Origin of the sequence: Phaeobacter sp. CAU 1743 (genome assembly GCF_039839315.1) — a bacterium.
Classification (GTDB): Bacteria; Pseudomonadota; Alphaproteobacteria; order Rhodobacterales; family Rhodobacteraceae; genus Phycobacter; species Phycobacter gallaeciensis_A.
Genome location: NZ_JBDOQR010000033.1, coordinates 1 through 53366 on the forward strand (window position 1 = coordinate 1; position 53366 = coordinate 53366).

Consider the following 53366-nt stretch of genomic DNA (forward strand, 5'->3'; position numbering starts at 1 on the left):
CCGCATTGGAAAAACACCGCGACCCACAAAATGATGCGCTGGTTGACCCGTTGGATCAAGCCGCATAACCATGAAATCCGCAGCGTCGCCCGAAACGCTTTTCAACATCGTTCGGGACATTCCCGCCTTCCTTCGAGACATGCACATGGACGCGATCCGCCCAAGGCGCCTGCGCAAGATCGGGCAGATATCCCGCCGCTTCGCGGTCGCTTATGGAATAGTGCAGCTCGAACGGGCGGCCCAGCGCATGCAGACGATGCGCCATCGCGATCATCGGGGTGACGCCGATGCCGCCGCCCATCAGGAAGGACTTCGCAGCGCCCTCCTCCAACGGGAAATGGTTGATCGGCTTGGAAATAAAGATCCGGCGCCCTTCGGTAAAGATCCGGTGCAGCAGTTTAGAGCCGCCCCGCCCGGCATCCTCGCGCAGGACACCGATCTGATACTTTGACCGGTCGGCAGGATCGCCCGACATGGAGTACTGCCGCAAGAATTCCGGCGCCACGACGATGTCGAGATGCGCTCCGGCGGTCCATTCCGGCAGGTCGCTGCCATCGGGGCTGCGGAATTCATACTTGGTGACATCGGCGCTCATCTCTTCGACCTTGGAGACGATCACCTGCAGCACGGGACTGTCCGCGTCGTTGGAATAGATGTGATCCCAGGCCCCGGTTTCCCCGCGCGCCCGGCGGGATTGATATTCTTCGGCGGTGACCATCGCCTGATAGGCCTCGATCCCGGCCTCCCGGTCCATCGGGAACGGATAGGGCCAGGGGTGCGGCGCCAGCGGCGCGGGATAGACCGCAAGAGTCTGATCCTCGTATTTCAGATCGAGATCCTTTTGCAGGCCGCGGGCATTGACCGGGTGACGAGTCGGGCGATAGCCACCGTCCTCTTCCAGCTCCAGATCCCACCACCATTTCTTGGCCAGGTTCATCTCACCATTTCCCAGCGCATCGTCCAGTTTCGCCAGCGCAGGCGCCGCCTTGGGCAGATTCATCGCCGCCCAGCGGAAGGGCTTTTCGGCAAAGATCCCCTCAAGATTCCACGGACAGGTCTTCATGCAGCGCCCGCACATGGCACCGCCCGGCGTGGTGATCCGGTAGGTGGTGCATTTCTGGCTGTCACTTTTCCAGATCTCATAGCCGTTGAACATCAGCTTGGGTCCGGCCGTGATCGCCCCCGAGGGGCATTCGCGGGCGCATTTGTTGCAGCTCTCGCAAAAGGACTGCAGGCCAAAGTCGATCGGCTTGTCATGTGCCAGCGGCATATCGGTGGTCACCACGCCGGATTTCAGGCGCGGGCCAAGGAAGGGATTGAGGATCACCTCGCCGATGCGACTGACCTCCCCCAGCCCCGACAGCAGCAAAAGCGGAGGTTGCAGGACTTCGCCATCCATTACGGTGTGTGCCTTGGCCTTGTAGCCAAGGTTGCGGATCTGCCGCGCGATCACCCCGCCCAGCAGGGAAAACCGCAGATAGGCGCGCATGGATTGCGCCACCGCGATCCAATCGTCGCCCGAGGTGCCCTCGGTGGTGTCAAAGCCCTGATCGACGATCATGCTGATGGCCTGATCATGGTCGGGCACGATGGGCGCGCCGGTGGCGTCATGGCTGTACCAGGTCCAGTCGGGGCAGCGGCTGATGCCGACCGCGTCGATCCCCAGCCAGTAACTGGCCGCCTTTACGTTGGCGGCGTTGCGCTCTGAATCCGTGGGGCGCGGTCCTCGCGCGGGTTCACCATCCTGCAAAAGGACAAAGGCCCCCAGCATCCGCCGCTGCGCCATCGATGGCGCCGCCTTGCGCGCATAGAGCCCGCCGGTCGCGGCCTTCTGATTTGCCTTGCCCATGTCGCCGAACTGGCTGCGGGCAAACATGTCGGCGCGTTTGGGAACGCGGGCCACGCGCGCCTCGTCGATATAGGTGGTCGGCGTCTCAACCCGCTTCAGGGTTTCAAAGGGATGCGGCCCATCCTTGAAATCCCGCGCCGCGAAGGGATCCCCATTCAGCGCCGAACGTTCCGAACCAAGGCCAAGCCACCATTTCGGCCCCTTGGTAGAAAGTCCCGGCTGCTGATCGTCGGGCGCCAGCGGGCGATCCATCGCAAGGTCGAAATCGGTGGTCACCACCGCAAGGCCAAAGCGATCCCCCAGATAGGGATTCTGCAAACGGGAGCCCTTCACCGTTGCCAGCCCCGCAGCCACGGCCAACTGATTAAGATCCACATCTGCAGAAGTGCCGGTATGCGCTTTTGCGTCCCAGCCCAGAAGGCGAATGTAATTGGCCAGCACCACGGCGGTTTCGCTGGCCCGCAGGCAGGCGCGATGGTGTTCCGCGTCGTGCAGCCAGTCGCAGCCATCCTCACTCGGATGCGGGTCGCGCGGCATCTCGTAAAGGAAGGTGATCGCACGGGTATGCCCGCCGATCCCACTAGGCGGCGCCTGCATGGCATCGCGCAGATCCGCCATGATCATATCAATGCCCGAGGCCAGCGTCTTGGTCTGCTTGGTCTTCAGATCATGGGCCAGCCGGTCGATATCCGGATTGCGATAGGGTTGCTGCAGATGCGCCGACTGTGGCACCGGGCCGATCCCGACCATCGCAGCATCAGCAAAATAGCCAAACGCCTTGATATGATCTGCCCGCACCTGGGGATCCTCCGGGCAGCCTGCCTGCGCCTTGTTGACCAGTCCATCCCGGATGGCATCCATCATCGCCTGATAATCGCCCATTGCGTTGATGATCGACCCCGGCAGATCCGGGCGGCTGAAGGTCAGCGGCTGAAACGGAGGCACCGCAGTGAGATCCGGCATCCTGCCCCGCGCCAGCCGCTCAAGCGGGAAAGGCCCCAGATGAACGGGCCGGTCACGAGTAGAGAAGAAGCGCATCGCCATAACACCGGATCCTGCTGTGAATGAAAAAGCTGCGCTGTCTATACCGCAGGTACAGGCCTATCGGTAGCAGCCAATATCCAATTTCACGTAAAATCCACTTAAGTCACTGAATAATTTAAGAACAATAATGAGAGACGCGCCAGGTAACGCAGCTCTCCACTTCTTATCAGGCCGACGGCCAAGCGACGGATCAGCCCGTGCGGCCGTCGAAACGGCGGACATCCACTCCGCCTTCGGTCAAGCTGGCACGCACCGCGCGGGCCAGAGACACCGCCGTCGGTGTGTCCCCGTGCAGGCAGATCGTGTCGATGGCGGTCGGGATACGCTTGCCGCTTTCGGTGATGATCGCGCCTTCCGTGACCATCTGCAGCATGCGCGGACCGGCCAGTTCCGGATCATGGATCACCGCGCCCGGCTGACTGCGATCAACCAGGGTGCCATCGTCGTTATAGGCGCGGTCCGCGAAGATCTCGCCACACCAGTTGCAGCCGAGATCCCGCACCACCTCTTCCATGGCCGTGGCCGCTAGCACCATGATGATGATGTCCGGATCCACCTCCAGTGCCGCCTGATAGCAAGCCCGCGCCATATCGTAGTCGGTGCAGGCCATGTTGGACAGGGCGCCGTGCAGTTTTAGGTGCCGCACCTCGGTGCCCAGCGCCGCCGCCATGCCACGTGCGGCGCCCAGCTGATAACGCACCAGATTGCCCAGCGTCTCATGCGGCACATGCATCCGGCGGCGGCCAAAACCCTGCAGATCCGGAAAACCGGGGTGCGCGCCGATGCCGACACCATTGTCGCGGGCCAGCCCCATGGTACGCGCCATCACATCCGGATCGCCGGCATGGAACCCACAGGCAATATTGGCAGAGGACACCACGTCCAGCAGCGCCTGATCATCGCCCATATTCCACGGGCCAAAGCTTTCGCCCATATCCGCGTTCAGATCGACAGTTTTGCTCATGTATCGCCTCCAATGGCAAAGGGGTCGGCCAAAGCAGAGACCGCACCGCTGACAAGTTGATAGGACAGAAGGTCCTGAATATCTGCGGGATCCCGCAGCAGAGGATGGCAACCGCCCGGCAAGGCGCGCAGCGCCCGGTCATATGCGTCCTGAATCTGCAACCCCTCCTCCAGCGAGACCCAGCGGAACCTTATCGACGCGCCCGCCTGCGCCTGGGCCACCTTGGGCAGATCGCAAGGCAGGACTGTCCCGATCCTCGGGTATCCGCCAGTGGTCTGGGCCTCACGCAGCAACACGAAGGGTTTACCGTCGCCGGTCATCTGCACATCACCGGGCGCGATCACTTCGGACAGGATGTTGAGCTGCCCGGCGGCCGCAAAGCCCTCCCCTTCAGACAGCATCTCAACCCCCATCCGGTTGGCCCGGCTGCCCCGGGTGAACTCTGTCTCCGCGAAGCGGTTGCGCACATCGGGTGGGAACAGCGCGCTCTGGAAACTCTCCACGATGCGTAGCTCGCCGCCCTGAAACCGGTCTTCTGCAGCAAGGGTCAGCCCCGTTTCGGCAGGCCCGTCCGATCCGGCAGGCAACAGATCACCCACGGCGACTGCCCGGCCCAGCCCAGCCGCCACATGGGCGGAGCGGGAGCCAAGCACCGGCTCCGTATCGATACCGCCCCCTAGGTGCAGATAGCCATAAACACCGCGCCGGGCCGGGCCGATGTCCAGCCGCTGTCCAGCCTCGATCCGGTGGCTGGCGTTCCACGCCAGCGCCGCCCCATCCAGCGTCGCGGCCATCGGTGCCCCGGTCAGGGCAATGCGCAGGGGCGCTGTTGCTTCGAAAGTGCCGCCCATGCCGCCCATTTCCAGCGCGGCCAGCCCCGGATCCTGCCGCAGCAAGGCAGCGCCCTCAGCCAACGCCAGCACATCGGCAGCGCCGCCGCGCGACACACCTTGATCCAGTAGACCCGGACGCCCGCCATCCTGCACCGAGGCCGCCGGGCCGATTTTCAGCACCTTCAGCGCGTTCATGCCGGGATCTCCTCTGCGATGGCGCCGCCCATGGCTGCATCACTCTCTCGCAGTTTCAGGAAATCAGCGCGCGAGACCGGTTCGAACTGCAACTCATCACCCGCCTGCAGCGCAAAGGGCGCTTCGGATTCGGGGCGGAAGATCATGAAACCCGTTTGTCCGACATGGCGCCAACCCGTCGGTGTCGCAGAAGAAAACAACACGAACTGACGGATCGCCAAGACCAGCGCCCCGCGCGGCACCATCGGCGTCAGCTCGGTCTGGCGCGGTAGATCCCATTCAGGACCCAGCGGGCCCAGATAAGGCTGCCCCGGCGCAAAGCCGATGGTCAGAACCCGCACCCGCGCCGATCCCAGACTGTCGATGGCCTGCGCCTCGCTCATCCCCGCAGCATCGGCGGCCTCTGCCAGTTGCGGCGCCAGATCGGTGCCATAGACGGTGGGGACCCGCCAGAACCTGCGCCCGGGCGGCAGCGCCTGCTGATACCAATCCCGGGTACTCAGCTCTTCCTCAAGCCGGGCCTGTAGCCTGTAATGATCAAGGATCGCGGGCTCGAAACGGATATAGACCGAGGCCAGCGAGGTTGCCGTTTCAAGCACGCCATCAAGGCCCAGCGCCTCAAGCCGCTGACGAAAGGCAAGTGTCGCCCGGTTCGAAGGCTCACTCAATGCATCGGCAAAGGTCACCAGCATCCCCGTCAGGCCGACCGTGCGGATCATTGGGAAATCCGAAGCTACGTGCGAAGTCATTCATGCCCCCTGTTTTGCGCGCAAACGTTGCGGCGCAGGGCGGGAGTGTCAACACAGCAGTTTCAATCCTCGCCGGGGATCAGGCCCCCGCGAGGGCACCCCCGCTCCCATGACAGGAGACATCTCCGTGCCAGCCAAGACAAGGCGGCGCGTGTCGATCAGAGGGTTCAGAAATCTTCCCAGCGCACAGCCTCAGCCGTGGCGGCGTTACCGACCGCGACCGGCGCGGCTGGCCTTGGCCGGGGGGCGGAAGCCTTGGCCGAGGGGCCTTTCCCAGAGCTCTCACCCTTGGTTTCCATGCCGATATCCGGACGCGTCTTGAAGGACTGCACCTCTTGCATCAGATGCGACGCATCGTTGGACAGAATCTGTGTCGCGGCCGTCGTCTGCTCCACCATGGCCGCATTCTGCTGGGTCACCTGATCCAGCTGCGAAACGCCGGCACTGATCTCGACCAGAGTGGTGGACTGCTCTGAAGCGCCGGTGGCGATCTCGGAAATGTGACCGGAGATCGTCCCCACCGCATCGACGATTCGCTTCAGTTCCTCGCCGCTGCGGCCGACCAGATCGACGCCAGTGCCGACGTTGTCCTTGCTCTCGTCGATCAGTTGTTTGATTTCACCCGCGGCCGTCGCTGACCTTTGCGCCAGCGCCCGGACCTCTGCGGCAACAACAGCAAACCCACGCCCTGCGTCTCCGGCACGGGCGGCCTCAACCCCCGCGTTCAGCGCCAGAAGGTTGGTCTGGAAGGCGATCTCGTCAATCACAGTGATGATCTTGGCGATCCGCTCGGATGAGTTTTCGATCGCGGACATGGCGCCAATGGCATCGGATACAACCCGCTCACTCTGCACGGCGACAGACTGCGTGTTGCCAACAATTTCCTCGACCTTGCGCGCGCCTTCAGCAGCAGCGCGCACGGTCGATGTCAGCTGTTCCAAAGCCGCCGCCGTCTGCTCCAGCGTGGCTGCCTGGCTTTCGGTGCGATGCGACAGATCGGTGGACGACTGACTGATCTCGGATGCGGTCTGCTCCACCGCGAAGGACACATTCTTGACCGTGTTAACGGCCTTTTCCAGCTGTTCCATGGAGCGATTGAAGGCCTTGGCGATTACCACCGTGTCTTCCGAGCTGCGTACATTGACCCGCTGACGCAGATCCCCCTCGCTCAACGCCTGAAGTCCGGCGGCAACCTCCTGCAGGGCACGACGGCGGGCTGTGACATCGGTTGCAACCTTGATGACCTTTTCGGTCACACCATCGGCACCAACCACAGGTGCATAGGTCGCCTGGATCCACACCACCGACCCATCCTTGGCAAGCCGGGGATATTGATCCGACATATTGCGCCCGGCTCGCAGCGCCGTCCAGAACTGTGCATAGTCCCCGCTTGCTGCAAATTTCGAATCCACGAACATCGCATGGTTTTTGCCGACAATCTCGTCGAGCTGGTATCCCAGCAACGAAAGAAAATTCTCGTTCGCAGAGATGATGGTTCCGTCAGCTTTGAACTGGATAACCGCCTGAGTCCGCTCGATCATATCCACGAGCACGCGATCCATTTCCGATCTTTCGGGCGCTGCCCGCGTCCTACCTTTAAAAAACACTCCAGCGCTCCGCGATGAGTTGGATTGGTTGTGTACTGAAAGCTCAAACTATCCGGAAATCTCTATCTAAACTTTAACGCTTGCAGAAAATCCGCAGTGCAAAAGAATAGCTCACGCTTCGACGGGATAGATGCCGACGGGAAAATGCGGCATGCCCGCTCCACTGCGAGAGGGCGTCTCTGCCACACCGGAAAAAAGTAAAGGGGAGAAGAGAAGCAGTGGCGGACCGAGGAGGATTCGAACCCCCGACCCCTTGATTCGTAGTCAAGTACTCTATCCAGCTGAGCTATCGGTCCACTGCTGCGGGATTTAAGGCTCCCAGACGAATGCGGATTTACCATTCGTCTAACCTGCGCCGTCCACACCATTTTCAGTGTTTCAGGTAGTGGCGGACCGAGGAGGATTCGAACCCCCGACCCCTTGATTCGTAGTCAAGTACTCTATCCAGCTGAGCTATCGGTCCACTGGTGGCGGGGTTTAATGTGACCCGCAGATAGGCGCAACCCCAAAAACGAAATTAGTTTCAGCGCACCCGCACGGGCAGGTCAGCGGCTCAAAAAGCGCCGTCTCCCTTGGGCAGGCAGATCTCAAAAACCGTGCCCTCGGGTCCAGTCTGCTTCATGTAAACTGCGCCGCCGTGACCACGCGCCAGTTCCTGCGCAATGGCAAGCCCAAGGCCACTGCCCCCCTTGCGCGCACCGCCCTGGAACGGGGTGAACAGGTTGTCCTGCGCCTTTTGAGGAAGGCCCGGCCCGGTGTCGGTGATCCGGATTGTCCAGGCGTCATCCTCTTCGCTGGCGGTGATTTTGACCTGCCCCGGCTTTCCGGTCGCAGCAATGGCCTGGCGGGCGTTGCGCACCAAGTTCATCACGATCCGGTAGAGCTGCTCCTGATCTGCCCGCACGGTCAGCCCGGCCGGGACCGCGGCCACGATCTCGACCTCTCCACCGCTGGCCGCCAGGGTCTCGCTTTCGGCGACGTCACAGGCGATCTCATGCAAGGAGACGAAAGCAAATGTTGGCGCGGGTTCTTCGGCGCGGCCAAAGGCCAGCGTGCCTTCGCACAGGGAAACGGCTCTTGTGATCGAATTCACCAGCTTGGGCGCCAGCCTGCGCACCAGTGGATCCTCGCTGGTTTCGATGCGGTCGGTGAACAGCTGCGCTGAGGTCAGGATATTGCGCAGATCGTGGCTGACCTTGGCCACCGCTCCGCCCAGCTGAGCCAGCCGTTCTTTCTGCTTCAGCGCGTGGGTCAGCTCGGTCTGCAGCTTCATCAGCGCCTCTTCGGCTTCGCGCAGTTCAGTTACGCCTGCGTTTGGCTGGATGATTCCGCGCGCATCCTCGGGCGCGGCTGCATAGCGCTGCATATAGCCCACAACGCCCTTGATCGGGCGCACCAGAAACACCCGCACCGCCATGAACAGCAAAAGCGCCGTAAAGACCGAGATCACCGCCGACAGGATCAGAATGCGAACGCCATAATCGATCATCGCCGACCGCAGGGGCGCGGTCTCCATGGTGATTTCGATCAGCAGCCCGGCATCTCGCACCGGCGCGCCAATGACCCGGATAATGCGGTTTCCGGGCGTCACCATACGCGTCATCGCATCGGAAATGAGCGTGAACGGCCCGGCCATGCGCAGATCAAAGGTGCCTTCGATCGGCTGCGGAATCGGCGAGGACAGCACCAGTTGGCGCATCTCGTCCCGGCGCAGAACCACGTTGAAGACTCCGGCATTCGCCAGAAGCTCCTTCTCCAGCTCCGAATCCAGCATGTCGTCTGCCAGAAGCGCCAGCGAAGCGAGCTGCGCCCGCTCCAGACGGTCCGACAGGTAATCCAGCCGAAACCGGGAAATGGAGGGCACGAAGATCAGCACCTCGGCCAGCATTACAAAGACCGTGGTCAGAACCAGAAATCTGCCCGACAGCGTATTCAGCATTTCGCCCCTTCCGGCTTAGGGGATCCAGCGCTGTACGAACCGGACCACGCGTTCAACCTTGGGATTATCAAATAGACGAGGAGAGAAATAGGCCCCCGCGACCCGTTTGTTAACCTCACCAATCGTCGGATAGGGCGAGACCATGGCCGCGACCTGGCTCATCTTCATATTATTGGCCAGAACAAGCGACCAGAGGTTGATCAGCTCGCCTGCCTGATGGCCGACAATCGTGACCCCCACCGGACGGCCCTTGACCACCATCGCCTTGATGAAACCCTTCGCCTTGCGCTCGGCAAGGGCGCGGTCGTTATGGCTGAAATCAAACCGCGCGATTTCCAGCTTGCTGCCGTGTTTCTTCCGCGCCTCTGCTTCGGTCAGGCCGACCTGCGCCAGTTCCGGGTCCGTATAGGTGGCCCAGGGAATATGGGCGGTCTTTGCCTTTGACGGCAGCCCGAACAGGACAGAGCGGATGATCACCCCGGCATGATATCCCGCCACATGGGTAAACTGCAGCCCCCCGGCCACGTCACCGATGGCATAAACGCGGCGATTGGTGGTGCGCAGGCTGTCATCGACCTTGATCCCCGAGCGCGTGGTCTCGATCCCCGCTACGTCCAGGTTTAGCCGCTCCGTATTGGTCTTGCGCCCGACCGCCACCAACAGATGCGTACCTTTGAAGATGCGGCCATCCTTTGCTTCAACTTCAATAGCCCCCGCCGCGCCGCGAATCTCACTAGCCAGGGCCTGTTCGGCAATCTCAACGCCTTCGGCGCGCAGGTGATCCAGCACCAGGGTTGCGGCCTCAGGATCATCCTTTGCCAGCGCGGTGTCACCTTCGATCACCGTCACCTTGCTGCCCAAACGCACATGCGCCTGCGCCATTTCAAGACCGATGGGACCACCGCCGATGATCAGCAGATGATCTGGGCGCTCGCGCAGATCAAACAGGGTCTCGTTGGTCTCGTAAGGCACCTGATCCAGCCCGGGGATTGGCGGCACCAGCGGCGACGATCCCGTGGCGATGACAATCCGCCGCGCGGTGATGACGTGATCGCCCGCCTCCACCTCGCGCGGAGAAATAAACCGCCCGAGCGCACGGATCACCCGCACCCCGAACCCTTCGAACCGCTCCTGACTGTCGACCGGTGCAATGGTGTTGATCACATCCTGAACATGATCCTTGGCCGCCGCGTAATCCGCCTGCGGCACCTGATCTGCCACCCCGAAGGCCGCGGAATGCGCGGCGCCATAGGCCGCCTTGGCGCTGGCCAGCAGCGCCTTTGAGGGCACGCAGCCGTAGTTGAGGCAATCGCCGCCCATCTTGTGCCCCTCCAGAAGGACCACATCGGCGCCCATCTGGCTGGCCCCGGCCGCGACAGACAAGCCACCTGACCCGGCACCGATGACCAGCAGATCACATTTAATACGCTGCATGATCATGCCTCCGGCGTTTTGCCTGCACCCTTGCGGCGCAGCGATTTGACGATGATTGGCATGGCCGCCAGCACACAGAGCCCCAGAATCGGGCCGATCACGTGCGGCTCCCACAGGAGCGACAGGTCGGGATCCTCGCCTCGGTCGAACACGGCGCCGACACCAACACCGATCCAGGTAAAGACGATGGCCCCGGGGATGATTCCCACCGCCGTCGTCCACAGGAAGTTTCCGAACTTTACCCCGACCATGGCGGGCAGCAGATTGGCCACGAAAAACGGTACCGCCGGAACAAGGCGTAAAAGCAGGAGCACCTCAATCTCGTTTTCCCGCAGCGCCTGTTTCAACATTTGCACGCGTCCTTCGGCGGCTTCGAAGCGGGCCGAGAGCGTTTCGCCCAGCCCCCAGCGCGCCGCCAGGAAGATGCCTGCTGCACCGATGGTGGCCGAGACCACATTGAGCGTGGTCCCGGTGGCAAGGCCGAACAGGAACCCGCCGGTCACCGAAGCAACAGCGGCGCCGGGCAGCGAAAACACGACCATGACGATGTAAACGGCCGCAAAAACCGCCGCGAGGCCGATCAGATTCTCATCACGGAACTGCAACAGCGCCTCCCGATTGTCCCGAAGCGTGTCGAAGGTAAGGTAATCCTTCAGCGTCACGGCTCCGATCACCGCGACCACAGCCACGATAATCAAAGGCAGGTGCCGCGCGATGCCCGGCTTTTTGAGGTCTGTCATCTTGCTCTCACCCATGTCTTGGCTGTTCGGCAGGGCACGGCCACCGGGGAGGTCCTCCCCCCTTGATCCGCCTGCCCCGGCGCCTTTTGCTGCTCCGGTGCATTTTTCTATGATCAATATGGCCCCGGCACGAGCCTGACGCATAGCAGTTCACGGGCGCTTGATCACCGGACATTTTTCGTGAGAAATCCACTAGTCCGCATGCGCGCCCTGTAACAATCCCACCGGTTTTCGTGACGCGACAGCGCCGCAGCCCCCCGAAATTTGACATAAATATTGCATGAGGGGACGAAAAGCGGCGAAAACACCGGCCAATGGGTTTGACTTGCCGCCCGATCCCTTCTAATCACCGGGCTTCGAGATTTGACCCCGGGAGGCGATTCCACGCCCTGCCCGTAGATACAATGTGGAGACCGGAGCGATGAAACGCACCTATCAGCCTTCGAACCTGGTTCGCAAACGCCGCCACGGCTTCCGTGCGCGCATGGCCACCAAGGCAGGCCGCAAGATCCTGAACGCACGCCGCGCACGTGGCCGGAAAGAGCTGAGCGCATAAACCGCGCTCACTGCTTGATCCGCGTTGACGGTATGACACCGCCGAAGGCCCCCAAAGACGGCTCTGCCGACGACCGGGACACGCCTTCGGCGGTTTCCGTTTGTCCAGACGGCGCCGAATCCCCGCAAGGGATCGAGGTGTTGACCAAGCGCCGCGAGTTTCTTGCGGCGGCGCGCGCGCGTCGTCAGGGCAGCAAGGGCATGATGGTCCAGGGTCGCAACCGCCGGGATACCGGCGGCATTCGCGTTGGCTTCACCTGTTCAAAAAAGGTCGGCAATGCCGTTGCCCGCAACCGGGCCAAACGCCGACTGCGCGAGGTGGCTCGGATGATTCTGCCCAGTCACGGTCGCCCCGGCTGGGATTACGTGCTCATTGGCCGCGCCAATGAAACCGCCCAGCGCCCGTTCGAAGAGCTGAAGCGCGACCTGATCTACGCCCTGAAGAAGATTCACGGCTGATCCTGTCTGCGGGGCCTTCCCCGGGCCCAACCTGCTTCCTATCTTGATCAACATGACCTTCTTTGCCCGCATCCTTGCCCTGCCCGTGCGCGCCTATCGGCTGATCTTCAGTCCCTGGGTCGGTTTTAACTGCCGGTATCAACCCACCTGCTCGGCCTATGCGCTGGAATCGCTGGAAAAACACGGCGCGGTAAAGGGAACATGGCTGACCCTGCGGCGAATCGGCCGCTGCCATCCCTTGGGCGGAGATGGCTACGATCCGGTCCCGGGCAGCGATCCAGAGCACGAGACCGAACAAAAGAGCAAGTCACAGGGTTAAGGGGCTGCTATTCCCCACCCAGTACCCACAACAGGCACTCTCGGCTCAAAACCTTGTGCCCCGCTTTTTTCTTGGCAAAGCCGTTTTGACAGGCTACGGGGCCGTCATGCTTGATGATGATCTGGACGAAATCCATCCGCTCTTTGCCGGTGCGCCCTCCACCACCGAATTCAAGAAGCTGCGCAAACGCATAGTCCGCTATGCCCGCGAAGCGATTGATCAATACGGCATGGTGGAACGACGCACGGACGGCACCACGCCGCGCTGGCTGGTCTGCCTGTCCGGCGGCAAGGACAGCTACACCCTGCTTGCGGTTCTATATGAACTGAAATGGCGTGGGCTGTTGCCGGTGGACCTTCTGGCCTGCAATCTGGATCAGGGTCAGCCCGGTTTTCCGGCAACGGTTCTGCCGGAATTCCTTGAAAAGATGGGCGTTCCGCATCGCATCGAATATCAAGACACCTACAGTATCGTCGTCGACAAGGTGCCACAGGGGCGGACCTATTGCGCCCTGTGCTCCCGCCTGCGCCGGGGTAATCTTTATAGGATCGCGCGCGAGGAAGGCTGCTCCGCAGTTGTGCTGGGGCACCACCGCGATGACATCCTTGAGACGTTCTTCATGAACCTGTTTCATGGCGGGCGACTGGCCACCATGCCGCCTAAGCTGGTCAATGAAGAGGGCGACCTCTTCCTGTTTCGCCCCCTGGCCCATGTGGCCGAGGCGGATTGCGAGAAATTTGCCAAGGCGATGAACTACCCGATCATCCCCTGCGACCTGTGCGGAAGCCAGGACGGCCTGCAACGCCAGCAGGTCAAACAGATCCTGGATCAGTGGGAATCAAACAGTCCCGGGCGCCGTCAGGTTATGTTCCGGGCCCTGATGAATGCACGTCCTTCGCATCTTCTTGACCCGAAACTGTTCGATTTTGTAGGGTTGAGCGTGAAAAACCCATCAGAAACAGAAGATTTGGACAAGATTCCCGTATTGCGTTAACTCCGCAGTCAGAAGCGGATCATAGTCTTTGCATGCACCCCTGTGCAGAAGGTGAAAGGTCCGCTCATGCCAAAACTCAATTCAGGTCTGCTGACGCACATCCGGAGAAAGATCGCTCCTGCGTTGTTCACGCCTCCTGTCTTGGCGTTTCTGCCTGCCCTGACACTGGCGACCTTCTGGATTGGTGGCGAGGCTGCGCTGCTTTGGGTGGCCCTCGGCCTTCCCATTCTCTTCGCGGCCCTTGGCGGTTTTGACCGCTCACGCAATCGCGGCACACCCCGGGATAGCATCACCGGCATGATGCTGCGCGAAGGGTTCGAACTGGGTGTGCGCGACGTGTTCGAGGATACCTCTGATACCGGGCTGCGCTCGGTGATCTACATCATCGAAATCGACGATTACAAAAACGTGGTGGATCGCTACGGTCAGGAAGCCGGCGATCAGATCATGCAGCGTTGCGGCGACCGCATCGCCAGCACCCTGCGCAATAAGGATATCGTGGCACGGATCGGCGACAGCAAATTCGGTATCTGCCTGACGCCCGTGTTGCAGCTGGACCTGGAATCCTGCGTGCAGCTGTCCGGCCGCATGCAGGCCTCGGTCGAAGAACCGATCTCACTTGATGGCACATCGGTTTATATCTCCTGCTCCATCGGGTTCTGCCTGCGCAGCCGTGCGCCGGGCACCAAACCTTCCGACTGGGTCGCTGCCGCCGCCACCGCGCTGGCCGAGGCGCAGCAAAATGGCCCCTCGGGCATCCGGGTCTATTCCGCAGATATCTATCACCGCACCAAAGCGCGCTGTAATCTGCGCGACGAAGTTGCCGAGGCGCTGGAAACCGGTCAGATCATGCCCTGGTTCCAGCCCCAGATCTCAACGGATACCGGACGAGTGTCCGGGTTTGAGGCGCTGGCCCGCTGGATGCATCCGGTCCGCGGCCTGATCCCGCCGCATACTTTCCTGCCAGCGCTGGAAGAGGCCGGGCTGATGGAGCGATTGAGCCAGGTCATGCTGTTCCACTCTCTCACCGCCATCAAGGCATGGGACGCGGCTGGTGTGGAGGTTCCCTCTGTCGGGGTGAACTTTGCCACCCAGGAGCTGCGCAACCCCGGCCTTGCCGACAATATCCGCTGGGAACTGGAACGCTTTGGCCTGTCGTCGGACCGCCTGTCGGTCGAAATTCTGGAAACCGTCATGACGGACCAGCCCGACGATGTGGTGACCCGTAATATCGCAGCGCTGAGCGCCATGGGCTGCCGGATTGAGCTGGATGATTTCGGTACCGGCCATGCCTCGATCTCGGCGGTGCGGCGCTTCAATATCTCCCGGATCAAGATCGACCGCTCTTTCGTGATGAAATCGGACCGCGATCCGGAGCAGCAGAAACTGATTGCCGCGATCCTGACCATGGCCGAACGTCTGGACCTGGAAACCCTGGCCGAAGGCGTCGAAACCGTGGGCGAGCACGCGCTGCTGTCGCAACTGGGCTGTGACCATGTTCAGGGCTTTGGCATCGGCCGCCCGATGCCCTTTGACCAGACTCTGGACTGGATCACCGCGCATCAGTCCAAACTGCAGGACGCACCGGCCATTGGACGGCAAAACCCCTGATTTTTTGGATTTCCCGGCGCCGGGGGCGGAATGCCGCCCCTGTTTTCCCGGATTCCGCTTGACCTTTGGGGTCCACCTCTGTTGAACCACACCCTGTCATTCCATGCACGAGGTGGCGGTCCCCAATGGACGATCAGAACAAGAATCTCATTCTCGCAACAGCACTCAGTTTCCTGGTGATCCTTGGGTGGTACAGCTTTTTCCCGCCGCCGGAACCGGAGCCTGCTCCGGAAACCGTGGCGAATGAAACGGCTCCTGCGGGAGACACGGCAGCTGCGCCCGGCGCAGCCCAGCCCGATACCGCAGTCAGCACCCAGCCCAGCGAAGAGGCCCAGGCCCCCGACGCTCCGCGCCTGACCATCGATACCCCGCGCCTGGCGGGCAGTATCTCGCTTCAGGGTGGGCGGATCGATGATTTGGCGCTGAAAGACTACCACGTCGAGCTGGCAGAGGACTCTGACATCGTGCGGGTCCTGTCCCCGGTGGGCGAGGACAATGCCTTTTACGCGCTTTATGGCTGGGCACCGGGCACCGGGCTTGGCTTTGACGATGTTCCGGGCGCCAATACCGTCTGGTCTGCGGACGAAGGCCAGGTTCTGGCACCGGACAGCCCGGTGACCCTGACCTGGGACAACGGCAAGGGCCTGACCTTTACCCGTACCGTCGCAGTGGATGAGGATTACCTGTTCTCGGTCACCCAATCGGTTCAGAACGCCACCGGCGCCACCGTGGCCCTGGCACCCTATGGCACCCTGGCGCGTCACGGCGAACCTGCGAATCTGAAAAACTTCTTCATCCTGCACGAAGGCGTCGTCGGCATGGCCGACGGAGAGCTGGCGGAAATCGATTATGGTGACATGGCCGATTTCGACCCCGATCCGCGTGATGGATCGCGCGCCGAGGTCAAGCAGGTCGAATCCAACGGCTGGCTCGGCTTCACCGACCACTACTGGATGTCCACGCTGATTCCCGAACCCGGTCAGGGCTTCCGCTCGATCGCGAAATACGACGAGCGGCGCGAAATCTACCAGACCGACGTCGTGCTGCCGACCGCGACCCTCGCCGATGGCGAAAGCAGCGAAGTCACCACCATGCTGTTTTCCGGCGCCAAGGAATGGGCGACCATCCGTGGCTACCAAAAAGACGGCATCGAAGGCTTCCTCGACAGCATCGACTGGGGCTGGTTCTTCTTCCTGACCAAACCGATCTTTGCCGTCCTGCACTGGCTGCACGCGATGATCGGCAACATGGGCTGGTCCATTATCGGCCTCACCATCTTCATCAAGATCCTGGTCTTCCCGCTGGCATATAAATCCTATGCCTCGATGGCGAAGATGAAGGAACTTCAGCCGCAGATGGAAAAGCTGAAAGAGCGCGCAGGCGACGACCGTCAGAAGCTCCAGAAAGAGATGATGGAGCTCTATAAGAAGGAAAAGGTGAACCCCGCTGCGGGCTGCCTGCCGATCCTGATCCAGATCCCGATCTTCTTCTCGCTCTACAAGGTGATCTTCGTCACGCTGGAACTGCGGCACGCGGCCTTCTTTGGTCCCTTCCAGGACCTCAGCGCGCCCGATCCGACCTCGCTGATGAACCTCTTCGGCCTGCTGCCGTTCTCTGGCCCCGAGCCCGGAACCATCTTTGCCACCGTGTTCATCGGGATCCTGCCCATCCTTCTGGGTGTGTCCATGTGGCTGCAGCAGAAACTGAATCCGGCGCCCACCGATCCGACGCAAAAGATGATCTTTGCCTGGATGCCTTGGGTGTTCATGTTCATGCTTGGCGGTTTTGCTTCGGGTCTGGTGGTTTACTGGATTGCGAACAACACCATCACCTTTACGCAGCAGTATCTGATCATGCGCAGCCACGGGTATAAACCGGACGTGTTTGGCAATATCAAATCCAGCATGAAACGCGCCCCCAAGACGGAAGACAAATGACAGACACCGTTACAGAAATCTGGCGCCACCCGGTCAAATCACACGGCCGGGAAGCGCTGGAAACGGTAACACTGACCGCCGGGCAGACCATGCCCGGCGATCGTGTTTGGGCGGTGGCGCATGAGGCCTCTACCGCCGATGGCAGCGCATGGGTGCCCTGTTCCAATTTCAGCCGTGGCGCCAAGGCGCCGCAACTGATGGCGATTGATGCCAGCTACGACGAGGCCACCGGCCACGTCACGTTGCGCCATCCCAGCCGGGGCGAACTGACCTTTGATCCCGACGCCGCAGAGGACCTGCCCCGGTTTCTTGATTGGGTGGCCCCGCTGATGCCTGCAGAGCGCGCCGCCTCGGCGCGTATCGTTCGGGTGCCGGGGCGTGGCATGACAGACACCGATTTCCCCTCGGTGTCGCTGTGCAACCTTGCCTCGCACCGCGCGGTCGAGGCGGCGATCGGTCATGAGCTGTCGCCACAACGCTGGCGCGGCAACATCTGGTTCGATCTGGGCACGCCCTGGGCCGAGAACGAATGGCTGGGCCGTGAGGTGCAGATCGGGGAAGCGGTCTTTGCGGGGCGCGAACGCACCCGCCGCTGCATGGCGACAACCGCCAACCCGGCCACCGGCGAACGCGATGCCGAAACGCTGAATACCCTGAACAGTGCCTTTGGCCATCAGGATTTTTCAGTCTATGCAGAGGTCGTGCGCGGCGGAACTATCCGCCTTGGCGATCTGGTAAAGGTGCTCTGATGCAAATGCAATTTTCCCTGGCCGAAGCGCCGGACGAGGCAACCGCCGAAAAGGGCCGCAAACTCTTTGCTGGCCAGTCCGAATTCCTGAAAGGCGTGGTCGCCATGTCGGGCCTGCCCGAAGCCGACCGGGTCGAGGTCTGCTTTGCCGGCCGCTCCAACGTAGGCAAATCCAGCCTGATCAATGCGCTGACCGGCACCAAGGGGCTGGCGCGTGCCTCCAACACCCCAGGCCGCACGCAAGAGATCAACTATTTCACCCAAGGTCCCGATCTCTACCTCGTCGACCTGCCGGGCTATGGCTATGCCAATGCACCGCTGGCGGTGGTCGAAAAATGGCAGAAACTGCTGAAACGCTATCTCAGCGGGCGTCAAACCCTGCGCCGCGCCTTTGTGCTGATCGACAGCCGCCACGGCATCAAGAAGGTCGACGACGAGATCATGGCGCTGCTGGACAGTGCTGCGGTCACCTTCCAATGCGTGATGACCAAGGCCGACAAGGTCAAGGCGAAGGATCTGGACAAGGTGATGGAACAGGTGCGTGGTGCCCTGTCCAAACACCCGGCGGCCTATCCTGAAATCGTGATGACCTCATCGGAAAAGGGCGAGGGAATCGCCACGCTGCGCTCAATCATCTCTGGTATTGATTAAACCGTTCGGCGCCCGTCAGACGTGCTGGGCGCCGTTCACCTCGATCTCCGCTCCGGAGATATATGAGCTGCCTTCAGAGCAGAGGAAGTAGATCGCAGAGGCGACTTCCTCGGGCTGGCCCAGACGCTGCATCGGCAGTTTTTCCACGATATGTTCGGTCCCCGGTGACAGGATTGCCGTTTCCACCTCTCCCGGCGCGATGGCATTAACCCGCACGCCGAGCGGGCCGAAGTCATGCGCCATCTCCCGCGTCAGTGCTGCCAAGGCTGCTTTTGACGTGGCATAGGCCGCCCCAGCGAAGGGATGCACCCGGCTGCCCGCGATTGAGGTCACGTTGACCACGGAGCCCTTGGCGGCTGCCAGTTCATCCTTCAACCCCCGCGCCAGCACCACCGAGGCAAAGAAATTGACGTGGAACACCTTGCCCCATGTCATCAGATCAGTGTCGAGCGTGTTCAGCCGTTCGCCATCCGGCCCTTTGGGGGAAATCCCCGCATTATTCACCAGTGCATCCAGCCGCCCGTTCAGACGCTCCTGAATGACCCCCACGGCATTAATGGTGTCCGAGGGGTCCGACAGGTCCAGTTGCACGTGATTCTCTTCGCCACCGCCCCAGGGGCATTCCTGCGGAAACGGGTGGCGGGAACAGGTGATCACCCGCCAGCCTTCGGCATTGAAATGCCGCACGGTGGCATGGCCAATGCCGCGGCTGGCTCCGGTCAGCAAAAGGGTCTTCTGGCTCATTGGGTGGGTTCCGGTCTGAGGGCTCTACGGCCTGACCCTATCATTCCCGCATCGCGCTGCAACGGCGCACTTGGCACAGAGCGCAGAACCGCGTAACACCACTTGCCAGAGGGACCCAGCCATGAAGAAGCAAGATATGAACCGCGATTGGATTGCAACCGCCGAGACACTGTCCAGCGCCCTGCCCTATATGCAGCGCTATGACGGTGCCATCGTCGTGATCAAGCTCGGCGGACACGCCATGGGCAGCGACGAGGCCATGGAAACCTTTGCCCGCGATATCGTGCTGATGCGACAGGTCGGAGTGAACCCGGTCATCGTGCATGGCGGCGGTCCAATGATCAACGCAATGCTGGACAAGCTTCAGATCAAGTCCGAGTTCGTCAACGGCAAGCGGGTCACCGACAAGGCCACGATGGAAGTGGTCGAAATGGTCCTGTCCGGTCTGGTCAACAAACGCATCGTGCAGGCGATCAATGCACAGGGCGGTATGGGTGTTGGCCTGTCAGGCAAGGATGCGGATCTGATCACCTGCGAAGAGACCAACCCGGATCTGGGATTCGTCGGCACACCGGTAGAAATGAATCCGGCGGTGCTGCACCACCTGTTCGAGAATGACATCATTCCTGTCATCGCTCCGATCGGCGCGGGCCGCAACGGCGAGACTTTCAACATCAACGGCGACACCGCCGCCGGGGCGATTGCCGAATCCCTCAACGCCGATCGCCTGCTGCTGCTGACGGATGTCTCTGGCGTGAAAAACGCCAGCGGCGAAGTGGTTACCGAGCTGAAGGCCGCCGATGTCGAGGAAATGACAAAGGCAGGCGTCATCGCAGGCGGCATGATCCCGAAGACGGAAACCGCCCTGTCAGCGGTCCGAAACGGTGTCCGGGCCTGCACCATCGTCGATGGACGGGTGCCGAATGCAGTGCTGCTGGAGCTGTTCACCGATCATGGCGCCGGGTCGATGATCCGGGCCTGACCCGCACGGGTGACATCAAGACAGTATTGAAACCGCCCCTCCCCCGGGCGGTTTTTCTTTGGGATCACGGGTCCAGAGGCTACATTTGGCTACCATCACCCAGGGAAGCCTATGACATCCGCACCCAGCTATCAGGAGATCGAGCGCGCCGCCAAACACCGCGACCTTGCTGTGCTTGGCGCCCTACACCCGCGCCATAACCCAGTTCAGGACCTGAAGGGCGGTACGCTGGTCCTCCTAGGCCTTCTGGGGGCGGAATGCTGGACCCGCATCACCGGCGCGCCGGAGTTCAGAGATGCTGCGGACGATCCGCTGGACCGCTGGTCTGAGCGGATCATCGACGCCTTGGCGACAGATACCGGAGCCACCGCCCACTACCCCTTTGGCGGGCCGCCCTATACGCCCTTCATCAACTGGGCGCTGGCCTCGGGGCGGGCTTTCACATCCCCGTCGCACATGCTGGTCCATGATACGGTTGGCATGATGATCTCGTACCGGGGAGCGCTTCACTTGCAGCAGGAGATCGATCTACCACCGCCTCCTCTGGCGCAGTCCCCCTGCGACAGCTGCGTGGCCAGACCCTGCCTCAGCACCTGCCCGGTACAGGCGTTGGTGGCGGGTGGCCCCTACGGTGTTACCGCCTGCCACAGCCATCTGGACACCCCGGAGGGCGCTCCTTGCCTTGAAAACGGCTGCCTTGCCCGGCTTGCCTGCCCCCTCAGCCAGGGGGCCGGTCGCGACCCGGTGCAATCGGCCCATCACATGAGCTATTTTCACAAGACATGACCTGCACACTTATTCTGACCCGCCACGCTAAATCCGCCTGGGACACCAGCGCCCCCAGCGACCATGCCCGCCCCCTGAACAAACGGGGCCGCGCCTCGGCCAAGGCATTGGGCGACTGGCTGCGGGACATCGATCAGTTGCCGGGACAGGTGCTTTCTTCCTCTTCGCAGCGCACGCGGGAAACCTATCAGCTGATGGATCTCTTCGCACCGGCTATCTTTACCGAACGGCTGTTCCACGCCAGCCCGGAGATCATCTTTGAGGTTCTGAAACAGGCCGAACATCCGCGAACCATGATCCTGTGCCACAACCCGGGCATTGCCGCATTTGCCCATGCCATCGTAAGCCATCCGCCAGACCATTCGCGATTTGACGACTACCCCACCGGCGCCACGCTGATCGCCCGCTTTGACATCGACCGCTGGAGCGATCTGACCTGGGGCAGCGGCAAGGTGGTGGATTTCATCGTGCCACGCGAACTTCTGGGCGCCTGACCCCCCACAAAAGAAAAACCCGCCGGAATATCCGGCGGGTTTCTTATTGGTGCAATGATCGGGAAGATCAGTGACCCAGGATCTGGCTCAGGAAGAGCTGGGTACGTTCGCTTTGCGGGTTGTTGAAGAAGGCCTCCGGCTCATTCTGCTCAACGATCTGACCCGCATCCATGAAGATAACCCGGTTCGCCACCTGACGGGCAAAACCCATCTCGTGGGTCACGCAAAGCATGGTCATGCCCTCTTCCGCCAGTTCGATCATGGTGTCGAGCACCTCTTTGATCATCTCGGGGTCAAGCGCCGAGGTCGGCTCATCGAACAGCATGATGCGCGGCATCATGCAAAGCGAGCGCGCGATCGCCACACGCTGCTGCTGACCACCGGACAGCTGGCCCGGGAACTTGTTGGCTTGATCGGGGATCTTGACCTTTTCAAGGAAATGCATCGCCCGTTCTTCGGCTTCCTTCTTGGGCGTCTTGCGAACCCAGATCGGCGCCAGCGTGCAGTTTTCCAGAATGGTCAGATGCGGGAACAGGTTGAAGTGCTGAAAGCACATGCCAACCTCGGACCGGATCTTGTCGATGTTCTTCAGATCCGACGAAAGCAGCGTACCATCCACGGTGATCGACCCCTGCTGGTGTTCTTCCAGCGCATTGATGCAGCGGATCAGTGTCGATTTACCAGAGCCGGACGGGCCGCAAATCACGATCCGTTCGCCTTCATAGACCGTCAGGTTGATATCGCGCAGCACGTGAAAGGACCCGTACCACTTGTTCATTCCGTCAATGGTGATCGCGACTTTGTCGGATACCTGCATTTGTGAAGTGCCAGTCATGTCTTGGCCTCCTTATCGGTGATCGGTCGCAAGGCGGCGTTCCAGCCATTGCGAGTATTGTGAGATGCCGTAGCAGACGACAAAGAACAGAGCGGCAGCGAAGCCCAGAAGCTCCCAGTAGACGCCATTCCATTCGGTCGAAGCGAGGATCGGTCCGCGGATCATACCCACCAGGTCGAACATCGAGATGACCGACACCAGCGTGGTATCCTTGAACAGGCCCACGGCCACGTTGACGATGCCCGGGATCGAGATCTTCAGCGCCTGCGGCAGGATGATCAGACGCATTGCCTGCGGGTAATCGAGCCCCAGCGAATCCGCCGCCTCATACTGCCCCTTGGGCAGGGCCGCGAGACCACCACGGATCACCTCGGCGATATAGGCCGCGGAGAACATGGTGATCATGATGACCACACGCAGGAACAGGTCCACGGTGGCATCAGGCGGGAAGAAATAGGCCAGCATCACCGACGCCACGAACAGCAGCGTGATCAGCGGCACACCGCGCACGAACTCGATGAAGACCACGCAAATCCATTTGATCAGCGGCATGTCAGACTGACGGCCCAGCGCCAGGGCAATGCCCAGCGGCAGGGACAGCGACACGCAGGTCACACCCAGCATCAGGTTCAGCATGAAGCCCCCCAGGTCACGCGAAGGCACCGCTGGCAGAATCGCATTGTCCGACGCTCCTTCGGGGATCAGCAAGCTGCCCAGCCACCAGATGATCAGGGCTGCAGCAATGCCACCAAAGAAGCCCGCGGCGAAGGAACCCCGTCCATAGATCTGGAACACCACGCCGCCAACGATGAACCCCAGAAGGGCCAGGATCGGCGCCATGATTGTGCCACCCCAGATCAGCCAGAAGGCAATAAAGGGATAGAGCGCGGTGAAGATCAGCATCTTACGGGGCAAATCGAAGAACAGCACTGGCGCAATCGCCACCAGCAGCAGAACCAGCGCTAGGTTCGGGCGCCAGTAGAACTCTGCCGGGTATTTGAACCCGTAAAGAAGCTGGTGCCAGCGTTCGGTAAGAACCGAGAAACAGGCGCCGACCTTGCCATCCAGAACCTCGCGGCACTCATTCAGCGAGTTGGTCGTCCACACGCCATTCACCAGCCAGGGCACGGTGTTCTGCAGGATCATGTAGATCAGGGTCAGCGCCACAAGGGTCAGGATCCCGTTGGGAATGCTGGAGAACAGATTTTCCCGCAGCCACCTGACCACGCCAGCCTGACTGGCAGGCGGCGGTGAGGGCGGAATGGTGCCTTCGGCGACAAAGGCAATCTGATGGGTTGTCTTGTCACTCATGGCTTAGCGCTCCTTCAGCTTCACGGAGGCGTTGTAGATGTTCATCACCATCGAGATGACCAGCGATGCCGTGAGATAGAACAGCATCAACAGGAGTACGCATTCAATTGCGCGTCCGGTCTGGTTGAGGGTAATGCCGCCCAGGGTCGCGGTGATATCCGCGTAGCCCACGGCGATCGCCAGCGAGGAGTTCTTGATGATGTTGAGATACTGCGAAATCAGCGGCGGAATGATCACCCGCAGCGCCTGAGGCAGAATCACCAGGTTCATGATGCGCCCGGGCCGCAGTCCCAGCGCGGCTGCCGCTTCGGTCTGGCCCTTGGAGATCGCCTGGATCCCTGCCCGCACGTTCTCTGCAATAAAGGCACCGGTGTAGATCGAAAGTGCGAACCACAGTGCGATCAGCGGACCGCCGATCTTGATACCGCCCTGGAAGTTGAACCCTTTGAGTGCGGGAACTTCCCAGGTCAGCCCCATGATGAGCATCAGCAGGATGAATGGCACCAGCCAGACGCCCAGCACCATCAGCAGCGTCTTGGGGCGCACGCCGGTGGCTTCCTGTTTCGCGGTCGCCCAGGTCTCGATCCGGCGGGTGACGAACAGCGAGCCGATCAGAACCGCCAGCACCAGAACCCAATTGAGGGCGGTGGACGCAAACAGACCGCTCTCGAACCACGGCATCGGAATGTAGACACCCCGGTTGGTGAAGGCGAAGAGATCCAGCAGCATCGTCGAATCCGGATTGTCACCGCGGAAGGCCCGCGGTCCCGGCAATACGGCGGTCATGATCGTAAAGATGATGATGATCCAGATCAGAACCGGAATGTTGCGGAAGATCTCGACGTAGACCGCCATCAGCTTGGAGACGAGCCAGTTGTTGGACAGACGCAGAACGCCGGCGATCACGCCGAAAATCGTCGCCGTAACGCAGGCAAGGAAAGCAACCAGAAGCGTATTCAGAACGCCCACAAGGGCGGCACGCCCGTGGCTGTCCTGGTTGTCATATTCGACAAGCCGCTGGTTGATATCATAGCCGGCGGGATTGCCCAGAAAGTCATAAGAGATGTTGAGGCCCGCGGCGCGCAGGTTCTGGATCAGGTTATTCCCCAGATACCAGATCGAAAGTGCAAGCAGGAGCGCGGCAATCGCCTGAAAGGTCAATGAACGATAGCGGGTATCGTTGATCAACATAGACAGCCGGAACCCGTCCTGTGGAGGGTCAGAGAGAGTTGACATGTAAAGAGATCCCCGAGGCTACAGATCTGTGTCCCGGCAGGGTTTTCCCCTGCTCCGCAGAAATCCGAAGCTCATTTTTTTCAGATAGGAAAAGGGCGCAGGATATCCTGCGCCCTCTCCGTTTTGTGCTTACCGGAACGGCGGCGAGTACAGCAGACCACCTTCGGTCCACTGTGCGTTCAGACCACGGGCCAGACCGATCGGGGTGTCTTCACCGATGTTCTTGGCGAAGACTTCACCGTAGTTACCGCCAGCGGCGATTGCGTTCTTGGCCCAGTCAGCCGACAGACCCAGCATCTCGCCCAGGGTACCTTCGGTGCCCAGCAGACGGTTGATTTCGGGGTTGTTGGTGCCTGCGGACATTTCAGCCAGGTTGGCCGAGGTCACGCCCAGCTCTTCGGCGGTGATCAGAGCGTTGAGGGTCCAGCGGACCACGTCGCCCCATTCGTTGTCGCCGTGGCGGACAAGCGGACCGAGCGGCTCTTTGGAGATGATCTCGGGCAGCAGCACGTGGCCTGCCGGATCGTCAAAGGTTGCGCGGGTCGCGGCCAGGCCGGATGCGTCGGTGGTGTAAACGTCACAGGCGCCAGCCAGATACTGCTGCTGTGCTTCGGCGTTGGTTTCGATCGGAACCGGCTCGTAGCTGATGTTGTTCGAGCGGAAGAAGTCCGCCAGGTTCAGCTCGGTGGTGGTACCGGTCTGGATGCAGACGGTTGCGCCGTCCAGTTCCTTCGCCGAGGAAACACCCAGGTCCTTGGGAACCATGAAGCCTTGGCCGTCGTAGTAGTTCACGCCGGTGAATTCGAACTTCAGATCAACGTCGCGCGAAAAGGTCCAGGTGGTGTTACGCGCCAGCATGTCGATTTCACCCGAGGCCAGAGCCGTGAAGCGGGTTTTGCCGGTGGTCGGCACGAATTCAACAGCGGTCGAGTCGCCCAGAGTGGCCGCAGCAACAGCGCGGCAGACGGCGACGTCAAAACCTTCCCATTCCCCATTCGCATTCGGAGCAGCAAAACCGACCAGACCGGTGGTGACGCCGCAGTTCAGTTTGCCGCGGGCTTTCACATCGTCCAGCGTACCGGCAGCAGCTGCACCAGCTGCAATCCCGGCCACGGTCAGCGCGCCCAAAAATACGGATTTGTTCATTTTTACCTCTTCCTGATGTTCCACCTGTACTGGTGGTTTTTTTCCGCCGTTAGCCATACCGGAACGACGGGATCTAGGGAAAACACCTAAATCACAGGGAAGTTTGGGCGGATTCATAAACGAACGTCAAGGGCTGGATCACCAAATTCGATGGACGCATAGCGAACAGGGGGGCGATTGTTAAAATTTTTCGCTCAACCGTCCCGCTGTGATATTTCCTGTCTCACGTCCTATCCCGGCGGCTGTCTCAACCCGAGAAATCGTAGAACCGTTTAGCGTGCAAAAAAGAATCACGCTTCAGCTCTGCTGTGGTTTGCGCCTCTTCATCGACGCCCCACTGCTCTTCCTGCCAGCGTTCATCCAGCCGGGACAACTGCCAGATCTCCTCGGCGTCGCGCCAGTCCATAGCCGCGGCAAATCCCAGGATCAGAGACCCCGACATCCCCACGAGATCGTGAAACCCAGCGAGCTGAAATGGGGTCATCCCATGCACCCGGGCGCGCAGGTCAGCAATAGTAGCCGCATCCTGCGGCTGATGAAGAACACCGCTGCGCGGATGCAAGCGTGCGCCCAGGGTCTGATGCGCCCAGTCGAGCGCCGGATCCCATTCCTCTGCCTGACGCGCGACCAGTTCCTTCGGGCTGTCGGCCCGGTAGCACAGCAAATCGGAATCGCCATATTCGGCCAGCATATCGGCCACTTCGGCGTGCTGATGGGTCACCTTGTCGATGGCAGCATTGGCCGAGCGGGTAAAAGGCATGGTGGCGGGATTGACCGATTCGGTCTGCGCGTCCCACTCCGCTGCGATGGCTTCGGCCATCTGCTGCGAGGGGACTTCAAGCAGCGCCTTCGCCGGGGTTTTGACCCGGCGCCCGTCCAGCTCGACGGTATAGCCGTCATCCGTCTCGGCGATTGCAGTCGCTTTCCAGAATCGTTTCGGTGCCCATTCGCTCATTGTCTTATGCCTTCCAGATCTTCTCTAGCAGCGGTTCCAACTCGGTAAAACTGCCGATCATATGGTCTGCCTGCAGCCGCTCTGCCGGGTGATAACCCCAGTCCACAGCGATGGTGGTGACCCCGGCCGCGCGGCCCATATCCATATCAAAGCTGGTATCGCCGATCATCACCGCATGGTGCGCATCCACTCCGGTTTCAGCGAGCGCCGTCAGCACCATCGAGGGATGCGGTTTGGACGGGTGGTGATCGGCCACCTGCCGGGTCACGAAACAGTCCAAATCATGCGCCGCAATCAGCGCATCGAGGCCCCGCTGTGATTTCCCGGTCGCGACACCCAACAGGTATTCGGGCACCGCGTGCAGGGCGTCCAAAGCCTCCCGTGCGCCCGGAAACAGCGGCGAGTGCCCCGCCCCTGCAGCCTGACGCGCCGACATATAAGCCTGCTTGTAGCCATCCACCAACGCAGCCTGTGCCGTTGTTCCCGCCTCGGGCGCCAGCTGCGCCATAGCCTGCGGCAGCGACAGCCCGACGATCGACAGGACCGCATCGCGCGAAGGTGCGGGCAGATCGACCGTCGCAAAGGCCGCGCTCATCGCGCCGGTGATGGCCGCCTGACTGTCGGCAAGGGTGCCGTCCACATCGAACAGCACCAGCCGCAGCGGGGCACTCATAGGAGGCCCTCGAACGGATCCTCCGCCGCCAGATCCTCGGTCCAGCCAAAGGTATCCCAGCTGTCTTTCATATGCTCGGGCAACGGCGCGGTGACCGAGATCTGCTTTTTCGTCACCGGGTGCTCAAACGCCATCCGGCGGCAATGCAAATGCAGCTTCTTGCTGATGATGCCACCCAGTTGTGCGCCCCAACCGTCGCCCAGGTTTTCCTGACCCGAGCCACCGTATTTGCCATCGCCGACAATCGGATGGCCGATCTCGGCCATATGTGCGCGCAGTTGGTGGGTGCGGCCAGTGACCGGCTCCATCGCCACCCAGGAGGCGCGCCCCGCCACCCGGTAGAGCGTGGCATAAAAGGTATGCGCCCGCTTGGCGCCTGGCGTGCTGTCGATCTCGGAAGGGTGCACCGCGATCATTTTTTCGCCTTCGCCGCTGCGACCATGGCCGCCCGCCTTTACAAGACCGGCCTTGATTTCGCCCAGGTACGGCGTCGGAACGCCGGCAACCAGCGCCCAGTAGATCTTGCGCGTGTTGCGATGGCGGAAGGCGGCGGTCAGCGCCTGCGCGGCTGCCCGCGTTCGCGCCAGAACCAGTACACCCGAGGTATCCTTGTCCAGCCGGTGCACCAGTCGGGGCTTTTCATCATAGCCAAAGCGCAGAGCCTCGGACAGGCCATCCACGTGTTTGGTGGTGCCACTGCCGCCCTGCACTGCCAGCCCGTGGGGCTTGTTCAGCACGATGACATCGTTGTCTTTGTAGATCACGCAGGACTGGATCATCTTTGCGTCAGCATCCGAAATCCGCCGCTTTTCCGGCGTGATCGGCTGGTGGTCGGCCGACGGCAGCGGCGGCACGCGCACGGACTGCCCGGCCTCAACACGGGTGCTGGCCTTGACCCGGCCACCGTCAATGCGGAGCTCACCCTTGCGGCACATCTTCTCGATGCGGCCCTGGCTGACATGCGGGAACAGGCGCCGCAGCCAGCGGTCCACGCGCTGGTCCGCATCCTCTTCGGTGACGGTGATTGTCTGAACGCCGCTCATGCGAAAACTCCTCTGGCGGCCATCAGGCCCAAAAACAGACCGCCAACAGACAGTCCCACAGACAGCACAATATAGAGAGCCGCCTGCCCCATTGCACCCCGTTCGATCATATTCGCCGTCTCAAGCGAGAAGGCCGAGAAGGTCGTGAAGCCGCCCAGCATGCCAGTCATCACAAAGGGGCTGAGATGGGTCAGCCCCTTGTGTGCGGCGGTGACAGCAAAGACCCCCATGATGAAGGAACCGATCACGTTGACGGTGATGATGCCCAAGGGAAAATCGCCATGGCCGAACAGTCGGACCACGCCGAGCCCGGTCAGATAGCGGCAGGCGGCCCCAAGGGCGCCGCCGAGGGCGACATATAGAACGGTGAGATACATGCGCGGTCTGTCGCGCGGCGGGCCACGGATGTCAAGTTTTCAACGCGCAAGGCGGCCAAACGCAAAATTCATGCCAACCTTCCAGTGGGTGGATGTCTTGTCAGACCTGCACGCCCCCTTAGTTTGTCAGCCATCCACTGGGAGGAGACCCTTATGCCATCTCGCCGTTCCTTTCTCGCCAGCCTTGCCGCGCTGCCGCTTTTGCCCCGCAGTGGCTGGACCGCGGCGCCGGTTCAGCTGGCGCTGGCGCCCCTGCAGCAGCAGATCGCGCCCGCGCAATATGGCAAGACCGATCTTTGGGGCGTGAATGGCAGCATGCCGGGGCCGGCCCTGCAGGCCCGGCAAGGGGACCGGCTGAGGGTTCAGGTCAACAACGGGCTGCCGCAGGCAACCTCGATGCACTGGCACGGCATCCGCATTGATAACGCCGTGGACGGCGTGCCGGGGCTGACGCAGGACCCCATCGCGCCGGGCGCAGAGTTCACCTATGATTTCACCCTGCCGGATGCCGGGACCTATTGGTATCATTCCCACGCCCAGTCGGTCGAACAGGTGGAGCGCGGCATTCAGGGCCCACTGATAGTGGCCGAACACGACGCCCCCGATGTGGATCAGGATCTTGTACTAATGCTGGATGACATCCGCCTCATGCAGGATGCGGCGGTGGACCCGGTGTTCGACCACCCCCATGACATGTCCCACGCCGGGCGCATGGGCAATGTGATGCTGACCAACGGCCAGATCGAGGCGCGCTACCCCGTGCAGCAGGGCGACCGGCTACGCCTGCGGCTGATCAACAGCGCCAATGCCCGGATCTTTGCCCTTGGGCTGCAGGGGCTGACAGGTTGGATCATGGCTTATGACGGCATGCCTCTAAAAGCGCCGGAAGAGATCCCAGACCAACTGCTGCTGGCACCCGCACAGCGGATCGACCTGATCGTCGATGTGACGGCCGACGCGGGCGAGGATGCCTTTCTGGTGCAGTTCGAACGCGATGGCGGTTACGCGCAGGCGAGCTTTCCGGTCTCTGCCGGAACCAAGAGCACCCGCAACATGCCCGCACCGCTCCCACCCAACCCGGACCATGCGATCACCCTCGGCAATGCGCGCAGTGCGATCCTGCGCATGGAGGGCGGCGCCATGGGCGGCATGCGGGCCGCTGAGTGGCAGGGGGAGACGCAAGGCATGCGCTCGCTAGCGCAGGCGGGTCAATTCTGGGCGCTGAATGGCGTGGTCGGGCGACCGGACGCCCCGCTTGTGCGCGCGTCCATTGGCGAGACGGTCAAACTCACCATGATCAACGACACCGCCTTTCCCCATGCGATGCATCTGCACGGCATGCATTTTGCCGAAGTCCTGCCGGGCGGCGGGCTTGGTCCCCTGCGCGATACGCTGCTGATGATGCGCGGGGAGACGCGGACCGTCGCCTTCAACGCCCACAACCCCGGCAAATGGCTGCTGCATTGCCATATGCTATCGCATCACGCGGCGGGCATGGGCACCTGGGTCGAGGTCACCGCCTGACCTGATCCGCCCGTCACCCGGTCAACTGTTCCGCTGTAGCCGCAGCTTGGCAAAGAACTCGGTCCGCCGTTTCAATTCCCGTTCAAACCCGCGCTCGACGGGCTGATAGAGAACCGGGCGTTTGACGCCTTCGGGGAAATAGTTCTGCCCGGAAAAGCCATCCTCGGCATCATGATCATACTGGTAGCCCGCGCCATAGCCCTGTTCGGTCATCAGCTTAGTCGGGGCATTCATGATATGTTTCGGTGGCGGCGTGCTGCCCGTTTCCTTGGCCAGACGCCGGGCGGCCTTGTAGGCCATGTAGCCCGCATTGGTCTTTGGCGCGAGTGCGAGGTAGATCACCGCCTGCGCTAACGCCAGCTCCCCTTCCGGGCTACCGAGCCGTTCGTAGGTCTCCCAGGCTTGCAGACAGACAGCCTGCGCCTGCGGGTCCGCCAGCGCGATATCCTCGACCGCCATCCGGGTCAGCCGCCGGGCCAGAAAACGCGGATCCTCGCCGCCCTCCAGCATGCGCGCATACCAGTAAAGCGCCGCATCGGGATCCGAGCCGCGCACGGATTTGTGCAGCGCCGAGATCAGGTTGTAATGCTCTTCGCCGGATTTGTCGTATTTCGCCGCCCGCCGCATAAGCCGGGTCGCCAGCGCCTCGCGCCCGAGCGGCGCCTCAACCCGCCAGGCAGAGACCTGTTCGATCAGATTGAGCAGCGCACGCCCATCGCCATCCGCCATTTCTTGCAGCGCGTCGCGCGCATCGCCGGTCAGCGGCAGCGCCCTACCGAGCTCCTTCTCGGCGCGCTGGGTCAGCAGTTCCAGATCCGTCAGCGGCAGGCGTTCCAGCACCAGCACCTGCGAGCGCGACAACAGAGCGGCATTCAGCTCGAAACTCGGGTTTTCGGTAGTGGCCCCGACCAGAAGGATGGTGCCATCCTCCATATGCGGCAGGAATCCGTCCTGCTGCGCCTTGTTGAAACGGTGGATCTCATCAACGAACAGCAGCGTCCCCTGCCCGTTAGCGCGCCTGTGCTTGGCCGCCTCGAACACCTTCTTCAGATCGGGGACGCCAGTGAAGATGGCCGAAATCTGCACGAAATGCAGGTCTGTTTCCTTGGCCAGCAGACGCGCGATGGTGGTTTTCCCCACGCCCGGCGGCCCCCAGAACACCAAAGAGGACAGTGATCCCGATGCCAGCATGACACCCAGCGGTGCCTCCGGGCCCAGCACCTGCTGCTGTCCGATCACCTCGGACAGGGAGCGCGGGCGCAGACGGTCCGCCAGCGGCCGGTTCGGTTCTTCGCCGCCGGTGGGTTGCGGCGCGTCGCTGTCAAATAGATCTGCCATGGATCAGAGCCGGAAACGCAGGCTGACGCGCTGCCCGCGCCGCAACAGGTCGAGAACCAACCAGCCCTGCGTGCGGCCCATCAGATCGACCACATCCTGCGGCGCCGTGACCGCTTCGCCGTTGATCCCGAGCAAGACATCGCCCCGCTGCAGCCCTGCCCGTGCGCCATAAGGCCCCGGATCGGCGATCACCACACCTTCGGCCGAGAGCGGCAGCTGCATATCCACGATAAGCCGCGGGTTGATGCGCGCCACCGTCAGCCCCGGCAAGGGACTGCGCTCACCCAGCTGGACCGGGTTGGCCGCCGGGCTGTCCGGCGCGCTATACATCTCGACCCGCACCACCTCTTTCTCACCGCCGCGCCAGCGCGCCACGTCCGAGCTGCCGCCGAGACCTGCAATGGTCATGCGGAACACCATCTCGGAGGGTGAATTTACCGGCTCGCCGTCCACCTCGATCACCACGTCACCAACCTCAAACCCGGCCTTGGCAAAGGGGCTTTCGGGGTGGAGTTCGGAGATCAGCATGCCTTCGGGGCGTGGCATCCCCAGCGAGGCCGCCAGATCCGCATCCACCGGCTGCCCGGTCATCCCCGCCCAGGGGCGCTGAAAGCTTTCCGCGCCCGCGCGAGCCTGATGCAGGAACTCCCGCACCAGATTGGCCGGAATGGCAAAGCCGATGCCGTTGGATCCGCCCGAGCGGCTAAGGATCCGGGTGTTGATCCCGATGAGCTCGCCATTCACGTCGATCAGCGCCCCACCAGAGTTGCCGGGATTGATCGGCGCGTCGGTCTGGATGTAATAGCCGAAACCTTCTCCGGTGCCGGTGCCCGTGCGCGCCAGCCCCGAAATGATACCGCTACTGACCGTCTGCCCCACACCAAAGGGATTGCCGATGGCCAGGGCCAATTCGCCGACCTCAACCTGATCGCTGTTGCGCAGACTGAGGAACGGCAGGCCCTCTGCCTCTTCAAGCCGCAGGATCGCCAGATCGCTGGCCTGATCTGCGAGAACCACGCGGGCGTCATATTCGTGCCGGTCAGTGGTCACGACGCGGATTTCCGTCGCCATGCCGACAACATGATAATTGGACACCACGATGCCATCCTCGGCAAGGATCACACCTGACCCCAATGAGTTCTGCACCCGGGGGCGAGGGTTGGAAAAACTGCGGAAGAAATCGTCAAAGAAGGGATCGCCCGCGAAGGGGGACGCCTGCGGCGCCTCGGTCACGATCTTGGCGTAGATATTGACCACTGCGGGGGCCGCCTGTTTCACAAGCGGCGCAAACCCAAGTGAAATCTCAGCCTGCGACTGCGGCACCCGCGTTTCGGCGGGGGCCTGCGTCCCCAAAGCAAGAGCCAGCATCAGAGCGGTCAAAACAGCGCGGATCATATCGCCTCCATTCCTCGGTCAGAACAGGATATGCGGAGGCTGGCGGCGGAATGCAAGCGCAGCAACGGCGCCAGTCGCGGTCCCCTGCCGGACCGGCACGCGAGGACAGAAATGAAAAAGCCCCTGCAGGCACAGCTGCAGGGGCCAGAATGACAGACCGTTGTGGCCTGTAATTTATTATTCGTCGTCGGCAGCCGCTTCGGCTTCGGCAACGCGCGCCTTGTCGGCAGCGCCCTTGGCATTCACGTCGCGGTCAACGAATTCGATGATCGCCATCGGCGCCATGTCGCCATAACGGAAGCCGGCTTTCAGGATACGGACGTAGCCGCCCTGACGATCCTTGTAGCGCGGGCCCAGAACGTCGAACAGTTTCGACACATACTGGTCTTCCTTCAGACGCGAGGCGGCGTTCCGGCGGGAGTGCAGGTCGCCTTTTTTCGCCAGCGTGATCAGTTTTTCAACGATCGGACGCAGTTCTTTTGCCTTGGGCAGAGTGGTTTTGATCTGCTCATGCTCGATGAGCGAGCCAGCCATGTTTGCAAACAGAGCCTTGCGGTGCTCATGGGTGCGGTTCAGGCGGCGATATCCACGTGCGTGACGCATTTTCTAGTTCCTTCTAAAGGTTTTGCTTTGTCTGTCAGCCGATGCGTGTCAGCTGCTCTCCTTGGGGCGGGTTTGCCCTGATTGTCCCCACCAGCGTGGGCATTTGTAGTTGGGGAGGACTTTCGCCCTCCCCTTATTCTCAGAACGAATCTTCGAATTTCTTGGCCAGATCTTCGATGTTGTCCGGCGGCCAGTCCTCGACATCCATGCCAAGATGCAGGCCCATGCCCGACAGCACTTCTTTGATCTCGTTCAGCGACTTGCGACCAAAGTTCGGCGTACGCAGCATCTCTGCTTCGGTCTTCTGGATCAGATCGCCGATGTAAACGATGTTGTCGTTCTTCAGGCAGTTTGCCGAACGTACCGACAGTTCCAGCTCGTCCACTTTCTTCAGCAGAAGCGGGTTGAACTCGAGACCATCGTCCTCGTCCTGGCGGCCAGCCGATTCCGGCTCGTCGAAGTTGACGAAGATCGACAGTTGGTCCTGCAGGATGCGCGCAGCATAGGCCACGGCGTCGTCCGGCGTAACGGAACCATCGGTTTCAACCTTCATGGTCAGCTTGTCATAGTCCAGAACCTGACCTTCACGGGTCGGCTGAACGTCGTAGGAGACCTTTTTCACCGGCGAGTAGATCGCATCGATCGGGATCAGACCGATGGGTGCGTCTTCCGGTTTGTTTTTCTCTGCCGAAACGTAGCCTTTGCCGGTGTTGACGGTCAGTTCCATGAACAGGTCCGCACCATCGTCAAGGTGGCAGATCACGTGGTCACGGTTCAGAACTTCGATACCGGCGCTTTCCGAGATATCACCAGCGGTGACAACTGCGGGGCCTTTGGCATTGATCGACAGGCGCTTGGGGCCTTCGACTTCCATGCGCAGCGACACACCTTTGAGGTTCAGGATGATGTCGGTGACATCTTCGCGAACGCCAGCGACGCTGGAGAATTCGTGCAGAACATTGTCGATCTGAACGCTGGTGATGGCTGCGCCTTGCAGCGAGCTCATCAGGACGCGGCGCAGTGCGTTGCCCAGTGTCAGACCAAAACCACGCTCAAGCGGCTCTGCAACGATGGTTGCCTGCCGTGCGGGGTCATTGCCCGGCTTCACGTCAAGCTGTGTCGGCTTGATCAGCTCTGCCCAGTTTTTATGGATCATGCAGTCCCTCCATTCCTGTCCGTACCCCATGTCCGAAGGTGCAGACGCCCGAGGTTTAAAATGACGTACCGGGGCCCGACAAATCAAGCGGGGCCCCAGCGAAAGTCGTAAATAATTAGACGCGGCGGCGCTTTGGCGGGCGGCAACCGTTGTGCGCGATCGGGGTCACGTCACGGATCGAGGTGATGTTGAACCCGATTGCGGCCAGGGCGCGCAGTGCGGATTCACGACCCGAACCGGGGCCCTGAACTTCGACTTCGAGGGTTTTAACACCGTGATCCTGAGCTTTTTTGCCTGCATCTTCTGCAGCCATCTGCGCGGCATAGGGCGTGGACTTACGGGAGCCCTTGAAGCCCATGGTGCCAGCGGAGGACCAGGAAATTGCGTTACCCTGAACGTCAGAGATCAGGATCTTGGTGTTGTTGAACGAAGAGTTCACATGTGCAACGCCGGTGGCGATGTTCTTGCGCTCTTTACGCTTCGTGCGGGATTTATCGCGTGCCATTAATCAAACCCTCCCTTACTTCTTCTTACCAGCGATGGCCTTTGCGGGGCCTTTGCGGGTGCGAGCGTTGGTGTGGGTCCGCTGACCGCGAACGGGCAGGTTACGACGGTGGCGCAGGCCACGGTAGCTACCCAGGTCCATCAGACGCTTGATGTTCATGGTCACTTCACGACGCAGGTCACCTTCAACGGTGTAGTTCGCGTCGATGTGCTCACGGATGGCCAGAACTTCGGAGTCGGACAGCTCGTTGACGCGACGGGTTGCGTCGATGCCAACGGCTTCACAGATGGCTTTCGCCGAAGTGTTGCCGATTCCGGTGATATAGGTGAGGGCGATGGGGACCCGTTTGGCAGTCGGGATGTTTACGCCGGCAATACGTGCCACGTGTCACTTTCCTTTTCGTTGCGGTTCCGTAACTCCAGAACCTTTTTTCACAACACCTGATGACGCCCTGAGAGGCTTTTCATCAGATAATGTATCGAGGTACTCAGGCGGCACGGAATCGGGCCGCCTGGATTGATTCCCAAGAGGGATGGGCTTCCCTATTGAGAATTGCGCATGTCGTCAACCCAGCGCCCGGCGGAAACGTCAAAGTTTGTGGGGTCAGCGGCAACATCCCTCCCCGGCGCCTGCGTGGTGCCCGGTTGGCGTCAATCCGTGCAGGAATAGAACCGCGTCGTGTATTCGTTGCTGTCGAACAGTGCGATCTCTCCCGGGGCTTCTTCACTCATCACGAAGGTAAACAAGGTTGGCATGAAAACCGGGCCCGGCGTCTGGCAATGCCCCACATGGGTTGTGACCTGATACCCGTCCCAATGATACTGCAGATCCGGCTCGAAACTGCAGAAATACCCCATCGAGCTGAAGCCATCCTTTTCCAGGATCAGCCCACCGTCATTGGCAAAATCCATCAACCGGTCCTGCTCCTCTGCGTTTGTCGGGCAGGCGGCGGGATCATTGACGAAATAGCGCTCGGCAAATCCGGGGGACGTCATCGCCATACATAAGACAGCCGCGGCAGTGATCACGGAACGGGTGGGAGACGTCATTGGCAAGGTCCTTTTACAAGATCCGCCCATCCTTCCCTGCTCGCCTTACCAAAACGAAAAGAGCCGGGACAGGCCCGGCTCTTTTTCCATTCTGTGCTGACATTTCAGATCAGTCGAGGACCTTGGCGATAGAGGCCTGAACCTCGTCGATGGATGCCAGACCGTCGATCTTGTTCAGCTTGCCCTTGGCATAATAGTAGCCGATCAGCGGCGAGGTCTTCTTGTAGTATTCCATCAGACGGGTCTTGAGGCTTTCCTCATTGTCGTCCGCGCGCCGTTTGACGTTGGTGCTGCCGCAGTTGGCGCACTTGCCATCGGCCGGCCAAGGTTTGGTCTCATCATGGTAGACTTCACCGCAATCGCCGCAGGTCGACCGGCCGGTGATACGTGCCACCAGCGCAGCGTCATCGACCGCCATTTCAACAACGGCATCCAGGCTCTGCCCCATTTCGGCCAGAAGGTCGGTCAGCGCATCAGCCTGCCCCAGCGTGCGCGGGAAGCCGTCAAAGATGAAGCCTCCCTCGGCGCCTTCGGCGATTTTCTCACGGATCAGACCGATGACGATCTCGTCCGTGACCAGCTCACCGCGGGCGATGACCTCGGCCACCTTCTTGCCCATCTCGCTGCCGCTGGCCTGCGCATCGCGCAGCATGTCACCAGTGCTGAGCTGTACCATGCCCCGGGTTTCCACCAGATGACGGGCTTGCGTGCCCTTACCCGCGCCCGGCGGGCCCAAAAGAATGATATTCATCGACGAGCGGGCCCCCGTTTTGTGCGTTTCTTGCTGCGGCCACGCAGCTGGCTTTTCTCGATCAGACCTTCGTACTGATGCGCCAGCAGATGGCTTTGCGCTTGCTGGATCGTGTCCATGGTCACCGAGACAACAATTAGAACCGAGGTGCCGCCAAAGTAGACCGGAATGGCGAACTGACCGCGCAGGATTTCCGGCAGCAGGCAGACAGCCGCCAGATAGGCCGAGCCCAGAACCAGAACGCGGTTCACCACGTATTCGATATACTCAGCGGTTTTCTTGCCCGGGCGGATACCTGGGACAAAGCCGTTCTGGTTCTTCAGGTTCGTCGCCACTTCGTCAGGTTTGAAGGAGACGTTGAAGGTGTAGAAATACGCGAAGAACACGATCATCGACACGAAGAACAAGAGGTACAGCGGTTGACCGGGACCAAAGTTGGCCAGCAGCCAGGACATTACCGGACCAGAGGCAGAGCCCGACGAGAAGGTAGAGATCGTGGTCGGAAGCAGCAGCAGCGAGGAGGCGAAGATCGCCGGGATCACGCCCGCCGGGTTCACCTTGACCGGCAGATGCGACGAGCCGCCATCATAGACCTTCATGCCCACCTGACGGCGGGGGTATTGAATGTGAATCTTGCGCAGGGCGCGTTCCATGAACACCACGAACATGATTACCGCGACAACCATCACGATCACGCCGATCAGAACCGCCGGGCTGATGGCACCGGAGCGGCCGGAGGCAAAGAACTGCGCGATGGCTGCGGGAACCTCGGCGATGATGCCGACAAAGATGATCAGGGAGATACCGTTACCGATGCCCCGCTGGGTGATCTGCTCGCCCAGCCACATCAGGAACATGGTGCCGCCCACCAGGGTAATCATGCAGGCCAACCGGAAGTACATGCCAGGGTCGGTCGCAAGATCGCCGGACTCCAGCGACACCGCCAGACCGTAGGCCTGCGCCGTTGCCAGCGCGACAGTGCCGTAACGGGTGTACTGGTTGATTTTCTTGCGGCCCTGATCGCCTTCTTTTTTTAGCTGTTCCAGCGCCGGAACCATGGAGGTGAGCAGCTGAACGATGATCGATGCCGAGATGTAAGGCATGATCCCGAGGGCAAAAATGCCCATCCGTCCAAGCGCACCGCCGGTAAACATCGACACCATGCCGCCGATGCCCTGCCCCGCCGACTCCATAAATTCGCGCAGTGCCGAGGCATCAATGCCCGGGACCGGAATGAATGTGCCAAGACGGTAGACGATCAATAGGCCGAGGGTGAACAGGATGCGGTTGCGCAGATCCTTGGCCTTGCCGAGCGCGGACCAGCTGGTGTTCGCCGCCATTTGTTCTGCTGCTGATACCATGAAATGGGTCTCTTTTTGCGAAAACGCCGCCCGGAACCGTTTTCCGGCTCGGGCGGCGTATGGAAAAACTGTGACCTATGTAAGCGGCATCGGCGCCGCTCACAAGCCGTTACTCAGCAGCAGCTGCTGTCGCCACGGTCAGGGTGCCGCCCGCTTTTTCAACTGCCGCGATGGCAGATTTGGACGCGCCGGTCACGGTGATGTTGGATTTGGCCGAGAAATCGCCTTTGGCCAGGATCCGCACACCGTCTTTTTTGCGGCGCAGCAGGCCCGATTCGACCAGCGAATCTTCGGTGATGGTTGCCGCGTCCAGCTTGCCCGCGTCGATGAACTTCTGGATCAGGCCCAGGTTCACAACAGCGAAAGTCTTGCGGTTCGGCTTGGTGAAGCCACGCTTAGGCAGACGTTGGTAGAGGGGCATCTGGCCGCCTTCGTAGCCATTGATCGAAACACCCGAACGGGATTTCTGACCTTTGATACCACGGCCACCCATTTTACCTTTGCCGGAGCCCGGGCCACGGGCCACACGGGTGCGTTTCTTGGCGGCGCCGGGATTGTCGCGCAGTTCATGAAGTTTCATATCGCTTCTCCTTGCCGGATGTGACCCCTGAAGCGTAAGCGGGCCAACCTCGGCTCTTCTTGATTGTTGATTCTGTGGCTTGGATTGCCACCGGGGGCGTATAGACGCTGTGCCGGGCGATATCAAGCCCTGCCTCCGGGTACGCCCCCCCTGTCCGCCCCAGGCTTCCCGCGCAAGGCGACGCCGGACAAATTAAAAACGCCCCTGCGCAGGGCAGAGGCGTCTTTCGATCCCGGCCAGTCCGGGGGAGGCAATAAATCAGGCCGGGCTATGGTGTCCGATCAGTTGCCGTAAGCGTGCAGCCGGGCAATGTTGCTGATATCGCAGCGCCGCACACCGATATCGGCCAGCTCGCGGTTGGACAGGTTTTCCAGTTCCGCATAGGTGCGCCGGTATTCGGACCGGCGGGCCAGAGTGGTGCGGAAGTTCGCAACTGCGGCGCGGATGCGGGCGCCAAAGGAATAGGTCGGGGTAGCGGAAGTTGTATAGGCCATCGTCGTCGTCCTTGATCTCGGCAAAACCGGGATCCCTTCCCGGCTGGTCGTTCATGTCTGTTTTGTGACACCGGGGAGATAGGTCGCATTTCATGACCTAACAACCGACACTAGCGTTTGACCGCTATGCGTTTTCGGAATGGCTATAAAACAGGCGACAGTGGGGATTTTGCCCCCATCCGTGCAGATAATCGCAAATCTCCCGAGAAATCCGCCGAATTACGTGAACTGCTTCACATTTCGCGCTTGCACATCGTGATAGCGGGCGACGAATTGTAACAGTTTTTTAACAAGGCGGTTTCGGAATGATTGCGGGTCGGGACCTCGGTATAGCTACCTCTTATCTCAACTCAGGGGCCTACAAACCGGCCCTGAAGATTGCAAAACGCCTGCAAAAGACGACTCCGCGGGATCCACAGCCGTTTAACATCGCTGGCATCTGTCTTTCGGCCATGAACAAGCTGCCCGAGGCGATCGCACAGTTTCAGCGCGCGATGAAGATTGACCCCGGCTTTGTCGACGCCCGGCACAACCTTGCGCAGACGTTGATTCTGGCAGGGCGCCACGCTCAGGCGATCAGGGTCGTCGAACCCTTGCGTGATGGCGACGCGACAGCCTGTTTTTTTCTGGCTCAGGCCCATGTGCAACTGGGCGATCTCACCGCGGCAGAGGTTGCGATCAATCAAGCGGTGACCTTGCGCCCGTCATTTGCGCCTGCCCAAAATCTGCGCGGCCTGATCCTTGCCAACCTCGGCGAAGAGACGGATGCAATCGCGGCCTACGAAGCGGCGCTAGCGCTCGATCCGAACAACGTGGAAACCCTCGTCAACATCAGCCTCCCGCTGGCCCGCCAGAACAGACACGCCGAAGGCCACGAGATGGTTGAACGCGCCGTTCAGCTCGCGCCCGAGCACATTGGTGCCCGGCTCCGGCTCGGAACCTCATTCATCGAGGCCGGACGGTTCGAAGAGGCCAAAGAACAATTCCGGGCTGTCCTGGCCCTGCAGCCCGCGCAGACACAGGCGTTTGAACAATTGTCGCTGTTGCTCGACAGGGACGAGATGAAAACCCTGGTCGGCCCCGCACAAAAGGCGCTCGGCAAACTCCGCTCAGGCTCGGTCGAAGCTGCCGAACTGCAGTTTGCCTTATCCCGGATCGAAGATGCCACGGGCGACCGGCAGGCCGCCGCCAAGGCGCGCGAGCGTGCAAACGGTATCCTTGCAAAACAAATGCCCTATGACGCAGAGGAGGACACCCGGCAGACTGAGCGCATCCTGAGCCGCTTTCCGGACATCACTCCCTCTCCGACCGACAAACCCGACGGACCATATCCCATCTACGTCCTCGGCCTACCCCGCTCCGGCACCTCGCTGGTCGAGGCAATGCTGAGCCGCCTGCCAAATGTGGAAACGATGGGCGAACGCGCGGCAACCGGGTTTCTGGTTCAAGATTTCGTGAGCAACGACATTCCGTTTGATGCCGAGGCGGCGCGCATTTTTGCCCATAAAGATGCAGCGCGGCTGCCCCCCTGCCCTGACGATACGCGCGCCTATGTCGACCAGATGCCGGAAAACTACCGCTACATCGGGTTTCTCAAAACGGCCTATCCGCATTGCAAGATCGTGCACGTACGGCGTGACCCACGCGACGTGGCCTTGTCGATGTGGAAATCGCACTTCACGGGTACAGCCCTGTCCTACACCTACGACCAGACGGCCTTGGCGTGGCGCGTCGGCCTATATGCGCGCCTCATGCAGCACTGGCAAACCGTATTCCCGGATCAGATCCTGACGGTCGACTACGAAGACCTTGTTGCAGACCCGGTGGCGGGCAGCCGCGCACTTGCAGATTATTGTGGGCTGGAATGGTTACCGGAAATGGCCGCGCCGGAAGGTAGCAGCGCACCGACCCTGACGATGAGCGCCTCTCAGATCCGCCAGCCGGTACACCAAAGATCCATTGGCGGTTGGCGTGCGCAGGCCGATGAATTGGCTGAATTCCTTGAGGCCCTAGACACGAGCCTGTGGCCGGATCTCGCGCACTGATCTGACGCCTCCGCGCCATTTCACTTTTCGCAAAGCCCAGCAGAGACCGTTCAAACGAAAAACGCCCCCGCAATGCGGAGGCGTTTGTCAGACTATGCCGGGTAAGGCTTAGCCTTTTTCTTCAACGATCTCGACCATGTGCGAAATCTTGTTGATCATGCCACGCACGGCCGGGGTATCTTCCAGCTCGCGGGTTTTATGCATCTTGTTGAGGCCCAGACCGATCAGCGTCTGACGCTGTTTGGCGGGGCGACGGATCGGGGAGCCGATCTGCTTTACAACGATGGTTTTAGCCATGTGTCCGTCTCCTTACGCTTCAGCGGCTTCGGCAGCCGGTGCTTCGTCCCGCTTGGGCAGGATGTCGGCGACCTTTTTGCCACGACGCTGTGCAACGGCACGCGGGCTCTGCTCTTTGGTCAGGCCGTTGATGGTTGCGCGGATCATGTTGTAGGGGTTCTGCGAGCCGATCGACTTGGACACAACGTCCTTGACGCCCAGCATTTCGAACACGGCACGCATCGGACCACCGGCGATGATACCGGTACCTTCCGGAGCGGTGCGCATGACGACCTTGCCGGCACCGTGACGACCGTTCATGTCGTGGTGCAGGGTGCGGCCTTCTTTCAGCGGCACACGGATCATCTGACGCTTGGCCTGCTCGGTCGCCTTACGGATGGCCTCGGGCACTTCTTTCGCCTTACCCTTGCCAAAGCCGACGCGGCCTTTCTGATCGCCTACGACGACGAGCGCGGCAAAGCCGAAGCGCTTACCGCCTTTAACGGTTTTCGACACGCGGTTGATCGCAACCAGGCGATCTGCAAATTCCGGTGTTTCTTCTTCGCGGCGGCCACGGCCACGGCGGTTTTCACGTTCTGCCATGAGGCATTCCTTTCTGACTGGCGCGTCCAACAGGCGGGGCGCCGGTTATCTCAATCCTGGTGAAGGACCCCATGCAGGCTCCCTCCCGGATCATCGGGGCGGCGAAACCGCCGCCCGCAAGTCTTAGATCTTCAGACCACCTTCACGCGCAGCGTCGGCCAGAGCCTTCACCTTGCCGTGGAACAGGAAGCCGCCACGATCGAAATAGGCCTCGGAGACGCCTGCCGCCTTGGCGCGCTCGGCGATAACCGAACCCACTTTGGTGGCTGCTTCGACGTTGTTCTTGCCAACGAAGCCGAGATCTTTTTCCAGGGTCGAGGCCGCTGCCAGGGTCTTGCCCTGCACATCGTCGATCAGCTGAACCGAGATGTTCTTGTTCGAGCGGTGCACGGACAGGCGTACACGGCCTGCGTTGACCTTGCGAAGTTTGTTCCGGACGCGCAGGCGACGCTTCAGAAACAGGGTACGTTTGCTGTTTGCCATTTTGCTTGTCCTTACTTCTTCTTGCCTTCCTTGCGGAAGATAAACTCACCCTTGTAGCGGATGCCTTTGCCTTTGTAGGGCTCGGGACGGCGCCATTCGCGGATTTTCGCCGCGACTTCGCCCACCTGCTGCTGGTCGTTACCTTCCACAACGATTTCGGTCTGCTTCGGTGCGGTAATGGTGATACCTTCCGGAGCAACGAAGTCGACGTCGTGGCTGTAGCCGAGGTTCAGTTTCAGGGTGTTGCCCTGAACCTGCGCCCGGTAACCCACACCCTGGATCTCCAGCTCTTTTTTGAAGCCGGTGGTCACGCCGGTCACGAGGTTCGCGACCATGGTGCGGGACATGCCCCACTGCTGACGGGCACGTTTGGACTTGCCGCGCGGCTCGACCATTACAACGTTGTCGTCAACGGACAGGGTGACGTCGTCGGTGGCGGTGAAGCTACGGGTCCCTTTCGGGCCTTTCACTTCTACGGTCTGGCCGGATACCGAAGCGGAAACGCCGCTGGGCAGTGCGACCGGTTTTTTACCAATACGGGACATCTGTAAGCCTCCTTAGAAGACGGTGCAGAGCACTTCGCCGCCGACGTTGGCTGCGCGTGCGTTTGCGTCCGACATCACACCCTTGGGGGTGGAGACAATCGACACGCCCAGGCCCTGACGGACCGACGGGATGTCATTGACGCCCATGTAAACGCGACGACCGGGTTTGGAAACCCGCTTCAGTTCACGAATGACAGGTTCGCCATCGAAGTATTTCAGGCTGATTTCAATAGCCGGGTGGCCATTTTCACCAGTGGTCTTCTCATAGCCGCGGATGTAGCCCTCGTCCGCCAGCACATCCAGAACCCATGCCCGCAGCTTGGAAGCCGGGGTCAGGACGGTGGATTTACCGCGCAGCTGAGAGTTACGGATACGGGTGAGCATATCGCCGATAGGATCGTTCATATCTGTCTCTCCCTTACCAGCTCGATTTCACCATGCCGGGGATCTGGCCGTTCGAGCCCAGTTCCCGCAGAGCGATACGGCTGATCTTCAGCTTACGATAGTAAGCGTGCGGACGGCCGGTCAGCTGGCAGCGATTGTGCAGACGAGTTGCCGACGAGTTGCGCGGCAGTTTCGCCAGTTTCAGACGCGCTTTGAAACGCTCTTCCATCGGGCGGTTTTCGTCATTCGCGATTTCTTTCAGCTCGGCGCGCTTTGCGGCATATTGTGCCACCAGGCGCTCGCGCTTCTTTTCGCGTTCGATCATGCTTTTCTTAGCCATGTCTCTTCCTTCCCGCGCTTAGCTGTTGAAGGGCATGTTGAAAGCTTTCAACAGCGCCTTTGCTTCCGCGTCGGTTTTCGCGGTGGTGGCAATCACAATGTCCATGCCCCAGGGCTCATCGATCTTATCGAAATCGATTTCCGGGAACACCATGTGCTCTTTCAGGCCCATGGCGTAGTTGCCACGACCGTCGAACGAGTTACCCGATACGCCGCGGAAGTCACGGATACGAGGCATTGCGATGGTGATCAGGCGGTCCAGGAATTCGTACATCCGTTCGCCGCGCAGGGTCACCTTGGCGCCCATCGGCATGCCTTCGCGAACGCGGAAGCCGGCGATGGAGTTCTTGGCCACAGTGGTCAGAGCTTTCTGGCCCGCGATTGCGGTCAGGTCAGCCTGGGCCGACTTGGCTTTCTTGCTGTCTTTGACGGCAGCACGGCCACAGCCGATGTTCAGAACGATCTTGTCCAGCTTGGGGATCATCATCTCGTTCTTGTAGCCGAATTCCTCTTTCAGGGCGCCACGGATGGTGTCCTTGTAGAGATCCTTCAGACGCGGGGTGTAGTTAGCGGAATCAAGCATCGATCACGTCCCCCGTGGTCTTGGCAAAACGCACTTTCTTGTCGCCTTCCATGCGGAAGCCAACGCGGGTTGCTTTGCCGTTTGCGTCCAGCAGAGCCAGGTTCGACAGGTCGATCGGCAGTGCCTTGGGCAGGCGGCCGCCCTGTGCAGTCTGGGACTGACGGGTGTGACGGATCGCCATGTTCACGCCGTCAACAACAGCTTTACCGGCTTTGGGATCAACGGAGGCGATGGTGCCTTCTTTGCCCTTGTCCTTACCGGCCAGCACGACGACCTTGTCGCCTTTGCGGAGTTTAGCAGCCATGATTACAGCACCTCCGGAGCAAGCGAGATGATTTTCATGAAGTTCTTCGCGCGCAGCTCACGAACAACCGGGCCAAAGATACGGGTACCGACCGGCTCGTTGTTGTTGTTCAGGATAACGGCAGCGTTGCGATCGAAACGGATCGCGGTACCGTCTTCGCGGCGGACTTCTTTGGCGGTACGTACGACGACGGCCTTACGGACGTCACCTTTCTTTACGCGACCGCGCGGGATGGCTTCCTTGACCGAGACGACGATGATGTCGCCAACGGATGCGTATTTACGCTTGGAACCACCCAGAACCTTGATGCACTGAACTCGGCGAGCGCCGGAGTTGTCAGCAACATCCAGATTTGTTTGCATCTGGATCATGTGGTTTCTCCCGACCTTTGGGGCAGCGATGCGTGCTGTGATCCCCCAGGGTTTCGACTGTGCTAAAAAGCCTAGTCGCCAGGAGCCTCAGGTGAGGCTCTTAGGCTTCCAGAACTTCCCAGCGTTTCGTTTTCGATTTCGGCGCGCATTCGATGATGCGTACGGTGTCGCCGACCTTGAAAGCGTTCTTTTCATCGTGAGCCCGATACTTCTTGGACTTACGGATGGTTTTCTTCAGAACCGGATGCGTAAAGCGGCGCTCGACGGACACGGTCACGGTTTGTGCGTTTGCGTCGGAGGTCACGACGCCTTGCAGGATACGTTTGGGCATCAGAGTAGCTCCTTATTCAGCCGCTGCTGCGGCTTTTTCGTTCAGGATGGTTTTAACACGGGCTGCGTTGCGGCGGGCCGCACGTACAGCAGCGGTGTTTTCCAGCTGACCGGTTGCCTGCTGAAAGCGCAGGTTGAAGCTCTCTTTTTTCATGGATGCAAGCAGATCGCGGAGTTCATCCACGGTCTTTTCGCGCAGATCATTGGCGTTCATCGCCTTTGTTCCTTTTCCTTGGCACCAGAGGGCCCCTTTTGACGGGTCACCCTTGCGTCTGGTGGGTTATGTAGCCCATGCCCGCATCAGATACGGGCACAGAAAATGGAGCACCGCGACTCATCACTGAGCGCGGTGATGGGTCCGTATAGGAGAGTTGGTGGTTGGGGGCAAGGGAAAGATGTAGCTCGCGCAAAACACGCGGCAGCGAGCCATACAAGCCGATGCGCAAAACTTCGTACGCCGTTTAAAGTCAGCCTGGAACGGGCTGACTGTCCGGGCCGCGCCCGACCCTGCCGACGGGAGGGCGCTTCACGCCGCCCCCGGGTCAGGTGCCACACTGAGGTTTCGCATAGCCTCGCGGCCAGTGGGCTCCGCCCGTTCGCGCCTGAAATGATCCCCCGGATCATTTCCAAGACGGCGCTCACTCCCACTTATAATTGAAGCTGACCGAAATCCGCTCGTCTTCGGCCATGTTCAGCGGCACCTCGTGGCGGATGAAGCTCTCCCACAAGAGCACATCGCCCACCTTGGGGGACTGGTAGACGAATGTCTTCAGCTCCTGGCGGCAATCCTTGCGGCGTGGCGGGTGGGCCATCATCATCGCGTGGCGCGGATCCTCCAGCTTCAGCGCACTGGCGCCTTCGGGCATGGACACATAGGTGGTGCCGGAGATCACCGAATGCGGGTGGATGTGGCTGGCGTGGGTGCCGCCCTCGGGCAGGATGTTGATCCACAGATCCTCCAGGACCAGCGCGCGATCATCCAGATCCAGCTCCAGGTCCTCGGCAAAGGCCGCCACATGGGCGTCCAGCGATTTCACCAGATCGGCGAAGATCGGGAACCGCCAGGGCAGATCCGTCAGCGAGGCATATGAGGTATAGCCGGGATAGCCGTTCTCCTCGCACCAGTCCTGCCCGGCCTCATCATCACCGGCGATGACAAGGCAGGAGTTTTCAAGTTCGCCTGCGTCGATGTTCGGCCCGTGTTCGGACAAAGCAGCGCGGTAGAGACGAGTAACGAAGAGAGAGTCGATCTGTGCCATAGCTGCCTTTTATCCCTGCCCGGCGCACTTTTGCGAGTCCCAATTGGTTGGACCGCGCAATGGAACCCACTGCGGACAACGTCCACCACATCGGGGCATATATCAGCACGGCCAGCCATGACACGCTGGCAGACCAGCCATGCCCAGACCGCCACTGGGACGCAACACAATATTAGTGCGGCACTGCTACCCTGACCCGGTATGACCTGAGTTCCGGTTGTCACTTAGCATCCCAACTTACCGAGTGCCCCAACAATGAAGTTCAAAATAACCATCAATCTCGCCATCCTGTCGATCATCGTGCTGGCCGCCGGCATCATGTTCACCCTGGCGGGCATTTCTCTTTATACCCATCAGGTTCGCGACGACATGCAAGTCCGGGCCGCTGAGATCGAAGCGGTCGACATGTCTCTTGTCGATCTGGAGCAGCAGTTTCTTTCGGCCCGCCGTGCTGAAAAGGACTTCCTACTGCGCAAAGACGAAAAATACACAAAACTCCATGCCACGAGCATGGATCAGTTGGCGTCGACCTTTGACGGCCTGAAGGAAAATATCGCCCGGGTTCCCGAGCTGCGGTCTACCGCCGCCACGCTGCCTGAACTGGAAACCGCGATCGCCGCCTATGGGGCGGCCTTTCTAAGCCTGGCAGACAGCAACCGCCGCCTGGGGCTTGATGAGGATGACGGATTGCAGGGCAATCTGCGGACAGCGGTGAAGAACGTCGAAAGCGAATTGCAGGGCCTCGAACAGCCCGAAATGCAGGTCAAAATGCTGATGATGCGCCGCCACGAGAAGGACTTCATCATGCGCAAGGATCCGAAATATCTGGAACGGCTGAACGCACGTGTCGATGAGTTCCACACCTTTCCCGAAAGCTATTACGCGGATCGCGCGCAGTTTCAGTTGATATCGGATCTGATGGACACCTATCAGACGTCTTTTGCGGCCTATGTTGATGAGACCCTGAAAGAACAGGGTCTCCGGAGACAAATGTCAGAGACCTATGCCGCTGCTGAACCTTTGGTCGAAGCCCTGCACAAAGAGTCCCGTATCGTCATGGGGCAGATCCTTGCCGACACCGCCGCGATCAGCGAACAGGCCGCCAGTAACTCGACCCGCGCAGGTCTGGGCGGCGCAGCCGTTTTCATTGTGCTCGCGCTGCTTCTGGCACGCGGGATTTCCCGACCCCTGAAACGCACCGACATGGTTTTGAAAAAGATGCGGGAAAACGATTTCACCCCTGCACTCCCCAAGACCCCCATCCGAGAAATCTCGGCAATCGCCGAGGCGGTTGGTGACTTCCGCAAGGATGAGGAAATCAAGCACCGGATGACCAAGGACATCGCCCGCGTGATCGACGCCTGCGCTGAAGGCGATTTTTCCAAACGGGTGGATACGGCCGACAGCAGCGGCATGTTCGCAGAACTGGGCAACGGGGTGAACGCCATTGGCACCGTCGCCGAAAAGGGACTGAAGGACGTTCAAGAGGTGCTCAGCGGCCTGGCCACCGGTGACCTGAACCAAGCGATGCAACCGGGGCAAAAAGGCGTGTTCCGGGAAATCTCTGATGCGATTGATCACCTGACCGACAGTCTTGATGGTATGATCCGGCAACTGACCGGCAGCAGCGAAATGCTGAACAACACCGCCAACGAGATTTCATCCGCCATGAACGATGCCTCGCGGCGCGGCGAAACCTCCGCCGCCGCGCTGGAAGAAACCGCTGCCGCGCTGCAGACCGTCAGCGACACGGTGCGCGACACGGCCTCCAGCGCGCAGGACGCCAAATCGCTGGTCGACAATGCCCAGAATAATGCGGAAGGTACCCGCTCCATCGCGGAGCAGACCGTCACGGCCATGCAGCGGATCAAGGATTCCTCGGATGCGATTTCCAAGATCACCGACATGATCGACGATGTCGCCTTCCAGACCAACCTGCTTGCGCTGAACGCCGGGGTCGAGGCCGCCCGCGCCGGAGAAGCCGGACGCGGCTTTGCCGTGGTCGCCTCCGAGGTCCGCGCCCTGGCACAGCGGTCGTCGGCTGCCGCTCAGGAAATCAACAACCTGATCAACACCAGCAGGGGCGAGGTGACCGTCGGCGTGAAACTGGTTGATGAGACTGGCGAGTCCCTTGCAAAGATCGTGCAGACCATCATCCAGGTCGTGGAGCGCATGAATACGATTGCCGACAATACGGTGGAACAGTCCAACGGGCTGACTGAAGTCAATGTCGCTGTCGACTCGCTCGACAAAGATTCCCAAAAAAGCGCGGCCATGCTGGAACAAACTTCCGCTGCGGGTCAGCTGCTGCAGCAGGAGGCACACCGGCTGTTTGAGGCGATCTCGGGTTTCCGCCTGAAAGGCAGCCCCGCACAACATGGCTCTGCCCCAGCCGCCCAGCAGCAAGACGATTGGGCCGCATAGGCCGGACGCTCTGGTCCTGCCGCCCCCCGGATTGACGCCCTGACGCGCAAAACAATGGCCCGCTCTGCACTCCGCCGAGCGGGCCAATTGCTGCGTTCTGGCCACAGCACCACGCCCCACGCCATACTGCCGTTCGCCTCAGGAAGGCAGACGGATTTTCCGGGAGTGACCACAAAGAAAAACCCCCGCCAATTTCTCGGCGGGGGTTTCTGATTTTCCAAAGAGCCTGGGCTTACCAGTCCTCGCGAACCACGACGCGGGTCTTGATCGGCAGCTTCATCGCAGCAAGGCGCAGAGCCTCGCGGGCGATGTCGTCATTGACGCCATCGATTTCGAACATCACGCGACCGGGCTTCACTTTGCATGCCCAGTAGTCGACGGAACCTTTACCTTTACCCATACGAACTTCGACGGGCTTGGAGGTTACCGGGGTATCCGGGAAGATCCGGATCCAGACACGACCCTGACGTTTCATGTGACGGGTCATGGCACGGCGTGCAGCTTCGATCTGACGGGCAGTTACGCGCTCGGGCTGCAGAGCCTTGAGACCGTAGGTGCCGAAGTTCAGGTCAGAACCACCTTTGGCGAGACCGGAAATCCGGCCTTTGTGCATTTTGCGGAATTTCGTACGCTTTGGTTGAAGCATCTCATCCCCTCCTTAGCGACGACCGCCACCAGCACCACGGGGTGCAGGGCCGTCCTGGATTTCCTGAGACTTACGATCACGCGCCTGCGGGTCATGCTCCATGATCTCGCCTTTGAAGATCCAGACCTTGATCCCGATGATCCCGTAGGGGGTCATGGCTTCGGAGTGAGCGTAATCGATGTCGGCGCGCAGGGTGTGCAGCGGCACACGACCTTCACGGTACCATTCGGTACGAGCGATTTCAGCACCACCCAGACGACCCGCGACGTTCACCCGGATACCCAGGGCGCCCATGCGCATTGCGTTCTGAACGGCACGCTTCATCGCGCGACGGAAGGACACACGACGTTCCAGCTGCTGAGCGATGGACTCGCCAACCAGCTGTGCGTCCAGCTCGGGCTTGCGCACTTCAACGATGTTGAGGTGCAGTTCCGAGTCGGTCATCGCTGCCAGCTTCTTGCGCAGGACCTCGATATCGGCGCCTTTTTTGCCGATGATCACGCCCGGACGCGCGGTGTGAATGGTCACACGGCACTTCTTGTGGGGGCGTTCGATGATCACGCGGGCCACACCGGCCTGCTTGCACTCTGCCTTGATGAACTCACGCAGTTTCAGATCTTCCAGCAGAAGATCACCGTAGTCCTTGGTGTCGGCGTACCAACGGCTGTCCCAGGTGCGGTTCACCTGCAGGCGCATGCCGACCGGATTGACTTTATGTCCCATTAGGCTTGCTCCTCAACTTGACGCACCTTGATGGTGATCTCAGCGAACGGCTTCAGGATCTTGCCGAAACGACCACGGGCCCGCGGGCGACCGCGTTTCATGGTCATGTTCTTGCCAACCCATGCCTCGGCGACGATCAGTTCATCGACGTCCAGGTTGTGGTTGTTCTCGGCGTTCGCGATGGCGGACTGAAGGCATTTCTTCACGTCCTGCGCGATCCGCTTGTTCGAGAAAGTGAGGTCGGTCAGAGCCTTGTCCACTTTCTTGCCACGGATCATCTGAGCCACCAGGTTCAGTTTCTGCGGGCTGGTCCGAAGCATGCGGGTTTTCGCCATTGCTTCGTTGTCGGCCACGCGGCGGGGATTTTGTACCTTGCCCATGACTTACTTCCGCTTCGCTTTCTTGTCCGCAGCATGACCATAATAGGTCCGGGTCGGCGAATACTCACCGAACTTCTGACCGATCATGTCTTCCGAGACGTTGACAGGGATGTGTTTCTTACCGTTGTACACACCAAACGTCAGACCCACGAATTGGGGCAGAATGGTGGAACGACGCGACCAGATCTTGATCACTTCATTGCGGCCCGATTCACGTGCAGCTTCGGCTTTCTTAAGCACATAGCTGTCGACGAAAGGACCTTTCCATACAGAGCGAGACATAGATTAACGTCCCTTCTTCTTGGCGTGACGCGAGCGGATGATCAGCTTTTGCGACGCTTTGTTTTTGTTGCGGGTGCGCTTACCCTTGGTCGGCTTACCCCACGGGGTCACCGGGTGACGACCACCCGAAGTCCGGCCTTCACCACCACCGTGCGGGTGGTCGATCGGGTTCATAACGACACCACGGACCGAGGGACGCTTGCCCTTGTGGCGCATACGACCAGCTTTACCGTAGTTCTGGTTGCTGTTGTCAGGGTTGCTGACGGCACCAACGGTGGCCATGCATTCCTGACGGACCATGCGCAGTTCACCCGAGGACAGGCGGATCTGAGCGTAGCCACCATCACGGCCAACGAACTGAGCGTAAGTACCGGCTGCACGGGCGATCTGGCCGCCTTTGCCGGGCTTCATTTCGATGTTGTGAACGATGGTACCGATCGGCATGCCCGAGAACGGCATTGCGTTGCCCGGCTTGATGTCTGCCTTCGCGGAGGCGATGACCTTGTCACCCACTGCCAGACGCTGCGGAGCGAGGATATAGGCCTGCTCGCCGTCTTCGTACTTCACCAGTGCGATGAAGGCAGTACGGTTGGGGTCATATTCAATGCGCTCGACGGTCGCGGCGACATCAAATTTATTCCGTTTGAAGTCAACGATCCGGTAAAGACGCTTTGCGCCACCACCACGGCGGCGAGAAGTGATCCGTCCGGTGTTGTTCCGGCCGCCCGATTTGGTCAGACCCTCAGTGAGAGATTTGACCGGACGCCCTTTCCAAAGCTCCGAACGGTCGATCAGAACCAGCCCACGCTGGCCCGGCGTCGTCGGTTTATACGACTTAAGTGCCATGCTTTCTGTCTTCCGTTTAGCTACGATGGGTTTCCCCATCGCTGCAGTGCCTTAGGTTCTTGTCTTTGGCACCGCTATGTTAAAGCCCCCTGATGTGCCGTGTGCGGCGGTTCAGGTGACCGATGTAGAGGGCCCCGAAGGTCCCAGGTTCGTCAGCATCCCGACAAAAGTAACAGCCCCGGACGAATCCGAGGCCTTCAGGATTGGAGCCATGTAGCAGAGGTTGCAGAGGGTGGCAATGGGGAAGGCAGCCTATGCTCTAAGTAAGATTGTTCCAAACCTCTTGAAAACTCTCATAGTCCATGCGCAACCGTAAGTATTGAATCCTTGAGAACTTCTGAAACTCAGATGGATCTTCCGCTCTCTTCGCACCAAGCGTATCGCGCAGAAATTTAAGCGCGTCCATCGCCTCAACTAATCTAGCACCGTAGACTGGCTCATGATGAGCAACGTGACCTGCCCCCCGCAAAATCCCTCACCATGAAGTAGAGTCTGCCCAACCTATGTAGGAGCAGACGAATGCGTAAGAGCCGTTTCACCGAGGCGCAAATCATCGGGATGATCAAAGAGCAGGAAG

General features: G+C 60.6%; 59 protein-coding genes and 2 tRNA genes. 14 read left to right on the top strand and 47 right to left on the bottom strand.

Features of this window, described 5'->3' with window-relative positions; translation table 11 throughout:
* Positions 1-55 precede the first annotated feature (55 nt).
* The 10 genes from AAFO90_RS13685 to AAFO90_RS13730 all read right to left on the bottom strand — a co-directional run bounded on the left by AAFO90_RS13685 (position 56) and on the right by AAFO90_RS13730 (position 11354).
* Positions 56-2893 carry a reductive dehalogenase domain-containing protein gene (locus tag AAFO90_RS13685; protein ID WP_347509743.1) on the bottom strand — a complete coding sequence of 946 codons (2838 nt, stop codon included), beginning with the start codon at positions 2891-2893 and terminating at the stop codon, positions 56-58.
* Between the two features lie 190 nt (positions 2894-3083).
* Positions 3084-3857 (bottom strand): 5-oxoprolinase subunit PxpA, encoded by a 774-nt coding sequence (locus AAFO90_RS13690; protein ID WP_274831113.1) that lies wholly within the window; start codon positions 3855-3857, stop codon positions 3084-3086.
* Positions 3854-4885 carry a biotin-dependent carboxyltransferase family protein gene (locus AAFO90_RS13695; RefSeq protein WP_347509744.1) on the bottom strand — a complete coding sequence of 344 codons (1032 nt, stop codon included), beginning with the start codon at positions 4883-4885 and terminating at the stop codon, positions 3854-3856. Before AAFO90_RS13695 ends, AAFO90_RS13690 begins: the two co-directional genes overlap by 4 nt.
* Positions 4882-5634 carry an allophanate hydrolase subunit 1 gene (locus AAFO90_RS13700; RefSeq protein WP_347509745.1) on the bottom strand — a complete coding sequence of 251 codons (753 nt, stop codon included), beginning with the start codon at positions 5632-5634 and terminating at the stop codon, positions 4882-4884. The genes AAFO90_RS13695 and AAFO90_RS13700 overlap by 4 nt, the downstream gene beginning before the upstream one ends.
* A gap of 167 nt (positions 5635-5801) precedes the next feature.
* A complete protein-coding gene (locus AAFO90_RS13705) occupies positions 5802-7196 on the bottom strand; it encodes a PAS domain-containing methyl-accepting chemotaxis protein (RefSeq protein ID WP_065271422.1) in 1395 nt (464 codons plus the stop codon).
* Between the two features lie 264 nt (positions 7197-7460).
* Positions 7461-7537 (bottom strand) — tRNA-Arg (locus tag AAFO90_RS13710).
* A gap of 90 nt (positions 7538-7627) precedes the next feature.
* A tRNA-Arg gene (locus tag AAFO90_RS13715) sits at positions 7628-7704 on the bottom strand.
* Positions 7705-7794: 90 nt separating this feature from the next.
* The gene (locus AAFO90_RS13720) at positions 7795-9180 is read right to left on the bottom strand and encodes a HAMP domain-containing sensor histidine kinase (protein ID WP_347509746.1); all 1386 of its coding nucleotides are present in this window, start codon (positions 9178-9180) and stop codon (positions 7795-7797) included.
* Between the two features lie 15 nt (positions 9181-9195).
* Positions 9196-10614: an FAD-dependent oxidoreductase gene (locus AAFO90_RS13725; RefSeq protein ID WP_347509747.1), complete on the bottom strand. Its 1419-nt coding sequence runs from the start codon at positions 10612-10614 to the stop codon at positions 9196-9198.
* A gap of 2 nt (positions 10615-10616) precedes the next feature.
* Positions 10617-11354: a VTT domain-containing protein gene (locus tag AAFO90_RS13730; RefSeq protein WP_335645307.1), complete on the bottom strand. Its 738-nt coding sequence runs from the start codon at positions 11352-11354 to the stop codon at positions 10617-10619.
* Positions 11355-11775: 421 nt separating this feature from the next.
* On the opposite strand from AAFO90_RS13730, the gene rpmH reads away from it, so the two are divergent.
* The 8 genes from rpmH (at position 11776) to yihA (ending at position 18628) form a co-directional block, all read left to right on the top strand.
* Positions 11776-11910, top strand: coding sequence for a 50S ribosomal protein L34 (gene rpmH / locus AAFO90_RS13735; protein ID WP_008554144.1), 135 nt, complete (start codon positions 11776-11778; stop codon positions 11908-11910).
* Between the two features lie 32 nt (positions 11911-11942).
* Positions 11943-12368, top strand: a complete 426-nt coding sequence (gene rnpA / locus AAFO90_RS13740) for a ribonuclease P protein component (protein WP_065271426.1) — start codon at positions 11943-11945, stop codon at positions 12366-12368.
* A 52-nt stretch (positions 12369-12420) separates the two neighbouring features.
* On the top strand, positions 12421-12687 hold the full coding sequence (gene yidD, locus AAFO90_RS13745; RefSeq protein ID WP_274830395.1) for a membrane protein insertion efficiency factor YidD: 267 nt from the start codon (positions 12421-12423) through the stop codon (positions 12685-12687).
* 106 nt (positions 12688-12793) lie between these two features.
* Positions 12794-13681 (top strand): tRNA 2-thiocytidine(32) synthetase TtcA, encoded by an 888-nt coding sequence (gene ttcA / locus AAFO90_RS13750; protein WP_065271428.1) that lies wholly within the window; start codon positions 12794-12796, stop codon positions 13679-13681.
* A gap of 66 nt (positions 13682-13747) precedes the next feature.
* Positions 13748-15292, top strand: coding sequence for a bifunctional diguanylate cyclase/phosphodiesterase (locus AAFO90_RS13755; RefSeq protein WP_065273587.1), 1545 nt, complete (start codon positions 13748-13750; stop codon positions 15290-15292).
* A 125-nt stretch (positions 15293-15417) separates the two neighbouring features.
* Entirely contained in the window at positions 15418-17229 is a 1812-nt protein-coding gene (yidC, locus tag AAFO90_RS13760) for a membrane protein insertase YidC (protein ID WP_347509748.1), read from the top strand.
* The gene (locus AAFO90_RS13765) at positions 17226-17978 is read left to right on the top strand and encodes an MOSC N-terminal beta barrel domain-containing protein (protein WP_347509749.1); all 753 of its coding nucleotides are present in this window, start codon (positions 17226-17228) and stop codon (positions 17976-17978) included. The genes yidC and AAFO90_RS13765 overlap by 4 nt, the downstream gene beginning before the upstream one ends.
* Positions 17978-18628 carry a ribosome biogenesis GTP-binding protein YihA/YsxC gene (yihA, locus tag AAFO90_RS13770; RefSeq protein WP_274836224.1) on the top strand — a complete coding sequence of 217 codons (651 nt, stop codon included), beginning with the start codon at positions 17978-17980 and terminating at the stop codon, positions 18626-18628. The genes AAFO90_RS13765 and yihA overlap by 1 nt, the downstream gene beginning before the upstream one ends.
* Before the next feature lie 15 nt (positions 18629-18643).
* Here yihA and AAFO90_RS13775 read toward each other — a convergent pair whose 3' ends face one another.
* Entirely contained in the window at positions 18644-19372 is a 729-nt protein-coding gene (locus AAFO90_RS13775) for an SDR family oxidoreductase (RefSeq protein WP_065271432.1), read from the bottom strand.
* A gap of 121 nt (positions 19373-19493) precedes the next feature.
* Here AAFO90_RS13775 and argB point away from each other — a divergent pair, with 121 nt between their 5' ends.
* The 3 genes from argB (at position 19494) to AAFO90_RS13790 (ending at position 21634) form a co-directional block, all read left to right on the top strand.
* Positions 19494-20354, top strand: coding sequence for an acetylglutamate kinase (gene argB / locus AAFO90_RS13780; RefSeq protein ID WP_065271433.1), 861 nt, complete (start codon positions 19494-19496; stop codon positions 20352-20354).
* A 111-nt stretch (positions 20355-20465) separates the two neighbouring features.
* On the top strand, positions 20466-21140 hold the full coding sequence (locus AAFO90_RS13785; RefSeq protein WP_347509750.1) for a ferredoxin: 675 nt from the start codon (positions 20466-20468) through the stop codon (positions 21138-21140).
* A complete protein-coding gene (locus AAFO90_RS13790) occupies positions 21137-21634 on the top strand; it encodes a histidine phosphatase family protein (RefSeq protein WP_347509751.1) in 498 nt (165 codons plus the stop codon). The genes AAFO90_RS13785 and AAFO90_RS13790 overlap by 4 nt, the downstream gene beginning before the upstream one ends.
* Before the next feature lie 67 nt (positions 21635-21701).
* Here the strand turns inward: AAFO90_RS13790 and AAFO90_RS13795 are convergent, their stop codons facing one another.
* The 8 genes from AAFO90_RS13795 to crcB form a co-directional block, all read right to left on the bottom strand.
* The gene (locus AAFO90_RS13795) at positions 21702-22469 is read right to left on the bottom strand and encodes an amino acid ABC transporter ATP-binding protein (protein WP_065271436.1); all 768 of its coding nucleotides are present in this window, start codon (positions 22467-22469) and stop codon (positions 21702-21704) included.
* A gap of 12 nt (positions 22470-22481) precedes the next feature.
* Positions 22482-23780 (bottom strand): amino acid ABC transporter permease, encoded by a 1299-nt coding sequence (locus tag AAFO90_RS13800; protein WP_274830240.1) that lies wholly within the window; start codon positions 23778-23780, stop codon positions 22482-22484.
* Between the two features lie 3 nt (positions 23781-23783).
* Positions 23784-25016: an ABC transporter permease subunit gene (locus AAFO90_RS13805; protein WP_347509752.1), complete on the bottom strand. Its 1233-nt coding sequence runs from the start codon at positions 25014-25016 to the stop codon at positions 23784-23786.
* A gap of 129 nt (positions 25017-25145) precedes the next feature.
* A complete protein-coding gene (locus tag AAFO90_RS13810; protein WP_065273588.1) occupies positions 25146-26162 on the bottom strand; it encodes an amino acid ABC transporter substrate-binding protein in 1017 nt (338 codons plus the stop codon).
* 247 nt (positions 26163-26409) lie between these two features.
* Complete coding sequence (locus AAFO90_RS13815; protein ID WP_347509753.1) at positions 26410-27117, bottom strand: ATP12 family protein; 708 nt, start codon at positions 27115-27117, stop codon at positions 26410-26412.
* 4 nt (positions 27118-27121) lie between these two features.
* On the bottom strand, positions 27122-27790 hold the full coding sequence (locus tag AAFO90_RS13820; protein ID WP_347509754.1) for an HAD-IA family hydrolase: 669 nt from the start codon (positions 27788-27790) through the stop codon (positions 27122-27124).
* On the bottom strand, positions 27787-28833 hold the full coding sequence (locus AAFO90_RS13825; protein ID WP_347509755.1) for an RluA family pseudouridine synthase: 1047 nt from the start codon (positions 28831-28833) through the stop codon (positions 27787-27789). Before AAFO90_RS13825 ends, AAFO90_RS13820 begins: the two co-directional genes overlap by 4 nt.
* Positions 28830-29210: a fluoride efflux transporter CrcB gene (crcB, locus tag AAFO90_RS13830; RefSeq protein WP_347509756.1), complete on the bottom strand. Its 381-nt coding sequence runs from the start codon at positions 29208-29210 to the stop codon at positions 28830-28832. Before crcB ends, AAFO90_RS13825 begins: the two co-directional genes overlap by 4 nt.
* Positions 29211-29363: 153 nt before the next feature.
* Here crcB and AAFO90_RS13835 point away from each other — a divergent pair, with 153 nt between their 5' ends.
* Positions 29364-30734 (top strand): multicopper oxidase family protein, encoded by a 1371-nt coding sequence (locus tag AAFO90_RS13835; protein WP_347509757.1) that lies wholly within the window; start codon positions 29364-29366, stop codon positions 30732-30734.
* A 21-nt stretch (positions 30735-30755) separates the two neighbouring features.
* Here the strand turns inward: AAFO90_RS13835 and AAFO90_RS13840 are convergent, their stop codons facing one another.
* From AAFO90_RS13840 to AAFO90_RS13890, 11 genes are all read right to left on the bottom strand, one after another.
* Positions 30756-32072 carry a replication-associated recombination protein A gene (locus AAFO90_RS13840; RefSeq protein ID WP_274834270.1) on the bottom strand — a complete coding sequence of 439 codons (1317 nt, stop codon included), beginning with the start codon at positions 32070-32072 and terminating at the stop codon, positions 30756-30758.
* Positions 32073-32075: 3 nt separating this feature from the next.
* Positions 32076-33467, bottom strand: a complete 1392-nt coding sequence (locus tag AAFO90_RS13845; RefSeq protein ID WP_347509758.1) for a trypsin-like peptidase domain-containing protein — start codon at positions 33465-33467, stop codon at positions 32076-32078.
* A gap of 177 nt (positions 33468-33644) precedes the next feature.
* Positions 33645-34070: a 50S ribosomal protein L17 gene (gene rplQ / locus AAFO90_RS13850; protein ID WP_065271446.1), complete on the bottom strand. Its 426-nt coding sequence runs from the start codon at positions 34068-34070 to the stop codon at positions 33645-33647.
* 139 nt (positions 34071-34209) lie between these two features.
* Positions 34210-35226, bottom strand: coding sequence for a DNA-directed RNA polymerase subunit alpha (locus AAFO90_RS13855; protein WP_065271447.1), 1017 nt, complete (start codon positions 35224-35226; stop codon positions 34210-34212).
* 115 nt (positions 35227-35341) lie between these two features.
* Positions 35342-35731, bottom strand: coding sequence for a 30S ribosomal protein S11 (rpsK, locus tag AAFO90_RS13860; protein ID WP_065271448.1), 390 nt, complete (start codon positions 35729-35731; stop codon positions 35342-35344).
* 15 nt (positions 35732-35746) lie between these two features.
* Positions 35747-36115, bottom strand: coding sequence for a 30S ribosomal protein S13 (gene rpsM, locus AAFO90_RS13865; RefSeq protein WP_065271449.1), 369 nt, complete (start codon positions 36113-36115; stop codon positions 35747-35749).
* Between the two features lie 266 nt (positions 36116-36381).
* Positions 36382-36780: a hypothetical protein gene (locus AAFO90_RS13870; RefSeq protein WP_347509759.1), complete on the bottom strand. Its 399-nt coding sequence runs from the start codon at positions 36778-36780 to the stop codon at positions 36382-36384.
* A gap of 109 nt (positions 36781-36889) precedes the next feature.
* Positions 36890-37531, bottom strand: a complete 642-nt coding sequence (locus AAFO90_RS13875; protein ID WP_347509760.1) for an adenylate kinase — start codon at positions 37529-37531, stop codon at positions 36890-36892.
* The gene (gene secY, locus AAFO90_RS13880; RefSeq protein ID WP_065271452.1) at positions 37528-38892 is read right to left on the bottom strand and encodes a preprotein translocase subunit SecY; all 1365 of its coding nucleotides are present in this window, start codon (positions 38890-38892) and stop codon (positions 37528-37530) included. The genes AAFO90_RS13875 and secY overlap by 4 nt, the downstream gene beginning before the upstream one ends.
* 109 nt (positions 38893-39001) lie before the next feature.
* The gene (rplO, locus tag AAFO90_RS13885; protein ID WP_065271453.1) at positions 39002-39472 is read right to left on the bottom strand and encodes a 50S ribosomal protein L15; all 471 of its coding nucleotides are present in this window, start codon (positions 39470-39472) and stop codon (positions 39002-39004) included.
* A 281-nt stretch (positions 39473-39753) separates the two neighbouring features.
* Positions 39754-39966: a DUF1127 domain-containing protein gene (locus AAFO90_RS13890; protein WP_274830252.1), complete on the bottom strand. Its 213-nt coding sequence runs from the start codon at positions 39964-39966 to the stop codon at positions 39754-39756.
* A gap of 305 nt (positions 39967-40271) precedes the next feature.
* Here AAFO90_RS13890 and AAFO90_RS13895 point away from each other — a divergent pair, with 305 nt between their 5' ends.
* Complete coding sequence (locus tag AAFO90_RS13895) at positions 40272-42011, top strand: sulfotransferase (protein WP_347509761.1); 1740 nt, start codon at positions 40272-40274, stop codon at positions 42009-42011.
* 108 nt (positions 42012-42119) lie between these two features.
* Here AAFO90_RS13895 and rpmD read toward each other — a convergent pair whose 3' ends face one another.
* The 12 genes from rpmD to AAFO90_RS13955 all read right to left on the bottom strand — a co-directional run bounded on the left by rpmD (position 42120) and on the right by AAFO90_RS13955 (position 47488).
* Entirely contained in the window at positions 42120-42308 is a 189-nt protein-coding gene (gene rpmD / locus AAFO90_RS13900; RefSeq protein WP_065271456.1) for a 50S ribosomal protein L30, read from the bottom strand.
* A 12-nt stretch (positions 42309-42320) separates the two neighbouring features.
* Positions 42321-42890: a 30S ribosomal protein S5 gene (rpsE, locus tag AAFO90_RS13905; RefSeq protein ID WP_065271457.1), complete on the bottom strand. Its 570-nt coding sequence runs from the start codon at positions 42888-42890 to the stop codon at positions 42321-42323.
* 123 nt (positions 42891-43013) lie between these two features.
* Entirely contained in the window at positions 43014-43373 is a 360-nt protein-coding gene (rplR, locus tag AAFO90_RS13910; RefSeq protein ID WP_065271458.1) for a 50S ribosomal protein L18, read from the bottom strand.
* Between the two features lie 11 nt (positions 43374-43384).
* Positions 43385-43918, bottom strand: coding sequence for a 50S ribosomal protein L6 (gene rplF, locus AAFO90_RS13915; protein ID WP_065271459.1), 534 nt, complete (start codon positions 43916-43918; stop codon positions 43385-43387).
* A 12-nt stretch (positions 43919-43930) separates the two neighbouring features.
* Entirely contained in the window at positions 43931-44323 is a 393-nt protein-coding gene (gene rpsH, locus AAFO90_RS13920; RefSeq protein WP_065271460.1) for a 30S ribosomal protein S8, read from the bottom strand.
* Between the two features lie 13 nt (positions 44324-44336).
* Positions 44337-44642: a 30S ribosomal protein S14 gene (gene rpsN, locus AAFO90_RS13925; protein WP_065271461.1), complete on the bottom strand. Its 306-nt coding sequence runs from the start codon at positions 44640-44642 to the stop codon at positions 44337-44339.
* An 18-nt stretch (positions 44643-44660) separates the two neighbouring features.
* Positions 44661-45224: a 50S ribosomal protein L5 gene (gene rplE / locus AAFO90_RS13930; protein ID WP_065271462.1), complete on the bottom strand. Its 564-nt coding sequence runs from the start codon at positions 45222-45224 to the stop codon at positions 44661-44663.
* On the bottom strand, positions 45217-45528 hold the full coding sequence (gene rplX / locus AAFO90_RS13935; RefSeq protein WP_065271463.1) for a 50S ribosomal protein L24: 312 nt from the start codon (positions 45526-45528) through the stop codon (positions 45217-45219). Before rplX ends, rplE begins: the two co-directional genes overlap by 8 nt.
* Positions 45529-45530: 2 nt before the next feature.
* Positions 45531-45899, bottom strand: a complete 369-nt coding sequence (gene rplN, locus AAFO90_RS13940; RefSeq protein ID WP_005621870.1) for a 50S ribosomal protein L14 — start codon at positions 45897-45899, stop codon at positions 45531-45533.
* A gap of 100 nt (positions 45900-45999) precedes the next feature.
* Positions 46000-46230, bottom strand: coding sequence for a 30S ribosomal protein S17 (gene rpsQ, locus AAFO90_RS13945; protein WP_008555996.1), 231 nt, complete (start codon positions 46228-46230; stop codon positions 46000-46002).
* A gap of 12 nt (positions 46231-46242) precedes the next feature.
* Complete coding sequence (rpmC, locus tag AAFO90_RS13950; protein WP_192965376.1) at positions 46243-46443, bottom strand: 50S ribosomal protein L29; 201 nt, start codon at positions 46441-46443, stop codon at positions 46243-46245.
* A gap of 424 nt (positions 46444-46867) precedes the next feature.
* Complete coding sequence (locus AAFO90_RS13955) at positions 46868-47488, bottom strand: TIGR02466 family protein (protein ID WP_347509762.1); 621 nt, start codon at positions 47486-47488, stop codon at positions 46868-46870.
* 255 nt (positions 47489-47743) lie between these two features.
* On the opposite strand from AAFO90_RS13955, the gene AAFO90_RS13960 reads away from it, so the two are divergent.
* Positions 47744-49912 carry a methyl-accepting chemotaxis protein gene (locus AAFO90_RS13960; RefSeq protein WP_347509763.1) on the top strand — a complete coding sequence of 723 codons (2169 nt, stop codon included), beginning with the start codon at positions 47744-47746 and terminating at the stop codon, positions 49910-49912.
* A 232-nt stretch (positions 49913-50144) separates the two neighbouring features.
* Here AAFO90_RS13960 and rplP read toward each other — a convergent pair whose 3' ends face one another.
* The 5 genes from rplP to rplB are packed head-to-tail and all read right to left on the bottom strand — an operon-like array spanning position 50145 to position 52789.
* Complete coding sequence (gene rplP / locus AAFO90_RS13965) at positions 50145-50558, bottom strand: 50S ribosomal protein L16 (RefSeq protein WP_065271467.1); 414 nt, start codon at positions 50556-50558, stop codon at positions 50145-50147.
* Positions 50559-50570: 12 nt separating this feature from the next.
* Positions 50571-51281, bottom strand: a complete 711-nt coding sequence (rpsC, locus tag AAFO90_RS13970) for a 30S ribosomal protein S3 (protein WP_065271468.1) — start codon at positions 51279-51281, stop codon at positions 50571-50573.
* Positions 51281-51661, bottom strand: coding sequence for a 50S ribosomal protein L22 (gene rplV / locus AAFO90_RS13975; RefSeq protein WP_065271469.1), 381 nt, complete (start codon positions 51659-51661; stop codon positions 51281-51283). The genes rpsC and rplV overlap by 1 nt, the downstream gene beginning before the upstream one ends.
* A 3-nt stretch (positions 51662-51664) precedes the next feature.
* Complete coding sequence (gene rpsS, locus AAFO90_RS13980) at positions 51665-51943, bottom strand: 30S ribosomal protein S19 (protein WP_065271470.1); 279 nt, start codon at positions 51941-51943, stop codon at positions 51665-51667.
* Between the two features lie 3 nt (positions 51944-51946).
* The gene (gene rplB, locus AAFO90_RS13985) at positions 51947-52789 is read right to left on the bottom strand and encodes a 50S ribosomal protein L2 (RefSeq protein ID WP_065271471.1); all 843 of its coding nucleotides are present in this window, start codon (positions 52787-52789) and stop codon (positions 51947-51949) included.
* Positions 52790-53366: the final 577 nt, after the last annotated feature.

Bases quoted from the DNA above. Each gene is read 5' to 3' on its own strand.
- AAFO90_RS13685 (WP_347509743.1), bottom strand. From the start codon at position 2,893: ATGGCGATGCGCTTCTTCTCTACTCGTGACCGGCCCGTTCATCTGGGG.
- AAFO90_RS13690 (WP_274831113.1), bottom strand. From the start codon at position 3,857: ATGAGCAAAACTGTCGATCTGAACGCGGATATGGGCGAAAGCTTTGGC.
- AAFO90_RS13695 (WP_347509744.1), bottom strand. From the start codon at position 4,885: ATGAACGCGCTGAAGGTGCTGAAAATCGGCCCGGCGGCCTCGGTGCAG.
- AAFO90_RS13700 (WP_347509745.1), bottom strand. From the start codon at position 5,634: ATGACTTCGCACGTAGCTTCGGATTTCCCAATGATCCGCACGGTCGGC.
- AAFO90_RS13705 (WP_065271422.1), bottom strand. From the start codon at position 7,196: ATGGATCGCGTGCTCGTGGATATGATCGAGCGGACTCAGGCGGTTATC.
- AAFO90_RS13720 (WP_347509746.1), bottom strand. From the start codon at position 9,180: ATGCTGAATACGCTGTCGGGCAGATTTCTGGTTCTGACCACGGTCTTT.
- AAFO90_RS13725 (WP_347509747.1), bottom strand. From the start codon at position 10,614: ATGCAGCGTATTAAATGTGATCTGCTGGTCATCGGTGCCGGGTCAGGT.
- AAFO90_RS13730 (WP_335645307.1), bottom strand. From the start codon at position 11,354: ATGACAGACCTCAAAAAGCCGGGCATCGCGCGGCACCTGCCTTTGATT.
- rpmH (WP_008554144.1), top strand. From the start codon at position 11,776: ATGAAACGCACCTATCAGCCTTCGAACCTGGTTCGCAAACGCCGCCAC.
- rnpA (WP_065271426.1), top strand. From the start codon at position 11,943: ATGACACCGCCGAAGGCCCCCAAAGACGGCTCTGCCGACGACCGGGAC.
- yidD (WP_274830395.1), top strand. From the start codon at position 12,421: ATGACCTTCTTTGCCCGCATCCTTGCCCTGCCCGTGCGCGCCTATCGG.
- ttcA (WP_065271428.1), top strand. From the start codon at position 12,794: ATGCTTGATGATGATCTGGACGAAATCCATCCGCTCTTTGCCGGTGCG.
- AAFO90_RS13755 (WP_065273587.1), top strand. From the start codon at position 13,748: ATGCCAAAACTCAATTCAGGTCTGCTGACGCACATCCGGAGAAAGATC.
- yidC (WP_347509748.1), top strand. From the start codon at position 15,418: ATGGACGATCAGAACAAGAATCTCATTCTCGCAACAGCACTCAGTTTC.
- AAFO90_RS13765 (WP_347509749.1), top strand. From the start codon at position 17,226: ATGACAGACACCGTTACAGAAATCTGGCGCCACCCGGTCAAATCACAC.
- yihA (WP_274836224.1), top strand. From the start codon at position 17,978: ATGCAAATGCAATTTTCCCTGGCCGAAGCGCCGGACGAGGCAACCGCC.
- AAFO90_RS13775 (WP_065271432.1), bottom strand. From the start codon at position 19,372: ATGAGCCAGAAGACCCTTTTGCTGACCGGAGCCAGCCGCGGCATTGGC.
- argB (WP_065271433.1), top strand. From the start codon at position 19,494: ATGAAGAAGCAAGATATGAACCGCGATTGGATTGCAACCGCCGAGACA.
- AAFO90_RS13785 (WP_347509750.1), top strand. From the start codon at position 20,466: ATGACATCCGCACCCAGCTATCAGGAGATCGAGCGCGCCGCCAAACAC.
- AAFO90_RS13790 (WP_347509751.1), top strand. From the start codon at position 21,137: ATGACCTGCACACTTATTCTGACCCGCCACGCTAAATCCGCCTGGGAC.
- AAFO90_RS13795 (WP_065271436.1), bottom strand. From the start codon at position 22,469: ATGACTGGCACTTCACAAATGCAGGTATCCGACAAAGTCGCGATCACC.
- AAFO90_RS13800 (WP_274830240.1), bottom strand. From the start codon at position 23,780: ATGAGTGACAAGACAACCCATCAGATTGCCTTTGTCGCCGAAGGCACC.
- AAFO90_RS13805 (WP_347509752.1), bottom strand. From the start codon at position 25,016: ATGTCAACTCTCTCTGACCCTCCACAGGACGGGTTCCGGCTGTCTATG.
- AAFO90_RS13810 (WP_065273588.1), bottom strand. From the start codon at position 26,162: ATGAACAAATCCGTATTTTTGGGCGCGCTGACCGTGGCCGGGATTGCA.
- AAFO90_RS13815 (WP_347509753.1), bottom strand. From the start codon at position 27,117: ATGAGCGAATGGGCACCGAAACGATTCTGGAAAGCGACTGCAATCGCC.
- AAFO90_RS13820 (WP_347509754.1), bottom strand. From the start codon at position 27,790: ATGAGTGCCCCGCTGCGGCTGGTGCTGTTCGATGTGGACGGCACCCTT.
- AAFO90_RS13825 (WP_347509755.1), bottom strand. From the start codon at position 28,833: ATGAGCGGCGTTCAGACAATCACCGTCACCGAAGAGGATGCGGACCAG.
- crcB (WP_347509756.1), bottom strand. From the start codon at position 29,210: ATGTATCTCACCGTTCTATATGTCGCCCTCGGCGGCGCCCTTGGGGCC.
- AAFO90_RS13835 (WP_347509757.1), top strand. From the start codon at position 29,364: ATGCCATCTCGCCGTTCCTTTCTCGCCAGCCTTGCCGCGCTGCCGCTT.
- AAFO90_RS13840 (WP_274834270.1), bottom strand. From the start codon at position 32,072: ATGGCAGATCTATTTGACAGCGACGCGCCGCAACCCACCGGCGGCGAA.
- AAFO90_RS13845 (WP_347509758.1), bottom strand. From the start codon at position 33,467: ATGATCCGCGCTGTTTTGACCGCTCTGATGCTGGCTCTTGCTTTGGGG.
- rplQ (WP_065271446.1), bottom strand. From the start codon at position 34,070: ATGCGTCACGCACGTGGATATCGCCGCCTGAACCGCACCCATGAGCAC.
- AAFO90_RS13855 (WP_065271447.1), bottom strand. From the start codon at position 35,226: ATGATCCATAAAAACTGGGCAGAGCTGATCAAGCCGACACAGCTTGAC.
- rpsK (WP_065271448.1), bottom strand. From the start codon at position 35,731: ATGGCACGCGATAAATCCCGCACGAAGCGTAAAGAGCGCAAGAACATC.
- AAFO90_RS13870 (WP_347509759.1), bottom strand. From the start codon at position 36,780: ATGACGTCTCCCACCCGTTCCGTGATCACTGCCGCGGCTGTCTTATGT.
- AAFO90_RS13875 (WP_347509760.1), bottom strand. From the start codon at position 37,531: ATGAATATCATTCTTTTGGGCCCGCCGGGCGCGGGTAAGGGCACGCAA.
- secY (WP_065271452.1), bottom strand. From the start codon at position 38,892: ATGGTATCAGCAGCAGAACAAATGGCGGCGAACACCAGCTGGTCCGCG.
- rplO (WP_065271453.1), bottom strand. From the start codon at position 39,472: ATGAAACTTCATGAACTGCGCGACAATCCCGGCGCCGCCAAGAAACGC.
- AAFO90_RS13890 (WP_274830252.1), bottom strand. From the start codon at position 39,966: ATGGCCTATACAACTTCCGCTACCCCGACCTATTCCTTTGGCGCCCGC.
- AAFO90_RS13895 (WP_347509761.1), top strand. From the start codon at position 40,272: ATGATTGCGGGTCGGGACCTCGGTATAGCTACCTCTTATCTCAACTCA.
- rpmD (WP_065271456.1), bottom strand. From the start codon at position 42,308: ATGGCTAAAACCATCGTTGTAAAGCAGATCGGCTCCCCGATCCGTCGC.
- rpsE (WP_065271457.1), bottom strand. From the start codon at position 42,890: ATGGCAGAACGTGAAAACCGCCGTGGCCGTGGCCGCCGCGAAGAAGAA.
- rplR (WP_065271458.1), bottom strand. From the start codon at position 43,373: ATGGCAAACAGCAAACGTACCCTGTTTCTGAAGCGTCGCCTGCGCGTC.
- rplF (WP_065271459.1), bottom strand. From the start codon at position 43,918: ATGTCCCGTATTGGTAAAAAACCGGTCGCACTGCCCAGCGGCGTTTCC.
- rpsH (WP_065271460.1), bottom strand. From the start codon at position 44,323: ATGAACGATCCTATCGGCGATATGCTCACCCGTATCCGTAACTCTCAG.
- rpsN (WP_065271461.1), bottom strand. From the start codon at position 44,642: ATGGCTAAGAAAAGCATGATCGAACGCGAAAAGAAGCGCGAGCGCCTG.
- rplE (WP_065271462.1), bottom strand. From the start codon at position 45,224: ATGCTTGATTCCGCTAACTACACCCCGCGTCTGAAGGATCTCTACAAG.
- rplX (WP_065271463.1), bottom strand. From the start codon at position 45,528: ATGGCTGCTAAACTCCGCAAAGGCGACAAGGTCGTCGTGCTGGCCGGT.
- rplN (WP_005621870.1), bottom strand. From the start codon at position 45,899: ATGATCCAGATGCAAACAAATCTGGATGTTGCTGACAACTCCGGCGCT.
- rpsQ (WP_008555996.1), bottom strand. From the start codon at position 46,230: ATGCCCAAACGTATCCTGCAAGGCGTCGTGACCTCCGACGCAAACGCA.
- rpmC (WP_192965376.1), bottom strand. From the start codon at position 46,443: ATGAACGCCAATGATCTGCGCGAAAAGACCGTGGATGAACTCCGCGAT.
- AAFO90_RS13955 (WP_347509762.1), bottom strand. From the start codon at position 47,488: ATGGCACAGATCGACTCTCTCTTCGTTACTCGTCTCTACCGCGCTGCT.
- AAFO90_RS13960 (WP_347509763.1), top strand. From the start codon at position 47,744: ATGAAGTTCAAAATAACCATCAATCTCGCCATCCTGTCGATCATCGTG.
- rplP (WP_065271467.1), bottom strand. From the start codon at position 50,558: ATGCTTCAACCAAAGCGTACGAAATTCCGCAAAATGCACAAAGGCCGG.
- rpsC (WP_065271468.1), bottom strand. From the start codon at position 51,281: ATGGGACATAAAGTCAATCCGGTCGGCATGCGCCTGCAGGTGAACCGC.
- rplV (WP_065271469.1), bottom strand. From the start codon at position 51,661: ATGGGCAAGGTACAAAATCCCCGCCGCGTGGCCGACAACGAAGCAATG.
- rpsS (WP_065271470.1), bottom strand. From the start codon at position 51,943: ATGTCTCGCTCTGTATGGAAAGGTCCTTTCGTCGACAGCTATGTGCTT.
- rplB (WP_065271471.1), bottom strand. From the start codon at position 52,789: ATGGCACTTAAGTCGTATAAACCGACGACGCCGGGCCAGCGTGGGCTG.